Origin of the sequence: Marinobacter halodurans, from assembly GCF_004327985.1 — a bacterium.
GTDB classification, from domain to species: Bacteria; Pseudomonadota; Gammaproteobacteria; order Pseudomonadales; family Oleiphilaceae; genus Marinobacter_A; species Marinobacter_A halodurans.
Window position 1 is genome coordinate 1 of record NZ_SJDL01000003.1, and the last position, 56715, is coordinate 56715.

General features: G+C 62.4%; 52 protein-coding genes, 1 pseudogene and 1 riboswitch. Of the genes and pseudogenes, 28 read left to right on the forward strand and 25 right to left on the reverse strand.

Going from position 1 to position 56715, the window contains the following annotated elements; all coding sequences use genetic code 11:
* The 5 genes and pseudogenes from EZI54_RS02375 to EZI54_RS02395 form a co-directional block, all read left to right on the forward strand.
* Positions 1–1062: pseudogene (locus EZI54_RS02375) on the forward strand (RHS repeat protein); the annotation flags it as partial.
* Positions 1063–1112: 50 nt separating this feature from the next.
* Positions 1113–3989 carry a golvesin C-terminal-like domain-containing protein gene (locus EZI54_RS02380; RefSeq protein WP_131478667.1) on the forward strand — a complete coding sequence of 959 codons (2877 nt, stop codon included), beginning with the start codon at positions 1113–1115 and terminating at the stop codon, positions 3987–3989.
* A 6-nt stretch (positions 3990–3995) separates the two neighbouring features.
* On the forward strand, positions 3996–4874 hold the full coding sequence (locus EZI54_RS02385; protein WP_131478669.1) for an RHS repeat-associated core domain-containing protein: 879 nt from the start codon (positions 3996–3998) through the stop codon (positions 4872–4874).
* Between the two features lie 1018 nt (positions 4875–5892).
* Positions 5893–7113, forward strand: coding sequence for an RHS repeat protein (locus tag EZI54_RS02390; RefSeq protein ID WP_131478671.1), 1221 nt, complete (start codon positions 5893–5895; stop codon positions 7111–7113).
* Positions 7114–7610: 497 nt separating this feature from the next.
* A complete protein-coding gene (locus EZI54_RS02395) occupies positions 7611–8747 on the forward strand; it encodes a TRAP transporter substrate-binding protein (RefSeq protein WP_131478673.1) in 1137 nt (378 codons plus the stop codon).
* An 88-nt stretch (positions 8748–8835) separates the two neighbouring features.
* Here EZI54_RS02395 and EZI54_RS02400 read toward each other — a convergent pair whose 3' ends face one another.
* The 7 genes from EZI54_RS02400 to EZI54_RS02430 form a co-directional block, all read right to left on the reverse strand.
* Entirely contained in the window at positions 8836–10293 is a 1458-nt protein-coding gene (locus EZI54_RS02400) for an AMP-binding protein (RefSeq protein WP_131478675.1), read from the reverse strand.
* 13 nt (positions 10294–10306) lie between these two features.
* The gene (locus EZI54_RS02405; RefSeq protein WP_131478677.1) at positions 10307–11146 is read right to left on the reverse strand and encodes a p-hydroxycinnamoyl CoA hydratase/lyase; all 840 of its coding nucleotides are present in this window, start codon (positions 11144–11146) and stop codon (positions 10307–10309) included.
* Positions 11147–11172: 26 nt separating this feature from the next.
* Positions 11173–12570 (reverse strand): aldehyde dehydrogenase, encoded by a 1398-nt coding sequence (locus EZI54_RS02410; protein ID WP_131478679.1) that lies wholly within the window; start codon positions 12568–12570, stop codon positions 11173–11175.
* Positions 12571–12823: 253 nt separating this feature from the next.
* Positions 12824–13852 carry an AraC family transcriptional regulator gene (locus EZI54_RS02415; protein WP_131478681.1) on the reverse strand — a complete coding sequence of 343 codons (1029 nt, stop codon included), beginning with the start codon at positions 13850–13852 and terminating at the stop codon, positions 12824–12826.
* 78 nt (positions 13853–13930) lie between these two features.
* The gene (locus EZI54_RS02420; protein WP_131478683.1) at positions 13931–14332 is read right to left on the reverse strand and encodes an acyl-CoA thioesterase; all 402 of its coding nucleotides are present in this window, start codon (positions 14330–14332) and stop codon (positions 13931–13933) included.
* Positions 14333–14395: 63 nt separating this feature from the next.
* The gene (locus EZI54_RS02425) at positions 14396–15748 is read right to left on the reverse strand and encodes a TRAP transporter large permease (protein WP_131478982.1); all 1353 of its coding nucleotides are present in this window, start codon (positions 15746–15748) and stop codon (positions 14396–14398) included.
* A 29-nt stretch (positions 15749–15777) separates the two neighbouring features.
* The gene (locus EZI54_RS02430; RefSeq protein WP_131478685.1) at positions 15778–16332 is read right to left on the reverse strand and encodes a TRAP transporter small permease subunit; all 555 of its coding nucleotides are present in this window, start codon (positions 16330–16332) and stop codon (positions 15778–15780) included.
* Positions 16333–16765: 433 nt separating this feature from the next.
* On the opposite strand from EZI54_RS02430, the gene EZI54_RS02435 reads away from it, so the two are divergent.
* The 6 genes from EZI54_RS02435 (at position 16766) to EZI54_RS02460 (ending at position 23332) form a co-directional block, all read left to right on the forward strand.
* A complete protein-coding gene (locus tag EZI54_RS02435; protein ID WP_207389123.1) occupies positions 16766–17818 on the forward strand; it encodes a substrate-binding domain-containing protein in 1053 nt (350 codons plus the stop codon).
* A gap of 217 nt (positions 17819–18035) precedes the next feature.
* Entirely contained in the window at positions 18036–19424 is a 1389-nt protein-coding gene (gene pstC, locus EZI54_RS02440; RefSeq protein WP_131478687.1) for a phosphate ABC transporter permease subunit PstC, read from the forward strand.
* Positions 19417–20688: a phosphate ABC transporter permease PstA gene (gene pstA / locus EZI54_RS02445; RefSeq protein WP_131478689.1), complete on the forward strand. Its 1272-nt coding sequence runs from the start codon at positions 19417–19419 to the stop codon at positions 20686–20688. The genes pstC and pstA overlap by 8 nt, the downstream gene beginning before the upstream one ends.
* 23 nt (positions 20689–20711) lie before the next feature.
* A complete protein-coding gene (gene pstB / locus EZI54_RS02450; protein ID WP_423226981.1) occupies positions 20712–21584 on the forward strand; it encodes a phosphate ABC transporter ATP-binding protein PstB in 873 nt (290 codons plus the stop codon).
* A 25-nt stretch (positions 21585–21609) separates the two neighbouring features.
* Positions 21610–22329, forward strand: coding sequence for a phosphate signaling complex protein PhoU (gene phoU / locus EZI54_RS02455; protein ID WP_207389124.1), 720 nt, complete (start codon positions 21610–21612; stop codon positions 22327–22329).
* A gap of 151 nt (positions 22330–22480) precedes the next feature.
* A complete protein-coding gene (locus tag EZI54_RS02460) occupies positions 22481–23332 on the forward strand; it encodes a DUF2059 domain-containing protein (protein ID WP_131478696.1) in 852 nt (283 codons plus the stop codon).
* Positions 23333–23352: 20 nt separating this feature from the next.
* Here the strand turns inward: EZI54_RS02460 and EZI54_RS02465 are convergent, their stop codons facing one another.
* Together EZI54_RS02465 and EZI54_RS02470 are read right to left on the reverse strand one after the other, a co-directional pair.
* Entirely contained in the window at positions 23353–24336 is a 984-nt protein-coding gene (locus EZI54_RS02465; protein ID WP_131478698.1) for a PA2778 family cysteine peptidase, read from the reverse strand.
* Between the two features lie 4 nt (positions 24337–24340).
* On the reverse strand, positions 24341–24742 hold the full coding sequence (locus tag EZI54_RS02470) for a PA2779 family protein (protein ID WP_131478700.1): 402 nt from the start codon (positions 24740–24742) through the stop codon (positions 24341–24343).
* 343 nt (positions 24743–25085) lie between these two features.
* Here EZI54_RS02470 and ada point away from each other — a divergent pair, with 343 nt between their 5' ends.
* The 3 genes from ada to EZI54_RS02485 all read left to right on the forward strand — a co-directional run bounded on the left by ada (position 25086) and on the right by EZI54_RS02485 (position 27539).
* Positions 25086–26165 carry a bifunctional DNA-binding transcriptional regulator/O6-methylguanine-DNA methyltransferase Ada gene (gene ada, locus EZI54_RS02475; RefSeq protein WP_131478702.1) on the forward strand — a complete coding sequence of 360 codons (1080 nt, stop codon included), beginning with the start codon at positions 25086–25088 and terminating at the stop codon, positions 26163–26165.
* Positions 26166–26167: 2 nt separating this feature from the next.
* A complete protein-coding gene (locus EZI54_RS02480) occupies positions 26168–27076 on the forward strand; it encodes a DNA-3-methyladenine glycosylase family protein (RefSeq protein ID WP_423226979.1) in 909 nt (302 codons plus the stop codon).
* Between the two features lie 109 nt (positions 27077–27185).
* Positions 27186–27539 carry a DUF1428 domain-containing protein gene (locus EZI54_RS02485; protein WP_131478705.1) on the forward strand — a complete coding sequence of 118 codons (354 nt, stop codon included), beginning with the start codon at positions 27186–27188 and terminating at the stop codon, positions 27537–27539.
* A 124-nt stretch (positions 27540–27663) separates the two neighbouring features.
* Here the strand turns inward: EZI54_RS02485 and EZI54_RS02490 are convergent, their stop codons facing one another.
* The 5 genes from EZI54_RS02490 to EZI54_RS02510 all read right to left on the reverse strand — a co-directional run bounded on the left by EZI54_RS02490 (position 27664) and on the right by EZI54_RS02510 (position 31880).
* Positions 27664–28323 (reverse strand): DUF3047 domain-containing protein, encoded by a 660-nt coding sequence (locus EZI54_RS02490; RefSeq protein WP_131478707.1) that lies wholly within the window; start codon positions 28321–28323, stop codon positions 27664–27666.
* Positions 28323–29816: a hypothetical protein gene (locus EZI54_RS02495; RefSeq protein WP_165495654.1), complete on the reverse strand. Its 1494-nt coding sequence runs from the start codon at positions 29814–29816 to the stop codon at positions 28323–28325. The genes EZI54_RS02490 and EZI54_RS02495 overlap by 1 nt, the downstream gene beginning before the upstream one ends.
* 258 nt (positions 29817–30074) lie before the next feature.
* Positions 30075–30815: a hypothetical protein gene (locus EZI54_RS02500; protein ID WP_131478711.1), complete on the reverse strand. Its 741-nt coding sequence runs from the start codon at positions 30813–30815 to the stop codon at positions 30075–30077.
* Positions 30800–31360 carry an RNA polymerase sigma factor gene (locus EZI54_RS02505; protein WP_131478713.1) on the reverse strand — a complete coding sequence of 187 codons (561 nt, stop codon included), beginning with the start codon at positions 31358–31360 and terminating at the stop codon, positions 30800–30802. Before EZI54_RS02505 ends, EZI54_RS02500 begins: the two co-directional genes overlap by 16 nt.
* 88 nt (positions 31361–31448) lie before the next feature.
* Positions 31449–31880, reverse strand: coding sequence for a COG4315 family predicted lipoprotein (locus EZI54_RS02510; RefSeq protein WP_131478715.1), 432 nt, complete (start codon positions 31878–31880; stop codon positions 31449–31451).
* 272 nt (positions 31881–32152) lie between these two features.
* On the opposite strand from EZI54_RS02510, the gene EZI54_RS02515 reads away from it, so the two are divergent.
* The 4 genes from EZI54_RS02515 (at position 32153) to EZI54_RS02530 (ending at position 34084) form a co-directional block, all read left to right on the forward strand.
* A complete protein-coding gene (locus EZI54_RS02515; RefSeq protein WP_123634687.1) occupies positions 32153–32377 on the forward strand; it encodes a hypothetical protein in 225 nt (74 codons plus the stop codon).
* 102 nt (positions 32378–32479) lie between these two features.
* Positions 32480–33106 (forward strand): LysE family translocator, encoded by a 627-nt coding sequence (locus EZI54_RS02520; RefSeq protein WP_131478717.1) that lies wholly within the window; start codon positions 32480–32482, stop codon positions 33104–33106.
* 18 nt (positions 33107–33124) lie between these two features.
* Entirely contained in the window at positions 33125–33379 is a 255-nt protein-coding gene (locus tag EZI54_RS02525; protein WP_123634689.1) for a DUF2164 domain-containing protein, read from the forward strand.
* Positions 33380–33445: 66 nt separating this feature from the next.
* Complete coding sequence (locus EZI54_RS02530) at positions 33446–34084, forward strand: LysE family translocator (protein ID WP_131478719.1); 639 nt, start codon at positions 33446–33448, stop codon at positions 34082–34084.
* 174 nt (positions 34085–34258) lie between these two features.
* On the opposite strand, the gene EZI54_RS02535 is transcribed toward EZI54_RS02530, so the two are convergent.
* Positions 34259–35530 (reverse strand): maltoporin, encoded by a 1272-nt coding sequence (locus EZI54_RS02535; protein ID WP_131478721.1) that lies wholly within the window; start codon positions 35528–35530, stop codon positions 34259–34261.
* A gap of 361 nt (positions 35531–35891) precedes the next feature.
* Between EZI54_RS02535 and EZI54_RS02540 the strand changes: the two genes are divergently transcribed.
* Together EZI54_RS02540 and EZI54_RS02545 are read left to right on the forward strand one after the other, a co-directional pair.
* Positions 35892–36827, forward strand: coding sequence for a 5'-nucleotidase (locus EZI54_RS02540; protein ID WP_131478723.1), 936 nt, complete (start codon positions 35892–35894; stop codon positions 36825–36827).
* A 55-nt stretch (positions 36828–36882) separates the two neighbouring features.
* Positions 36883–37302, forward strand: coding sequence for a GFA family protein (locus EZI54_RS02545; RefSeq protein WP_207389125.1), 420 nt, complete (start codon positions 36883–36885; stop codon positions 37300–37302).
* A gap of 47 nt (positions 37303–37349) precedes the next feature.
* Here EZI54_RS02545 and EZI54_RS02550 read toward each other — a convergent pair whose 3' ends face one another.
* From EZI54_RS02550 to mnmH, 5 genes are all read right to left on the reverse strand, one after another.
* On the reverse strand, positions 37350–37715 hold the full coding sequence (locus EZI54_RS02550; protein ID WP_131478725.1) for a histidine triad nucleotide-binding protein: 366 nt from the start codon (positions 37713–37715) through the stop codon (positions 37350–37352).
* A 28-nt stretch (positions 37716–37743) separates the two neighbouring features.
* A complete protein-coding gene (locus EZI54_RS02555; RefSeq protein ID WP_131478727.1) occupies positions 37744–39030 on the reverse strand; it encodes an FAD-dependent oxidoreductase in 1287 nt (428 codons plus the stop codon).
* 87 nt (positions 39031–39117) lie between these two features.
* The gene (locus EZI54_RS02560; RefSeq protein ID WP_131478729.1) at positions 39118–39624 is read right to left on the reverse strand and encodes an aminoacyl-tRNA deacylase; all 507 of its coding nucleotides are present in this window, start codon (positions 39622–39624) and stop codon (positions 39118–39120) included.
* Positions 39625–39809: 185 nt separating this feature from the next.
* The gene (locus tag EZI54_RS02565) at positions 39810–40649 is read right to left on the reverse strand and encodes a mechanosensitive ion channel family protein (protein ID WP_131478731.1); all 840 of its coding nucleotides are present in this window, start codon (positions 40647–40649) and stop codon (positions 39810–39812) included.
* 221 nt (positions 40650–40870) lie between these two features.
* Positions 40871–41965: a tRNA 2-selenouridine(34) synthase MnmH gene (mnmH, locus tag EZI54_RS02570; protein WP_131478733.1), complete on the reverse strand. Its 1095-nt coding sequence runs from the start codon at positions 41963–41965 to the stop codon at positions 40871–40873.
* Positions 41966–42039: 74 nt separating this feature from the next.
* On the opposite strand from mnmH, the gene EZI54_RS02575 reads away from it, so the two are divergent.
* Positions 42040–42699 (forward strand): class I SAM-dependent methyltransferase, encoded by a 660-nt coding sequence (locus EZI54_RS02575; protein WP_131478735.1) that lies wholly within the window; start codon positions 42040–42042, stop codon positions 42697–42699.
* Positions 42700–43164: 465 nt separating this feature from the next.
* On the opposite strand, the gene EZI54_RS02580 is transcribed toward EZI54_RS02575, so the two are convergent.
* On the reverse strand, positions 43165–43539 hold the full coding sequence (locus EZI54_RS02580; RefSeq protein ID WP_165495655.1) for a VanZ family protein: 375 nt from the start codon (positions 43537–43539) through the stop codon (positions 43165–43167).
* A gap of 126 nt (positions 43540–43665) precedes the next feature.
* Between EZI54_RS02580 and cysZ the strand changes: the two genes are divergently transcribed.
* From cysZ to EZI54_RS02595, 3 genes are all read left to right on the forward strand, one after another.
* On the forward strand, positions 43666–44412 hold the full coding sequence (cysZ, locus tag EZI54_RS02585) for a sulfate transporter CysZ (RefSeq protein ID WP_131478739.1): 747 nt from the start codon (positions 43666–43668) through the stop codon (positions 44410–44412).
* A gap of 60 nt (positions 44413–44472) precedes the next feature.
* Positions 44473–47331: an RNA polymerase-associated protein RapA gene (gene rapA, locus EZI54_RS02590; protein ID WP_131478741.1), complete on the forward strand. Its 2859-nt coding sequence runs from the start codon at positions 44473–44475 to the stop codon at positions 47329–47331.
* A gap of 186 nt (positions 47332–47517) precedes the next feature.
* Positions 47518–49968: an acyl-CoA dehydrogenase gene (locus tag EZI54_RS02595; protein WP_131478743.1), complete on the forward strand. Its 2451-nt coding sequence runs from the start codon at positions 47518–47520 to the stop codon at positions 49966–49968.
* A gap of 73 nt (positions 49969–50041) precedes the next feature.
* Here EZI54_RS02595 and EZI54_RS02600 read toward each other — a convergent pair whose 3' ends face one another.
* Positions 50042–50356, reverse strand: a complete 315-nt coding sequence (locus tag EZI54_RS02600) for a DUF190 domain-containing protein (protein WP_131478745.1) — start codon at positions 50354–50356, stop codon at positions 50042–50044.
* A gap of 5 nt (positions 50357–50361) precedes the next feature.
* Positions 50362–50754, reverse strand: coding sequence for a fluoride efflux transporter CrcB (crcB, locus tag EZI54_RS02605; protein ID WP_131478988.1), 393 nt, complete (start codon positions 50752–50754; stop codon positions 50362–50364).
* Between the two features lie 172 nt (positions 50755–50926).
* A riboswitch (Fluoride riboswitch) is annotated at positions 50927–51043 on the reverse strand.
* A gap of 325 nt (positions 51044–51368) precedes the next feature.
* On the opposite strand from crcB, the gene EZI54_RS02610 reads away from it, so the two are divergent.
* Together EZI54_RS02610 and EZI54_RS02615 are read left to right on the forward strand one after the other, a co-directional pair.
* Positions 51369–51575 carry a cold-shock protein gene (locus EZI54_RS02610; RefSeq protein WP_131478747.1) on the forward strand — a complete coding sequence of 69 codons (207 nt, stop codon included), beginning with the start codon at positions 51369–51371 and terminating at the stop codon, positions 51573–51575.
* Positions 51576–51766: 191 nt separating this feature from the next.
* Positions 51767–53038: a D-amino acid dehydrogenase gene (locus tag EZI54_RS02615; protein ID WP_131478749.1), complete on the forward strand. Its 1272-nt coding sequence runs from the start codon at positions 51767–51769 to the stop codon at positions 53036–53038.
* A 22-nt stretch (positions 53039–53060) separates the two neighbouring features.
* On the opposite strand, the gene EZI54_RS02620 is transcribed toward EZI54_RS02615, so the two are convergent.
* On the reverse strand, positions 53061–54353 hold the full coding sequence (locus EZI54_RS02620) for a glycerophosphodiester phosphodiesterase family protein (protein WP_131478751.1): 1293 nt from the start codon (positions 54351–54353) through the stop codon (positions 53061–53063).
* 126 nt (positions 54354–54479) lie between these two features.
* Between EZI54_RS02620 and EZI54_RS02625 the strand changes: the two genes are divergently transcribed.
* On the forward strand, positions 54480–55211 hold the full coding sequence (locus EZI54_RS02625; RefSeq protein ID WP_131478753.1) for a lysophospholipid acyltransferase family protein: 732 nt from the start codon (positions 54480–54482) through the stop codon (positions 55209–55211).
* A gap of 47 nt (positions 55212–55258) precedes the next feature.
* Complete coding sequence (locus EZI54_RS02630) at positions 55259–55828, forward strand: glutathione S-transferase family protein (protein ID WP_131478755.1); 570 nt, start codon at positions 55259–55261, stop codon at positions 55826–55828.
* A gap of 43 nt (positions 55829–55871) precedes the next feature.
* On the opposite strand, the gene EZI54_RS02635 is transcribed toward EZI54_RS02630, so the two are convergent.
* Positions 55872–56597, reverse strand: coding sequence for a dienelactone hydrolase family protein (locus EZI54_RS02635; protein ID WP_131478757.1), 726 nt, complete (start codon positions 56595–56597; stop codon positions 55872–55874).
* Positions 56598–56715 lie beyond the last annotated feature (118 nt).

Sequence of the window (56715 nt, forward strand, 5' to 3'; positions counted from 1 at the left end):
TCCATCGAGGCACGAACTAAAACAAGTGGGGATGATGGCCTGACCACCTATGCCGTCAACTGGACCGGCGGGGTGCGTTATACGTTCAAGGGCAACGCAACGGCGGGCTATGCCTTTACGTCCTGGCAACAACCGCCCTTCGATGCGGTGGAAGCCACCGCCGATACCGCCGGAGATCCCTCCGGGTGGCGGCTCCAGGCCAAGTCCGGTGTCGTCTACACGTTCGACAATCAGGGCCAGCTCACCGGGATCGACGCCCTGCATGGTGACGCCTTCTCTATTGAGAACACCCTCGACAGCGACGGTCATCTGGTTTCCCGCCAGATCAGCAGCCTCAAGACCCCGGCCACGCTGACCTACCGCTACAACGCGACCACCCAGGCCATAGAGAGCGCGGTGCTGGCCCATAACGGCACCACACTCACGTTCAGCTACGCCTACAACGCCGACGGCATGCTGTCCCAAGTCACCTATCCCAATGATTCCGTCCGCTCCTATCACTATGAGGACACCCGGTACCCCCAGGCCCTGACCAGTATCCAGGATGACGGCAACACGCTGGCCACCTGGGAATACGATGACCAGGGACGCACCAACCGCAATGCTCGCGGTGATGGAACGGAGGAGACAACACTCCAGTTCAACAGCGATGGAACCACCACCGTCACCAACGCCCTGGGCAAGGAATCCATCTACAGCTTCACGTCCGTCAACGGTTCAAGGCATGTGTCTTCCGTGGCGGGGCAGCCATCGCAGAACTGTGCCGCGGCCAACCAGGCCTTCACCTATACCGCTGAAGGCCGGATCGAAACCGCGACCGACTGGGATGGCCACGTCACCCGATACGAGTACAACGATCGCGGTCTGGTGACACTGGAAACCCGGGCGGAGGGCACCACCGACGAGCAGACCATCCGCACCACCTGGCATTCGACCTTTGACGTGCCTGTGCGCATCGAACGGGGTAACCAGGTCCAGGAATTCTGCTACGACGACGAAGGGAATCAGACGCAGCAGGCCACACGCGACACCAGTGATCCCGCGCTTAGCTGTGCCTTGTAATCAATAAACGGTTGGGATCGGAAGCGAAAGGATTCAAAAAGGAGATAAGGATGACCGTGCGCGCTGTAAGAATTAACGGATCCGTCGAGCGCAAGGCTGGAATACGGGCCCTGACGCTGGCGGTTGCCCCACTGCTGGTATTGGCCAGCCACCCGGCGCTCGCCGAGCGGACCTGGAACTACACCTACACCGACAGTGGGCAACTGGAAACCATCGATGGTCCCCGCACAGACGTCAATGACATCACCACGTTCACCTACGACAGCACCAACAATCTGATCGCCCGTGAAGACGCGCTGGGACACACCACCCAGTTTGCCGATTACACGGCACTGGGCCTGCCCCAGCAGATCACCGATCCCAACGGTGTGGTCACCACCCTGACCTACGACTGGCGCGGCCATGTCACCTCGCGTGACATCCAGACAGGATCCGGCACGGTATCCTGGACCTACACCTACGACCCCGTGGGCCAACTGACCTCTATCACCCAACCCAACGGCCAGACCCTCACCTACGTCTACGACGCGGCCCGCCGACTGACTTCAGTGACGCTAGCCTCGGTAGGCTCGATCGAGTTCGAGTACGACGCCATGGGCAACGTGACGGCCAAACGTATCAAGGACACTTCCGGTGTGGTGGCCAATGCCCATACCCAGGCCTTCGACGAACTGGGGCGCCTCATACGCAGCATCCAGGCCGACGGGGACACGACCCGCTACGGTTACGATGTGAATTCCAATCTCACGTCCGTGACCGACGCCAACTCCCAGGAAACCACACGCGCCTACGATGCGTTGGATCGCCTCACCCAGGTTACCGATCCGCTCCAGGGGCAGGTGACCTTCACCTACGATTCGGCGGACAACCTGACCTCGGTGACGGATCAGCGGGGTCTCAAGACGACCTACGAGTACAACTTTGCCGGCGACGTGACAGCGCTCCATAGCCCGGATACCGGAACCACGACCTACACCTATGACGACGCCGGTAACCAGATCCAGAAAACCGATGCCCGGGGCGTGATCTCCCAATACACCTACGATGCGATGAACCGCCTCACGTCCATCGCTTACCCGGCATCTTCGGAAGAGAACATACAGTACACCTACGACGACACGACCAACGGCAACTATGGTATTGGTCGGCTAACGGGCATCGTGGATCGTACCGGAGAAACTCACTACACCTACGATGCCCTGGGGCGGGTTGTTAAGGACGCCCGTACGATCGAGACCACGCAATACGTCACGACGTACCAGTACAACGACATCGGTCAGCCGACCGTCATCACTTACCCTTCGGGTCGCATCCTACAGTACGGCTATGGCGCCGATGGAAAGCTACAGTCCATTATCACCAAGGAGTCGGCCGGCGCCGAGGCGCAAACGGTGGTCGACCAGTTGGCCTACAAGCCGTTTGGCCCCCTGTCCCACATGGTCTACGGCAATGGCCTGGCCAGGGACGTGACCTACAACCAGGACTACGAGCTGACCGCGATTCAAAGCGGCGTCCTGGACCTCGGCTACAGCTACGATGCCGTCGGCAACATTGAGTCCATCAACGATTATCTCGATACCGGGAACAGCGAGACCTTTTTCTACGATGCGAAGAACCAACTGACCGACGCGACCGGGCCTTACGGGGACATCGACTACTCCTACGATCCAGTAGGCAATCGCTTGACCCGAAATATCCTGAAGGACGGCAGTACCCAGGCCGAAAGCTACACCTATGCCTCGGACAGTAACCGGCTGCTGGAGGTGGCCTCCGATACCGATGGCGTTTCAGGCAGTCGCACATTTGCCTACACCGATGCGGGCAATGTCAGTCAGGACGCGACGTCCACGGACACCCGATCATTGATTTACAACGCCCGGAACCGGCTTGAGGAAGTGCAGGAGGACGGCGCCACCAACGCACTCTACCTCTACAACGCGATGGGTCAACGGGTCGTCAAGGTGGCCCAGGACCCGGCCAGCAACCTGCATTTCCAGTATGACCTCCAAGGCCATCTTATTGCCGAAAGCCAGCCGGATGGCACCGTTGTTCGCGAATACGTCTACGTGAACGACCAGCCCGTCGCGGTACTGTCCAATGACGGCTCCAGTGGCTCCGCAGAGCTGATCATCGACAACACGGACAGCCGCACATCGAGTACGGGCTCCTGGTCTCACTCGAGCACCGAAACCGGCTTTTATGGGGATGACTATCAGTGGGCCCTGTCCGGAGATGGTTCAGCGGCCTTCCACTGGCAGCCTGGCCTGACGGAAACGGCAACCTACACGGTCTACGCACGATGGACGGCCTACTCCAACCGGGCTTCGGACGCCACCTATACCGTCACGAGTAATGGCGTACAGCACCAATCGATTGTTGATCAACGAAGTAACGGCGGTACCTGGCAGTCCCTGGGCACCTTTGCGCTCGGTACCGATGCCGAAATCGCACTCAGCAACGATGCCAATGGCACGGTCATCGCCGATGCCGTAAAGCTGGTCCCGTCTGACAGCAGCCCTGCTGGCGAGACGTCTGTGACCACAGACAACGCCTCAGCGAACACCGCCTCGGTCGGCGACTGGTATAGCTCAAGCTCGGTGGAAGGGTTTGAGGGCGACGATTACCTCTATCACCTGGACGGTGTGGGCAACAACACCTTTACCTGGATGCCGCCCATTGCAGAAGGCGGCACCTATCAGGTCTTTGCCACCTGGACCAGCCACTCCAATCGCGCCTCCGACGCCAAATATACGATTCAAACGGTCAATGGGGACGTCACGGTCTCCCGGGACCAACGCTCCGGGGGCGGTTCCTGGCAGTCGCTGGGGACTTATGAGTTGAATGTTGGCTTCTCCATCTCCCTGTCGGATGACGCGGATGGAACGGTCATTGCTGACGCCGTTAAAGTCGCAAAGCTTGGGCAATGATTGAAAATGAAGAATTATAACGCCCAAAATACAAAAGGATTTGTTATGAAAGGTCTAAAGAGAAAGGGCAAAAAGGGAAGTGAGAAAAAAACGTCTAGAACTCTGTTGATGGTGTTTACCGCTTTTTTGCCCCCTTCAATCTCCCAAGCGGCACAGCTGTATTTTATTCACAGTGATCATTTGGGTTCGCCTGCAATCGTGACCGATGAGAACCAAGCTGTTGTTTGGAAACGTGGTAATCTTCCCTTTGGGGAATCGGGAGCAACAGTGATCGTGCCGACTGGATATACACCCTTTCAGTTCCCGGGCCAATATTTAGATGAAGAAACAGGTTTTCATTATAATCACCACAGGGATTATGATCCAAAAATCGGAAGATATCTCCAAAGTGATCCGATTAGACTCAATGGTGGGGTCAATACTTACACTTATGTTGAGAATAATCCGATTAGTTTTATTGATCCGTTGGGGCTTTGGTCGTTTAGCTTTGACGCTTATGGTGGCATAGGTGGCGGTATTACTTTTGGAAGGCATAACAAAACGGGTAATTGGTTTATTGGAGGTAGATTGGGGATTGGAGTTGGTATAGGTGCAAATCTAAACGTTCTTGATAACGGTCCGACAGATAGAGGCTTGCTTGATAACCCTTATGCAGAAGGCACCTCATGTAGTCCGAAAGCCTCTGGTAACTCGGTGGGAACAAATATTAATATAGGGGCAAATTGGGGGCCGTATGAAGGGTCATTCGGAGCCAAAGGCGGGAAATATTTTGATGGGAGTAATGGCCACTATTCCGAAGGGCCTAAGTCAGGAGCCCAATTTAATCCGTTTAATTATGGTGCCGGCGTTGGTGCGAGCGCTACATTCGAGGTGTATGGTTGGTGACAATGATTAAAAATATAGAGATACAGCTAATGCCTTTAGCTATTAAAATAATTTTACTGTTCGAGTTATTGGCTCCAGTTTTTGCTATATTTACAGTGGCTAATGTATTGCCGTCAGCTGAACCTGTTTCAGCGTACGAGGGATCAATCTTGCTCGTTTCTATTGTGCCATGCCTAATAGCTGCGTTTATGATTTTGAAAAGAAGCCGGCGTGTTCCAGTCGTAATAGTAGTGAGCTGGTTTACAGTAAATTTGTCTTCTCTCATTTTAGGTGATAGTGCCCGAATCGAGCCTTATCTACACCTAATTGTTGGGTTCGTCTCATTAATAGGGTTGGGGTTGTTTGTATACTTGAAGCTTTCTCCTGGCGTAAAGCTCTACCTAAGTGACAAAAATACACGGTGATGTATTTATTTTTATAGATACTGCAATTTTAAAAATCAGAAAACATATAACAGTAGAGGAGAAGGCTAAAGGTATCGATAAATAGTGTTTTTAGTTGGTTGAGTTTTTCTTGCATAGTGATTTTTGTTTCATGGTTTCAGTAAATAGACATGAGTTTCTGGCTATTTAGTCGAGCTGCGCTTTTACTTTTCCAGAGTCTTTCATATGTCAGTGCAGCGAGTTGTGATGGCAAAACTCAAGGATTGAGAATGTCTAAAGGAAATAGGGTATGTCGGGTATGCGTTTTCGCTATGCGCGATCAAATAAGGGCGTTCTGTTTGATCGCTTTGGGGCTCGCGAGTCCACAAGCTTTTTCGGGTAATGTGTGCGAGGCAACAACTTGTGCCTGGATTGAGTGCAGTCCAACTGGCTACTTTTCTTCGGTCGCTGCCGCCTGTAGTCCATATACCGCTCAGTTTTATGGAGCCAATGATGGAAAATTCTCATATCTTTGTTTTGAATATCGGGTAGAGAATAGAATAGCAACTTGCAATGGGAATCGTTGTCCAAGCGGAGGGCGATTTGATCCGGGTATAGGCGAATGCGTCACCGAAGAAAAGCCCTCGTGTGCTTCCGTGGTCGGCGATCCCATCGATGTCCGTAACGGCAACAGCTACCAGACCGAGCAGGATGCCTCGGCCGGTGGCCTGACCCTGCAACGACGCTATCTATACACCGTGGGTCCGAACCCTGAAGCGCTCGGCCAGGGCCAGTGGGTTTTTCCCTACACCCAGTCCATCGAGGCACGAACTAAAACAAGTGGGGATGATGGCCTGACCACCTATGCCGTCAACTGGACCGGCGGGGTGCGTTATACGTTCAAGGGCAACGCAACGGCGGGCTATGCCTTTACGTCCTGGCAACAACCGCCCTTCGATGCGGTGGAAGCCACCGCCGATACCGCCGGAGATCCCTCCGGGTGGCGGCTCCAGGCCAAGTCCGGTGTCGTCTACACGTTCGACAATCAGGGCCAGCTCACCGGGATCGACGCCCTGCATGGTGACGCCTTCTCTATTGAGAACACCCTCGACAGCGACGGTCATCTGGTTTCCCGCCAGATCAGCAGCCTCAAGACCCCGGCCACGCTGACCTACCGCTACAACGCGACCACCCAGGCCATAGAGAGCGCGGTGCTGGCCCATAACGGCACCACACTCACGTTCAGCTACGCCTACAACGCCGACGGCATGCTGTCCCAAGTCACCTATCCCAATGATTCCGTCCGCTCCTATCACTATGAGGACACCCGGTACCCCCAGGCCCTGACCAGTATCCAGGATGACGGCAACACGCTGGCCACCTGGGAATACGATGACCAGGGACGCACCAACCGCAATGCTCGCGGTGATGGAACGGAGGAGACAACACTCCAGTTCAACAGCGATGGAACCACCACCGTCACCAACGCCCTGGGCAAGGAATCCATCTACAGCTTCACGTCCGTCAACGGTTCAAGGCATGTGTCTTCCGTGGCGGGGCAGCCATCGCAGAACTGTGCCGCGGCCAACCAGGCCTTCACCTATACCGCTGAAGGTCGGATCGAAACCGCGACGGACTGGGATGGCCACGTCACCCGTTACGAGTACAACGATCGCGGCCTGGTGACACTGGAAACCCGGGCGGAGGGCACCACCGACGAGCAGGTCATCCGCACCACCTGGCATCCGACCTTTGACGTGCCGGTGCGCATCGAACGGGGTAACCAGGTCCAGGAATTCTGCTACGACGATGAAGGAAATCAGACGAAGCAGGCGACCCGAAATGCAGCAGATACAACGCTCACATGCCCTCTATGATGGTGATATAGCTGAGAGGGGTAACGCTATTCCCGAGGGCTTTGGGGGCAAATCAACACCAAGCGAAGCTTTTTAAGATTCGTTAGCAGGATATGTGGAATTTGTTTCTATGGCGTTTGCAGCAATGATCTCAGATAGTCTCGCTAAAGTTGCCATTGAGTGTTATTTGGATGACCACATGGACTGGTTCGCTTGATTGAAGTCAGTGTCATTGGGCGAACGACCAAATTAATCCCTCTAAACGTCTCAAAATGGCTCGTCCTGGCCTATGCTCCTTTGGAGCGACTTTGAGGCGGCGAGCACTTGTTCGGCCAAATGATTGCGACTCTCATACTTTTGAATAAGAGTCAGCGGCCGTTTTATGGTACACCCTTGGAGGATGTCGCGTTTTAGCCGGATGTTCCGGTGCAGGAAAGAGCGCAGGAGCGGGTGAAGCTTGGTTGTCCCCGTGACTCCGGCGCCTCAAAAACAACGATAAAAGCAGGAAAGGAGAAAACATGAAACGTCGCAACCTTTTGGCAGCCGTTGTGGCTGGTGCATTGGGGCTTGGTCTGGCCGGTTGTTCCCAGGAAGAGAGCGGCTCTTCAGCATCCAACGACCAGGCCGCGGCACCCGCTGCGGAGAAGCAGACCTACAAGTGGAAGATGGTCACCACCTGGCCGAAGAACTTCCCGGGGCTGGGCACTGCCCCTGAACACTTTGCCGACCGCGTTCGTGAGATGACCGACGGCCAGCTCGACATCACCGTCTACGGCGCCGGCGACCTGGTGCCGGCCCTGGAAGTGTTCAGCGCCGTGTCCCAGGGCACCGCTGAAATGGGCCACGGTGCGGGCTATTATTGGAAGGGCAAGATCCCCGCCGCCCAGTTCTTCTCGACCGTTCCCTTCGGCCTGACCGCCCAGGAATACAATGGCTGGATGTTCCACGGCGGTGGCCTGGAACTCTACCGCGAAGCCTACAAACCGTTCGGCGTGATTCCCTGGCCGGGCGGCAACACCGGCGTGCAGATGGGCGGCTGGTTCAACAAGGAAATCAACAGCGTTGATGACCTCAAAGGTCTGAAAATGCGGATTCCGGGCATCGGCGGTGACGTGCTGGAAAAAGCCGGCGGCACCCCGGTCAACCTGCCGGGCGGCGAGATCTTCACCGCGCTGCAGACCGGCACCATCGACGCCACCGAGTGGGTGGGTCCCTACAACGACCTGGCCTTCGGCCTGCACCAGATTGCCGAGTACTACTACTATCCGGGCTGGCACGAGCCGGGCACGGCGCTGGAGCTGATCGTCAACGCCGACGCCTACAACAAACTGCCGAAAAACCTCCAGGTCATCATCGATGTGGCGGCCCGGGAGATGAACGCGGACATGCTGGCGGAGTACACCGCGCAGAACAACCAGGCCCTCAAGGAGCTGGTGGAAGAAAAAGGCGTGAAACTGCGTCGCTTCCCGGACGATGTCCTCAATCGCCTGCGTGAGATGTCGGCGGAAACCGTCAAGGAACTGGCCGAGAAGGACGAGATGGCCCGCAAGGCCTACGAGTCCTATAAGGCCTTCCGTGACAAGGTAGTGCCGTACACGGATATCTCCGAGCGGACCTACCTGAACATCCGTGAAGGGGATAAGAACGAAGGCTGATCCGGCTCGCGGATCCGTCCGATAAAAAGCCCCGGCATGGTGACATGCCGGGGTTTAATGTGGCCCGAAGGCCGGGCAGGGCAAAGGGCTATTGCCTGAGTGCTCGTTTAAGGACCTTGCCGGTGGCGCTCTTGGGCAGTTCGTCCAGGATCACGACTTTCTTTGGTAGTTTGTAGCGGGCCAGTTGACCATCGAGCCCCGCCAGTATGGCCTCCGGCGTGGGTGGCGCTTCCGGATGCCGGGGCACCACGAAGAGGCAGCCCACTTCCCCCCAGCGCTCGTCCGGCATGCCGACAAGCGCGCACTCCAGGACCTCCGGCTGGGTCAGTACCACGGCTTCCACTTCCGCCGGGAAGACGTTCTCGCCGCCGCTGATGAACATGTCCTTCTTGCGGTCGACGATGCGATAGAAGCCGTCGGCGTCACGGATGGCGATGTCGCCGGTGCGGTACCAGCCATCGGCGGTGAAGCAGTCCCGGAACGCCTGTTCCCGACCCCAGAACCCCACCGCCAGGTTGTCGCCCCTGAGCTGGACTTCGCCGGGCATACCGTCCGGCAACGGCTCGTCGCTGGCGTTGGCCAGGCGGGCCTCGATGCGGTGGGAGGGTACGCCGACAGAGCCGGCCTTGCGGTCGATCAGGTCGAGTTCGAAGGGCATGCCGAACACGGTGCCGGCTTCGCTCATGCCGTATCCATCGACGATGGGGATGCCGTCCTTCAGCCAGGCCCGGATCTGCGGCTCCGGATGAAGCGAGCCGCCGGTCAGCAACCCCTTCAGGCTGCCCAGTCGTGACGGCTCGAAGTCCGGCACCTGGCGCAGGGCGTTGGCCATCTGGGGCACGCAGAAATAGTGGGTGATGCCCAGCCTGGCATCTTCCAGTCGCGACAGGGTGCGTTCCGGTTCGAAGCCGTCGGAGACCGCCAGGCGCCCGCCGTTGTACAGCGCGGGGCGAACGCAGGTGATCAGCCCGATGGTGTGGAACATCGGCGTGTCGCAGAGAAAGACGGACGCCGCATCCACCTGGCAGACCAGCGAGGCGTTGATGGTCGTCTCCAGGATGCTCGCCTCGGTGTGCAGGACGCCCTTGGGCGTCCCGGTGGTTCCCGAGGTGTAGAGAATCAGTGACGGCAATGACTTGTCCAGGCTGCGGGGCGCCATGGGCGTCTGGTTCTGTGCCGAGTCGAACAGGTTGTCGATGGGCTCGTGAGCCAGTCCCAGGTCCCCGGCGAGGCTGTCGCCGAAGAACAGGGCTGGTTCGCAGTCGGCCAGCAGGACATCGATCTCGGGCCGGGACAGCCGCCAGTTCAAGGGCACGAAGAGGGCGCCGCAGCGGGCGCAGGCCAGGTGCAGGGCGATCAGCTCAGCGCGGTTCTTCGACAGCACGGCCACCCGGTCGCCGATACCGATGCCGCGCTGGCCCAGGTCGCTGGCCACCTGGCTGACGAATCGATCAAAGGCCGCATAGGTCCAGCGGCGATCGAAGGTCAGGTCTTCCACCGCCAGGGTGTCTGGTCGGATGCTGGCCTGAAACCCGAGAAAGTCCATGGTGATGTCTCCCTTACTGCGTATGCCTGGATTTATCGTAGGCGCCCAGGCCCGGCTTGTAGCTCTTCTCGTCGATGAACTGGCGGATGCCTTCCTTGCGGCCATCGTTGTCGAAGCTGTTGGCCGCCTCCTGGGCGCGGACCAAGTAGTCCTCGGCGTTGTCGTAGGTCATTTCCTTGACCCGGCGAATGGCATCCTTGGTCGCCTTGAGGGCAATCGGGTTTTTCTCCAGCAGGACCTCGCAGACGGCGGTGACCCGGGCCTTCAGCTGGTCGGCCGGCACGGATTCGTTGACCAGCCCCCATTCCGCGGCGGTCCGGCCGTCGATGTTCTCGCCCATCATGGCGTGGTACAGGGCCTGGCGCAGCGGCATCAGATCGACCACCACCTTGCTGGCCCCGCCGCCGGGCAGGATGCCCCAGTTGATTTCACTCAGGCCGAAGGTGGCATCGTCGCTGGCAAACGCCAGGTCACAGGAGAAGAGTGGACCGTAACCGCCGCCGAAACACCAGCCGTTGACCATGGCCACGGTCGGCTTCTGGTACCAGCGCAGGCGGCGCCACCAGCCATAGGATTCGCGCTGGGCCTGGCGGGTGGCACCCAGCCCCTGGGCTTCGGTCTCGCGGAAATATTCCTTGAGGTCCATACCCGCGGACCAGGCGGAGCCTTCGCCGGTCAGCACCAGCACCCCGACATCGTCCCGGAACTCCAGTTCATCCAGTACCCGCATCATCTGGCGGTTCAGCTTGGGGCTCATGCAGTTGCGCTTTTCCGGTCGGTTGAACCGGACCCAGGCGATCCGGTTCTCAACAGTGTAGGCGACCGTTTCGGCTTCGCTTCGTTCGGTAGTCATTCCAAGTCCTCGATCTACTTCAGGGTTTAAAAGGGAAAATGGCCGGATTCGGTGTCGACGGTGATCCAGCGCAATTCGGTAAACTGATCGATGCCTGCCTGGCCGCCAAAGCGGCCGTAACCGGAGTCCCCCAGGCCGCCGAAGGGCATCTGGGCCTCGTCGTGGACGGTCGGGCCGTTGACGTGGCAGATCCCGGAACGGATCCGCTTGGCCAGCTTCAGCCCCCGGGACAGGTCCCGGGTGAATAGGGAGGCGCTGAGGCCATACTGGCTGTCGTTGGCGATCTCGATGGCATGGTCTTCATCCCGGGCCCGGATCATGGCGACCACGGGGCCAAAGCTTTCGTCCCGGTAGATGTCCATCCCGGCGGTGACGCCGTCCAGCACAGTGGCGGGCATCAACAGGGAGTCGTCGGCGCCGCCGGTGAGTACGGTGGCGCCCTTGTCCACGGCATCCCGGATCAGGGCGTTGACCCGCTCCACGGTGTCGTGGCCGATGACGGCACCCAGCGGGGCCTTGCCGTCGCGGGGATCGCCGGTTTTCAGGCCCTGCACCTTCTCCGCGAATCGGGCGGCGAAGGCATCGGCAACGGCGTCGACCACCACTAGCCGTTCGGTGGACATGCAGATCTGCCCCTGGTTCATGAACGCGCCGAAGGCCGCGGCGTTGACGGCTTCATCCAGGTCGGCATCTTCCAGCACGACAAACGGTGCCTTGCCGCCCAGTTCCAGCAGGCAGGGTTTGAGGTGTTCGGCCGCCCGTTTGGCGATGATGCGCCCCACCTCGGTGGAGCCGGTGAAGTTGATGCGCTTGACCACCGGATGGTCGATCAGGGCGCCGACCACCTCGCCGGCATCCTCGGGAGCGTTGGTGACCAGGCTGACGGTACCTGCCGGGAAGCCCGCGTCATTCAGGGCCTCCGCGATCAGGCTGTGGGTGCGGGGGCAGATCTCCGATGCCTTCAGGATGACACCGTTGCCGCAGGCCAGGGCCGTGGCGATGGCGCGAACGCCCAGGATGATGGGCGCGTTCCAGGGCGCGATGCCCAGGATGACCCCGACCGGATCCCGGTGGGTCATGGCCAGGCAGCCGGGCTTGTCAGACGGGATCACCTCACCGTTGATCCGTGTGGTCAGCGAGGCGGCCTCGCGCAGCATGGAAGCGGCCAGGCCCAGGTTGAACAGGGCCCAGCCCTCGGTGGCTCCGGTTTCTTCCATCATCGCCTTGACGAAGGCGTCCTGGCGGGCCTCCAGGGCGTTGGCGGCCCGCGACAGCACTGCGCGGCGGGCGTTGGGTCCCTGTTTCGACCAGGCTTCGAAGCCGGCCTGGGCCTTCCCGGCCAGGGGGCCCATATCGCCGGCTTTCATGGCAGGTGCTTCACTGGCGACTTCACCGGTGAGCGGGTTGATGCGTTGAAAGTTCATAGCTGCCTCGCTTGAATAGGTTTCCGGTTAAGGGATGGGTTGGCAGACGGTTACACGCTTTTTGTCATCGCTGGATTGACGGTCTGCGGGGCTCGTGGCGAGCCGGCCTATGTATTCAAGATAGTGCGCCAGGCGGTGGGACAGAATGGCAGAAATGGACGAAAAAATTTGCATTTCCCGCCATCTTTATAAAGGTGCAAAGAGTGTTGGTCGTGCGTTGCCGGCCTCCAGGACCGGCTAACATACCGCTACGTCAGCGTCCCTGGCGGAACTTGTCCCGGTAGCGGCGCGGCGAATCGCCGGTCCAGCTGCGAAATGCCCGGGTGAACACCGCCGGATCGGAAAAGCCGACTCGTTCAGCAACATCATGGATGGCAATGTCGTCCGGGCCGACCAGCCACCGGATCGCCAGGTCCCGGCGCACCACATTCTTGATCTGCTGGAAGGAGGCGCCCTCTTCCGAGAGCCGCCGTGTCAGCGTTCGGGTGGTCATATGCAGGGCGGCGGCGGCTTGGTCGATCGTCAGGCCGCCGTCGGCCAGATCCTTGGTCAGGATCCGCTTGAGTTCCGTGGTGATGCTGTAGTCGGTCTTGTAACGGCGGAACAGTTCCCGCGGGCAGTTGTTCATGAAGGACTTCAGGGAGCCTTCGTTCTGCTTGACCGGCCGGTTGAGGTAGACGTGCGAGAACACCAGGCTCAGGTCGCCACAGTCGAACTGATGCACGCCGGGGTAAAGGTAGCTGTATTCGCTGACGTGGGCCGGGGCCGGATAGTTAAAGCGGGTCTCGACCAACGGCAGGCTGTCGGCAATCAGCCAGGAGGCATAGCGATGCCAGGAGAGCAGCGCGATTTCGGCGAACAGGTGCTTGAAGTCCAGGTCGGGGCGCGGCAGGTTGATCGACAGCAGGGTGTGGTGCCCGTCGTCCGTCAGGGACATCAGCTCCCGCCGGGTGACGAGGTTATAGAAGCGGCAGCCCAGTGCCAGGGCTTTGCCCAACGTTGGCTGGTGCACCGTGAGCTGGCCCATCATGTAATAGGTGCCGGCCGGTAGCGAGCAGCCCGCCAGGCCCATGGCCTCGTCCTGCATCTGGTCCCAGACGTATTTCTGGAAGTTGGCCAGTTTTTCGGTGGGAATCCGTTGCTCCGGCTGGTCGATCACGGACAGCGGCAGACCGGCCGCGGCAAGCAGGGGAACGGGGTCCAGACCCTGCTGTCTTGTGGCGTGGAACAGGGCGCTGACGTAATGATTGGCTCCGGTCCCGAAGTCTTCCTTCTCGTGCATGACTGAGCTCAGGCCCTCTCGTTACGGGCTCCGGTAAATCGCCGCCGCGCCAGGGTCTCGGGGCTTGCCACCGGGGCGTCAGTCCTGCTGCGGCACTTCCCGGATGCGGCCGTGTTCGTCGATAGCCACGAACACGAACAGGGATTCGGTGACCTTGCGCATGCGGTCCTTGTCCCGGTCCAGGGTCCAGACTTCCACGTTGATCTTCATGGAGCTGCGACCGATGTCCACCAGGTCGGTATAGCAGGCCACCTGCGAGCCCACCCGCAGGGGAGACAGGAACTCCATGCGCTCGATCGCCACCGTGGCGTTACGCCCGCGGGAAATGCGGCCAGCCGTCGTGGCGGCGGCCATGTCCATCTGCTTGACCAGCCAGCCGGCAAAGACGTCGCCATTGGCGTTGGTGTCCGAGGGCAGGGGTACGACCTGCAGGGCAAGCTGGCCCCGGGGGGAGGGTTTGTCGTCGTCCGTCAGATTCATGGATTCGTTTCGCCAGTCAAATTCTTATTGATGATGAAATGTGCGGAGCCGTGGCCCGATGGCCTATCCGTAGAGCGCATCGGGCAGACCAGTGGCCAGTACCGGCCAGATGGCCAGCAAAATGAGCATGATCAGCTGAATGATAATGAAAGGGATCACGCCACGATAGATCTGCGAGGTTTTAATTTCCGGCGGTGCCACGCCCCGCAGGTAGAACAGAGAGAAACCAAACGGCGGGGTCAGGAAGGACGTCTGCAGGTTCAGGGCGATCATGATGCCCAGCCAGACCGGGTCCAGGCCCATCTTCAACAGCACCGGCGCCACGATGGGCACCACCACGAAGGTGATCTCGATGAAGTCGAGGATGAAGCCCAGCAGGAAAATCACGACCATCACCACAATCATCGCGCCGACCACGCCGCCGGGCATGTCGTTGAAGATGCCGTGGATCAGCTCGTCGCCGCCGTAGCCGCGGAACACCAGCGAGAAGATGGCGGCGCCCACCAGGATCAGGAACACCATACAGGTCACGCGGGTGGTCTGCTGGCAGACGTCGCGCAGGACGTTGATACCAAGCTGCCGGCGGATGGCAGCCAGGATGGTGGCGCCGAGGGCCCCCACACCGGCGGCTTCGGTCGGTGTCGCGACGCCCGCCAGGATGGAGCCCAGTACCGCCACGATCAGGATCATGGGGGGCGTCAGGTCGCGCCACAGGTTGAGGTCCCGTGCGCTCTTCTCTTCCTCGGTCCGGTTATCGGACGGCGCGGCGGAGGGTTTGATGAATGCCACGGCAACGATATAGAGGATGTACAGGACCACCAGCAGCAGTCCGGGAATCAGGGCGCCGACGAACAGGTCGCCCACCGAGACGGTGTCCGGGCTGAAAATCCCCTGCATCCGCTGGGCCCGCTGGTAGGCGCTGGACATGACATCCCCCAGCAGCACCAGCGCAATCGAGGGTGGAATGATCTGGCCCAGGGTGCCGGTGGCGCAGATGGTGCCAGTGGCCAGCGACGGGCTGTAGCCCCGCTTGATCATGGTGGGCAGGGAGATCAGGCCCATGGTGACCACCGTCGCGCCCACGATGCCGGTACTGGCCGCCAGCAGCATGCCGACGATCGCGACGGACACGCCGAGCCCGCCACGGACGCCCTTGAACAGGTCGGCCATGCTTTCCAGCAGGTTCTCGGCAATTTTCGACTGCTGCAGCATGCAGCCCATAAAGATGAACAACGGCACTGCGATCAGGGTTTCGTTGGTCATCAATCCGTACAGGCGGTTGGGCGTGGCGCCCAGGAAGCTGGTGTCGAACACACCGAACAGCATGCCGCCGAAAGCGAAGGCCAGGGCAGTACCGGCCAGCGAAAAGGCCACCGGGAAACCGGCCATCAGGACAATACAGACCACCCCGAACATGATCAGCGGGAGGAACTCGACAACAGCACTCACAGCGTATCCTCCGCGGCCGGGCCGGCCTCCTTGGGAATGGCGCCGGCCAGGACGGCGATGTTGCGCAGCACTTCGGCGACACCCTGGATCACCATCAGCACACACATGAGCGGTATCAGTGTCTTGAGCAGGTAGACCAGGGGAATGCCGCTGGTCTCCGGAGAGTGTTCCCGGATGGCCCAGGAACTTTCCACATAGCCCAGGCTGGCAAAGAAGATGAAGATCGTCACCGGCATCAGCAGGAACAGGGTGCCCAGCAGATCCACCAGGGCCTTGCCCTTGCCAGACAGACGCGTGTAGAGGATGTCCACCCGCACGTGCTCGTTGTATTTCAGGGTGTAGGCGCTGGCCAGCAGGAACACGATCGAATGCAGGTACATGACGCTTTCCTGCATAAAGATCGAGGAGTGGTTGAACAGGTAACGCATCACGACGACCGCGAAGGTCAGTACCACCATGCCGATATTGAGCCAGGCCAGGGTACGCCCGGTGCGTTCGGTAAAACCATCCAGGTAGCCGGTCAGGCGAAGGAGAAAGCCACTTTGATTCATGGTTTTTATATTAATTTGTTGTTTGGGTCGGCGCCGCATTCGCATGCGGGACTCTAGCCCTCATGTTAGTGGCATCAGAGGCATCTGCAACAAAAATGATCGTTGCACCGACCAATGGCTAATTGGGGTCTCGGTATTGGGTTGGCCATTGCTCGAATCTCTTCCCGCCGAACGGACAAGCATCGGTTTATGACAAGCCGATGTCGCTATTGTTATGAATCAACTGCCATGTCTTGCGTCATAACCGCGTGTTGACAGCATGGGCAGAAAAAAATTAGCGACTACTCTTGCTGTAATATAAGTGTCACAAAGACGCCTTAGTCTTCACACTCATCGGCTCACGACTGCCGGTTTGTAAAGCGGGCCTAGTCGACGCATACATTCATAACGACCAGCAGAACCCGCGAAAAAATCGCATGTATGGAGGCTCAACGTGAAGAATCTGAAGACATCTGTCGCAGGCATTGCGGTCGCCGGCGCCCTGGCCGCCGTTTCCACACCGACCCTGGCCCGTGACACCATCAACATCGTCGGTTCGTCCACCGTTTACCCGTTCGCGACGGTTGTGGCCGAGCGTTTTGGCCGTAACACCGATTTCCCGACCCCGAAGCTGGAATCCACCGGTTCCGGCGGTGGTCTGAAACTGTTCTGCGCCGGTGTCGGTACCGAGCATCCTGACATTACCAACGCCTCCCGCCGCATGAAGCCGAGCGAGTTCGAGCGCTGCCAGAGCAACGGCGTCAAGGACATCGTTGAAGTGAAGATCGGCAGCGACGGCATCGTGATTGCCAGCTCCAAGAAAGCCGAAAACCTGGACGTGGACCTGAAAGAACTGTACTTGGCCCTGGCCAAGGAAGTTCCGGATCCCAACGGCGGCGACAAGCTGGTTGCCAACCCGTACAAGAACTGGAGCGATGTCGATTCCAGCCTGCCCAACAAGCCGATCCGTGTGATGGGCCCGCCGCCGACTTCCGGTACCCGTGACGCGTTCGTCGAGCTGGCCATGGAAGGTGGCTGTGAAGACATCCCGATGATCGAAAAGCTCGATGGCGACAAGAAGGACCAGGTCTGCAAGAGCATCCGTGAAGACGGCGCCTTCATCGAGGCCGGCGAGAATGACAACCTGATCGTCCAGAAGCTGGCCAGCGACACCAGCGCCTACGGCATCTTCGGCTACAGCTTCCTGGAAGAGAATTCCGGCACCCTGCAGGCGGCCACCATCAACGGTGAGCAGCCGACCCAGGACGCCATCTCCAGCGATGCGTATCCGCTGGCCCGCTCACTGTGGTTCTACGTCAAGAAGGCCCACGTGGGTGTGATTCCGGGCATCCCCGAGTATGTGGCCGAGTTCACCAACGAAGGCACCTGGGGCCCGAACGGCTACCTGGCGGATGTGGGTCTGATCCCGCTGCCGCGTGAGGCCCGCGTCAAGCAGGCGAAGAACGCCAACGCCATGACGCCGATGACCGGTGACGAACTGAAGTAAGCCGGTTCGGAACAGCGATACCCAAAAGTGCGGGGCCAGCAGGCCCCGCACTTTTCGCGTATTGAAAGCCGCATCAAAAGATGTCTTTGTGACTCAGTCGAAGCGGCAGGCTAGACTAGGGGCCCCTGAAACGGCCTCGAAAAGGGAGTCCCTGCAACGGTCTGACTCTGGCGGGCCATTGCAGCGATTTCTTTGAATTCACCGAAAGAGAGACAACATGCAACCGGGTAACCTGTTTCCGCTGGTGGTGGTGTTGATCGCGATCGCATTTGCGCTGGGCTATGCCCGGTCCAGGGCCATCGCCACCCCGCTGGGCGGTATCCGACACCTCAAGTCGCTACCGTTTTACTACGCCGCGCGAGCCTCGCTCTGGTGTGGTTTGCCGGCGCTGATCATCTTCGCCCTGTGGCTGGGCTTCGAGGACAAGGTGATCCAGACCATGGTGATCGGGTCACTGCCGGCGGACCTCCAGCCGGATTCGCCGGGCCGGGCCAGCCTGGTCCTGTCGCAGATCAGTAATGTGGCGTCCGGCGCGCTGTCGCCGAAGTTCGTGCCCGAGCCGATTGCCGGTGCCGCCGAGCGGCTGATGGCCCTGCGCGCCGAGAGCAAGATGATGATGACGCTCCTGGTGATCTGCGTGGCCGTGCTGGGTGCGTTCGTCGCCTGGCTGCGGATTGCACCGCACATCAACGCCCGGGAGAAAGTCGAGTCGACCCTGCGTAAGATCTTCTTCATGTGCGCGGGCCTAGCGATCCTGACGACGGTCGGTATCATCTTCTCCGTCATCTTCGAGACCATCCACTTCTTCAACAAGGTCTCGTTCGTGGAGTTCTTCTTTGGCACCAGCTGGAGCCCGCAGACGGCCATCCGGGCGGACCAGGTGGGCTCGTCCGGCGCCTTCGGCATGATTCCGCTGTTCGTCGGGACCCTGCTGATCTCCGGGATCGCCATGCTGGTGGCGGTGCCGGTGGGGCTGATGTCCGCCATTTACCTGTCCGAATACGCGTCCAGGCGCATGCGCGGCATCGTCAAGCCGCTGCTGGAACTGCTCGCCGGTGTGCCGACAGTGGTCTATGGCTTCTTCGCGGCACTGACCGTGGCGCCGTTCATCGCGGACGCGGCCAGTTGGCTGGGCATCGACGCCTCCACCGAGAGCGCGCTGGCCGCCGGCCTGGTCATGGGCATCATGATCATCCCGTTCGTGTCCTCGCTGTCCGACGATGTGATCAATGCCGTCCCGCAGACCATGCGCGATGGCTCCCTGGCGCTGGGCGCCACCCAGGCGGAAACCATGACCAAGGTGATTTTCCCGGCGGCCCTGCCGGGCATCATGGGTGGCATCCTGCTGGCGGTGTCCCGGGCGATCGGCGAGACCATGATCGTGGTTATGGCCGCCGGCCTGGCCGCCAACCTCACGATCAACCCGCTGGAAGCCGTCACCACCGTCACCGTGCAGATTGTCACCCTGCTCACCGGGGACCAGGAATTCGACAGCGCCAAGACGCTGTCCGCCTTCGCCCTGGGCATGATGCTGTTCATCGTGACCCTGGCGCTGAACGTCCTCGCCCTTCATGTCGTCCGCAAGTACCGGGAACAGTATGAATAATCAGCAGCAGGCGGAGCTCGTCCGCCAGTCCCTCAAGCGCCGCTATCGCAAGGAACGCCGCTTCCGCCTGTACGGCATCCTGGCGATCGCGATTGCGCTGGCCGCCCTGGTGACCCTGTTTGCGGACATTATCGGCAAGGGCTACACCGGCTTCATCAAGACCACGATCACCCTCGAGGTGCCGCTGGACCCGCAGACCATGTACCTGGAGGATGCCACCGACAAGGACGCCTTCAACATGGCCGACTTCAAGGCGCCGCTGCTGACCGCCCTGCACAACGTGTTGCCGGAGACCGGCAAGGGCGACAATCGCGATCTGGGGCACCTCTTGAGCAGCTACGCGGCCAACAAGGTGCGCGATACGCTCGAGGCGGACCTGTCGCTGCTCGGGACCACCCAGACGATGTCGTTCCTGGTCAGCGATGACGTCAGTGTCTACGTCAAGCACGCGGACGATCCCAACTACTCGATCCAGCTGTCCGAAAAACAGCAGCGCTGGGTGGACCGGTTGCAGGAACGGGGCATCATCCAGAACAGTTTCAACGACGTGTTCTTCGAGAACGGCGACAGCCGGGACCCGGGCCATGCGGGGGTGCTGGGCGCCATCGTCGGTTCCCTGCTGACCATGGTCGTCACGCTGCTGCTGTCGTTCCCCATCGGTGTGGCCGCGGCGATCTACCTGGAAGAGTTCGCACCGCAGAACAGGCTGACCGACTTCATCGAGGTGAACATCAACAACCTGGCGGCGGTGCCGTCGATCATCTTCGGCCTGTTGGGTCTGGCGGTGTTCATCAACCTGTTTGGCCTGCCGCGCTCGGTGCCACTGGTGGGCGGTCTGGTGCTGACGCTGATGACGTTGCCGACCATCATCATTTCCAGCCGCGCCGCCATCAAGAGCGTGCCGCCGTCGATCCGCGAAGCGGCCGAGGGCATTGGCGCCTCCAGGATGCAGGTCGTGTTGCACCACGTGCTGCCACTGGCGCTGCCGGGTATGTTGACGGGCTCCATTATCGGTATGGCCCAGGCGCTGGGAGAAACCGCGCCACTGCTGCTGATCGGCATGGTGGCCTTTATCGTGGATGTGCCATCCGGCTTCGTCGACTCGGCAACGGTGCTCCCGGTACAGATTTTCCTCTGGGCGGGCAGCCCGGAGCTTGCCTTTATTGAACGGGCATCCGCTGCCATCATGGTCCTGCTGACCTTCCTGATTGCTATGAATGCCCTGGCCATCTGGCTGCGCCGTCGCCTCGAGCGCCGGTGGTAACAGGAGATTTGAGTATGAATACGATGAACCCGGTGATCGACCAGGACGCGAAGGTCGAGAAAGCACCCGAGCCCCCTGCGGGAAACGGCATCAATGACGCCGACCTGGAGGGTCGCACCGTCGGCAGGCCCTTCGCCGATGCCCCCAAGTTCAGCCTGCGCGATGTGGAGGTCTTCTACGGCGAGACCCGCGCTATCAAACGCATCAGCCTGGATATCGCCAGGAATGAGGTGATCGCCTTTATCGGCCCCTCCGGTTGCGGCAAGTCCACGTTCCTGCGCTGCCTCAATCGCATGAACGACAGCATCGATATCTGCCGCGTCAAGGGGCAGCTGCAACTGGATGGCCATGACATCTACGACCCCAAGCGGGACGTGGTGGAGCTGCGGGCCCGGGTGGGCATGGTGTTCCAGAAGCCCAACCCGTTCCCCAAGTCGATCTACGACAACGTCGCCTACGGACCGCGGATCCATGGCCTGGCCAACCGCAAATCGGACCTGGACGACATCGTCGAGCGCAGCCTGCGCGGCGCCGGCCTGTGGAACGAGGTGAAGGATCGTCTGGACACCCCGGGGACGGGACTGTCCGGTGGTCAGCAGCAGCGCCTGTGTATTGCTCGTGCCATTGCGGTCAGCCCGGAAGTGGTGTTGATGGACGAACCCTGTTCGGCGCTGGACCCGATTGCCACCGCGCGTATCGAGGAGCTGATTGCTGAACTGTCCGAGAGCTATACGATCATCATCGTCACGCACTCGATGCAGCAGGCGGCCCGTGTGTCCGATCGAACCGCCTACTTCCACCTGGGGCACCTGGTGGAAGTGAACGAAACCAACAAGGTGTTTACCACGCCCCAGCACCCATTGACCGAATCCTACATTACCGGCCGCTTCGGCTGACCCGGTTTGCGAGTGGAGCTTGACGATGAAGAAAGACGAAGACGTATACGGCGATCACATTTCCCATCAGTTCAACGAGGACCTGGCCGGGCTGAAGGAGGATTTCCTGCGTATGGGCGGCATGGTCGAACAGCAGGTGGTGGATGCCATCGACGCGCTGATCGACGGTGACGGCCACCGGGCCGATGAGATCCGCGGTCGCGACAAGCAGGTGGACCGGCTGGAACTGGAGATCGACGAGGAGGCGACCCGCATCATCGCCCGGCGACAGCCGGCCGCTCGGGATTTGCGCCTGGTGCTGTCGGTGATCAAGATGGTGGCGGACCTGGAGCGTATCGGGGACGAGGCCAAGAAAATCGCCAAGTTTGCCCTCAGCCTGTCCGAGGAGGGCAAGGCTCCGCGGGGCTACGTGGAAACCCGCCACATCGGCAACCACGTCAGCCAGATGCTGCGCGACAGCCTGGACGCCTTCGCCCGGCTGGATTCCGAGCAGGCCCTGCGCATCATGAAGGAAGACAAGCGGGTGGACGAGGAGTACCAGGCCGCCACGCGCACACTGGTCACCTTCATGATGGAAGACCCGCGTAACATCACACGCTGCATGTCGGTCATGTGGGTGCTGCGGGCGCTGGAACGGGTCGGCGATCACGCCTGCAACATCGCCGAGCACGTGATTTTCATGGCCAAGGGCGAAGACGTGCGTCACACCCCGATGGAAGAGGCCGAGAAGGTCGTCGGCCGCTGAGTGTGATCGATCTGGCGGCCGGTCGGACCTGTCCGGCCGGGCCGCCTGTCCACTTTCTCACCAAACCGTCATCCAATCGTACGGCAGATTCCTTGCTGCTTTCCGGGTGCCATGGCATAACGGGCAGACCGAAAACAGGAGCACCTCTGTAATGCGATCCATTCCTTCTCCCGATGTATTCGCGCCGCTGCGGCGCCTGGCACTGATGGCGCTGGTGCTGGCCAGCAGTCTGGCCGACGCCAGTCCCCTATCCGAGTCCGTGGTCAGCGAGTCGCCGCTGGACGAGATCATCGACCAGTACCCGGCCATGATGAGCGAGGGGATCCGCGAAGGCCTGAAACAGACCGGCCAGGTGGATCCCATGGTGGCGGACATGGTGGGCGGCATCGTCAGCCGGGCCTTCGGCAGCGCCGCCATTCGCCAGCAGGTGGTGACTGACTTGGCCGACAAGCTCAGTGACCACCAACTGGAAGCGGTCCGGGACTGGTACCGGACGCCTTTGGGCCGCCGCATCGCCCAGGCTGAAGTCGATGCATCCCGGCCGGCCGCCTGGAAAACCATCGAAGCGCAGAGCTCGTCCCTGGTGGCCAAGTACAAGGACACCGAGCGGGCCGACCTGTTCTCCCGGTTTGACCGGGTCTCCCGCGCCACGGAAAGTACGGTGGATACCGCCGTGGCCGTCCAGTTGGGCCTGGCTTCGGCGATGTCCGCGGTCAGTGGCAAGCAGGGCCCGACCCTGGAGCAGATGAAACAGCAGATCGAGGATCAGCGTTTCATGCTGCGCGGGGCCGTGGAACAGCAGGTTTACGCCGCCTACCTCTACACCTACGAAAGCTTCAGCACCGACGAGATCGAGCAGTACCTGGACTTCCTGGAAACCGATGCCGGCGCGGCCTATAACCGGGTGGTGACCAACAGCATCCAGCAGGCCATCCTCAAGCCGGTGGAGTCGGTCGGCAACCAGTTGGTCCGGCTGCTCAACCCCAACGCCACCGGCTCATGACACCGGATCCGGTCGGCCGCTCACTGGATGGGGCAATCCACCACGGGACAGTCGGCCGGTGAGGTGCCTTCGACAGCCGCATCCGCGCCTTCGTCATAGCGCTCGGGCTTCAATCGGCGGGCGCAGTCATGGGCGCGGGATGCGGCCTCGCCACAACCCTTCTTCGCCAGGGCCTCGCCAAGGTTGTTCCAGCCGGCGCTGATGCGGGGAAACTCCGTGGTCAGCCGCCGGTACTGGCTGGCCGCCTCGTCCCAGTTTTCCTGCCGGTAGGCGATATTGCCCAGACCCAGCAGGGCCGCGGGCTGGTCCGACCAGGTGGCCAGGGCTGTCCGGTAAGCTTGCCGGGCGGCGTCGAGCTGGCCGGTGGTTTCCAGGTCGTTGGCGCTGACCAGATAGTCCAGCGGCTGGGCTGTAGCGGGCAATTCCCGGGGCGGCAGCATCACCCGGGCCCAGTTATCCGCCCGGTCCCAGGTTGCCATGAAGGCCGTCAGCGGCTCGTGGTAGGCCTTCTCCGTGCCGCTGTGGAGGATCATCTCGTCGGCTTGGGTGTCGTAACCGATAACCACCGCGAAGTGCCACTGGGGCCACCAGCCAAACCGCAGGTTTTGCAGGACCAGCACCGGGTGGCCGGCGTCGATTTCTTGCAGGATGTCGGCCAGCCTCGGTTGCAATGGATACACCAGCATGCCGTGCTGGCGGGCGGCCGCGACCATTTCCACCTGCAACGATCCGTGGCGTTCCGGCAGGTAGACCTGCCCCACCAGGTCATCCGGCGTCACGCCGGCACCCTGGGTATTGAGCATCATGGCCAGGGACGCGGGGCCGCACTGGTATTTTTCCTGGGGATAGAAGGGCACGTTATCCAACTGGTGAACCGGTGCCTGATCGATCTGAGCGGTGTCCGGCCAATACGCGGTGGTGGCGCAACCGCTGAGCAGGGCGATCAACAGGAAGGCCAGGGCGGCCCCGGCCGGAGCCGCCCTGGAAACGTCCGCTGACGGCATGGCGTTAGCGAATGCAGTTGATGAACGGGAAGATATCGGTCGCGCAGAGCATGTCGGTGATGATGAAGATCACCAGGAACAGCACGATAATGCCGACCACGCCTTCACCGGTGGGGGCATCGGCCAGTTGCTGCTTGAAGGAGGCCAGTTCGGAGGGCGTCAGGCTCTGGATCCGGTCCCGGACTTCCTGCTCGCTCACGCCCATATCGGACAGCGCCTGTTTGACGTCGTCACGGGCCAGCATGCGGGTCAGGTCTTCGCGATCGATGTCGGCCCGCTGCTGGGTCAGTAGTTCGCCGGTGCCGACGACGCTGGCGGAGGCTGGAGCCGCGGCCAGGGTGAACAACAGCATCACGACGGACATCAGGGTGGCGATGGGGCGGTTGTACTGCCTTATTGTGTGCATCAGCCTTACTCCTTTAATACGCTGTCTGGACGCCGGCGACCGGCGTCTGCAGTTTATGGGTCAACCAACCTATAGTTTAGAGGCAGATGCGATAGCTGCCGAGGAACACGGGTTACCAGGCTTTAATGTGACGCCTCAGGCGACGCAGTCAGGTGTTGCCGATGACGATTCAGGCCCCGGTTCCAGTGGGTTTTTCTCCTCACATGACTGTAATCCCGATGTCCCGTCCGGCGCGTCTGCGCGGGCGGCGGGCGTCCCCGATTCGGGCGCAGGAAACGGAGTGCGCACAATGGGCAGTCCCGATAGTCTTGGCGTAGGATGAACGGATCAGAGGAGTTGCGAGATGCCCACACGAACCCCAGCCGCAGCGATTACCGACGACCCGCGCTGGCCCCTGCTGCAGACGCGTGATCCGGCGGCGGACGGTGCGTTTGTCTATTCCGTCCGGACCACCGGCGTCTACTGCCGGCCCAATTGTCCATCGCGGCTCGCCAAGCCCGAGAACATTGCGTTCCACGCCAGCCCGGCCGACGCCGAGCGGGCGGGGTTCCGGCCCTGCCGCCGCTGTCGGCCGCATGCTCACTCGCCAGCCCGCGAGCGTGATGAAAAGGTGGCGGCCATCTGCCGGCTGATCGAGGCGGCGGACAGCCCGCCGGACCTGGAGACGCTGGGGCACGCGGTCGGCTGGAGCCCGGCTCATCTCCAGCGCACGTTCAAGGCCGTCACCGGTATCTCGCCGAAGGACTATGCCGCCGAGCGCCGGGCCGAGAGAGTCCGTTCCGCGCTGGCCGGGGGCGAGTCGGTCACCGATGCAATCTATACCGCGGGCTATGGGTCCAGCGGTCGCTTCTACAGCGAATCCAACACCGTACTGGGCATGACGCCCGGCCGATATCGGACCGGGGGTGCCGGCACCCGGATCCGGTTTGCTGTCGGCAGCTGTTCCCTGGGGGCCGTTCTGGTGGCCCAGAGCGAAGCGGGCATCTGTGCCATCCTGCTGGGGGACGACCCCGATGCCTTGGTGCGTGACCTGCAGGACCGCTTCCCGGCCGCCGATCTGGCGCCGGGTGATCGGGACTTCGAAACGGTAGTCAGCCAGGTGGTCGGCTTTGTCGAAGCGCCGGAGCTGGGGCTGGATCTGCCGCTGGATATCCGCGGAACCGCTTTCCAGCGCCGGGTCTGGGAGGTGCTGCGCCAGATCCCGCCGGGCCAGACGCTGAGCTATACCCAGGTGGCCGAGCGGATCGGCTCCCCCCGCTCGGTGCGGGCCGTGGCCGGCGCCTGTGCCGCCAACCGTCTGGCCTGTGCCATTCCTTGCCACCGTGTGGTCCGCAATGACGGTGGGCTGTCCGGCTATCGGTGGGGCGTGGAGCGCAAGCGTCGCTTGTTGGAACACGAAGCAAAGGCTGCCGCAGGAGAGTGAATTTGAGTGACCCGTCCCCGATCCGGACCACGATCCCACTGCCGGCTGGGTTCCGCGCCAACGATGTGCTGGCCTTTCATCGCCGCGACAGCGAACAGCTGGCTGAGCAGGTTACGGAACAGCGCATTCGCAAGGGGCTGTTCTGGGATGGTGTGCCGGCGTGTCTGACCCTGGTGTTCGCATCGGCTAGCGCGGCGGTCGAACTGGCCGTGGATGGCCCCATGCCGCAGGGCAGCAGCGCCCGGCTGGAACAGATGGTGCGCCGCATGCTGGGCCTGACCCAGCCGGTGGAAGCCTTCGAGGTGGCGCTGGCCGACCACCCGCAGCTGGGGCCGGTGATTGCCCGCAACCGGGGCTTGCGGGTGCCGCAGACGGCCACGCCGTTCGAGGCGCTGACCTGGGCCGTGACCGGCCAGCAGATCAGCGTCAGCGCGGCGGTTTCCGTCCGGCGACGTTTTATCCTCGCCGCCGGTGCGGCGCATTCCAGCGGCCTGTGGTGCGTGCCGGATGCCCGGCGGGTGGCACAGACCGGGGCCGCCGCCTTGCAGGGGGCCGGGCTGTCCCGGACCAAGGCGGCCACGCTCAGGGCGGTCAGCGAGGAGGTGGTCGCCGGTCGGCTGGCGCTGGAAGATCCGCTGGCGGATACATCCGCCGAGGCCATTGGCGAACAACTGAATGCAGTGAAGGGCATCGGCCCCTGGACGGTCAGCTATGCCCTGATGCGGGGGTTCGGCTGGATGGACGGCTCCCTCCACGGCGATGTCGCGGTGCGCCGAAACCTGCAGGCACTGCTGGAAACCCCGGAAAAACCCACCGAGGCCGAGACCCGGGCCTGGCTGGAACCCTTCTCGCCCTGGCGCGCGTTGGTGGCCGCCCACCTGTGGGGCCTGCAGTCCACCGCCGGGTATTAGCTCCCGAAGCCGGCACCCCTGTTGCCGTAGATTTTTTTGCACCGAGAGTCGAGATACCGGCTACCTGTTCGACCAATACCTGTCACCCAACAATCAAAGGAGAGGCGACATGGCTTACGTTGACGGATTTGTGGTGCCGGTTCCCAAAACGAACAAAGAGGCGTACCTCAAAATGGCCCGGGAGGCCGCGGCGATCTTTCGCGACCACGGTGCGCTGCAGCTGGTGGAATGCTGGGGCGACGATGTGCCGGAAGGGAAGCTGACCTCCTTCCCCATGGCCGTCCAGTGCAAGGCGGACGAGGTGGTGGTGTTTTCCTGGATCCTGTGGCCTTCGAAGGCGGTTCGGGACACCGGCTTGAAGCAAGCCATGGAAGACCCGCGCATGAACATGGACATGAGCAAGATGCCGTTCGACGGCAAACGGATGATCTTTGGCGGATTTGAACAATTGGTGGATGCCTGACCATCCTGGCGCCTATCGGCCGGGCGGAATAGGCAGGCCCCGGCGTCCGTGTCTGCGGACCTGGGGCCGACCGCGCTCGTAGCGTCGTTCAGCGACGGTGCGGTAGCGGCGGCCAGGAAGGCTCTCAGTCTTCGGAGAACCAGATGTCGCCATACCAGGCCTGGGCGCTGAGCTGCGTGTTGTCGGTGTCCGTCATCAGGGCGACGACATCGACGGCCCCCGGCCGGGCGCCAAACAGGTGGCGGTAATCAGCCAGTACATTCCGCTTCTCGCTCACCCAACGGCCAACGTCGGCCGACCCGGCATGAACGGCGATCATCCGCACGTTGGCGGCATAGGCATTGGGCCACTCACTGCCCGAAGCCTGGCTGCTGGACCAGACATAGTCGATCACCTGTGCGTTCCAGAACGAGAGCCCGTCGGAGAACACGACGAACAGGCGTGCCGGGTAGTCGTCGCCGGACCGCTCTCGCTCGTCGGGATTGTCGAGGATATTGTCGACCTTCCAGGACCAGTTCAGGTACGGCGTTCTATCCAGGTTTACATGGGTCTGGTAGTAGAGGCCCGAAGCCGTACCGCGGCTATCGGCATACAGGACCATCCGGTCATCGACCGGCCGCAACTCATAGCGGGTCCGGCCGTCATAGACCCCCGTTTCCCAACCGGTCAGGTCGCCGGCTGAGAAACGGCCAATGTCGACGCGCTCTCCCCCGCCGACAGCCGGAAAGGCAAGCAGGGACAGGCCTAGCAGCGCACTCGTCAGCAGCGGTAGGTGGTATGACATTACGGACTCTCCCGTTCGAACAGGGACTGGACCAATCGGGGGTCGTCGAAATGGCGGCGACCGATAAAGGCCACGGCGTGATGGCCCCACTGCCGCATCGCGCCGGCGGAGCGCACCCCCATCGGCCAAAGGATGAAACGTTCCGGGCGCTCGCTGCCGGGAACCAGCCCATACGGGCCAAAGAAGCTGTGGTGACCGTTTGCGGTGGGCAGGGAACGGAGTCGGTCGTATGCGGCAACGGCCAGCGGACGGTATGTCCGGTGCCCGGCATCGGAGTAGACCCGATTGATGAAGTGGCGCCCGTGATCCAGCCGGACCACCAGCGGCCCGGACGGCGCCTGTTGCGGGACCAGCGGCGGCTCGCCGCTTTCCTCTGACAGGTCCGGGCGCAGCCGTAATGGGGCGACGGGGAAGAAGGTGTGATAGCAGCCACAGTTGTGGATGCTGTCGTAAAGCCAGGGCTGGCCGTCAGGCCCCAGGGTCACACGCCAGGTCAGTCCATCAATACGCCCGGCGTAGATATCCTGGCCGGGCCGGGCCTTGAACCAGATGACGTAGTTCAACTGCAGCAGCACCCGGCTGCCGAAGCGGGTATAGGACAGGCGTCGGTACTCGGTGGGGTGCTCGGTATCGATCGCCGCACTGTATTGCCAGACCGGTGTGCCAATCAGGTCGTTGTCGTCGACGACATCGATCTCCCAGGTCGGTGCGTGGCGTCGGAAAAGCTGTTGTACGGTCTGCGCCGACAATTGCGGGATGCCCAGGGCGTCGTACCGGAATGCCGGGTCGTGCTGTCGTACCGGTCCCGGTATAGGGGCAGGCGGCGTCTCGCGCCAGCGTATCAGCCGGCCGGCCACGGGCAGTTGGTCAAGTGGTGTCGCGAAGATGTCTTCCATCTCCTGGTGGCCCCTGCGGATCCGATCCGATACGAAGGCTGATGCGATCGGGTAGAGCCCCAAGACCCGCCAACTGGTGACATAGTCGTCAGGGACCACCGCAGCCTGGCGGAGCCTGTCAACCCGAACGGGATCCCCTAGCAGGTGATTGACCAGGCGGGAGCGGCAGTCGTCGAGTCGATTGTGCAGCGGCCGGCCCGTTAGGCCTGCAACCGGCTGTCCGGCGTTTTGCAGTTCCAGGGCACGGGCTTCGGCATCGAGTGACGCCATCCGTTCGATCCAGTCCCGCTGCTGGGCGGCGCTGGCCGCCGTTTCCCGGAACGACGCCAGGAAGCGATTGACCCGCAGGTAGGGGAATCCGTAAATCCGCGCGGGGCCATGATCGCGGGCATCCGCCTGATCGATAACCTGGTCTGCCTGTACGAACAACGACATGCACTCGTCCAGCGCCTCCGGCAGTGGCGCCGGACGCCGGGGGAACTGGGCACAGGCGGTCAGTATCAGCGTCGCTAGCGCCAGGACAGCCAGTGTCCATGGACACGGTCCGCGCCGGGAGGCGGCGGGGCACAGGTCGGGATGGCGGGCGCAACGGCACATGGCAGTGAGTTACCATCAACAGTGAATGGTGCATTCCGGCCAGGAATGCGTTCACTAGGGAAGACGTCGGGCCTGTGGTTTTGGATGCAGGATCGACGCGACACCGTCGCCGATCCTGGAATGCTGGGTGGACCGCTTAGGGCAGCCTCCCCGCAGTCGACGGGTGCCCGCCGGTTTGCAGGCAAGGATCCGGTGTCTTGATGGGAAGGTGCTTCCGGCCCCGCACGTCGACGGCGTAGGAGGATCGGATGGGGTGATCTACCCTTTTTCCTGCCAGTCGCCCAGTTGCAGGCAGGGGCCGATGTACTCCGCGGTTGCCGGGTCGGCCTTGTCCCGATCCGGACTGACCAGGAGGCGGCTGCTGTGGGCAACGGCCTGCCACTGGGTGCGACTGACGGTCCAGTGGTGGTTCTGGCCGGAGAATGTGCCCAGGTAGACCAGCGTCTGGCTGCGCTGGTCCTCGGCCCAGAGGTAGAGTGGGCCTTCATCCGACGGCAGGTGGCGACGGGACCATTGCACCACCAGTTGCGCCTTGCCGGCCGGGGAGCCGGGGTACCCGCTGACCACCAGTTCGACAACGCCATTGTGGCTTAACGGTGCCAGGTAACTTGCGGTGACGGTCTCTGCCCGCTGGGGGAAGTGGGCCCAGAGTGCGACGGCCAGTGCCAGGGCGGCGGCGACCGCCGTGACGGCGATCGTGCGCCACATGAAGAGGGGGCCACGTGAAGCCGTTGGGGGTGATATGCCGTCGTCGCCGGCTGTTTGCACGGCCGCCTTGATACGCGGCCAGAGTTCGGCCGGGGGTGTCTCGGCGGGCAGGGCTTCGTGCAGTGGGGCCATGCGATCCGCCCATCGCGCCACGGCTTGCTCCAACACCGGCTCCTGTCGCATCAATCGTTCCAGTCGCCGCCGGCTGAGCGGCGTCATGCGGGCGGTGACATAACGGCTGGCGAGTTGATCGCAAAGTTCCGGGTCTCGGTACCTCAACGCTCCAGGCATTGCTTCAACTCCTGTAGTCCTCGCCGTACCCACGACTTGATGGTGCCCAAGGGCCGTGCCGTCAGGTCCTGCAGCTCCTGGTGGCTGTAGCCATGGATATAGCTCAGCAGGATCAGCTCGCGCTGTTCCTCGCGCAGGGCCTGCAGGCAGCGTTCCAGCCCAGGGGAAACCGCGGCGTCATTGCAGGGTGCCGGCAGGGTCTCCATCAGTGGCTGGATATCCCGGGTCAGTTCCTGGCCACGGTGCTGACGGCTCCTGAGTTGATCCAGGGCGGCATTGCGAGCCATGACACAGAGCCAGCCCCAGGCCGAGCCGCGACCGCCGAACTGATGGGCCTGCTGCCAGACTTTCAGGTAAAGCTCCTGCAGCAGATCCGCGCAGTCCGCCTGGTTGTTGAGCATCCTCAGGGTCAGTCCCATCAGACGGGCACTGGTCAGCCGGTACAGCGCCTCCAGTGCCGAGACGTCGCGGTGCCGGGCAATCCTCGTAATCAGTGTGTCGACTTCGGCCTGCCAGAGATCGATGGCGGCGCGGTCCGGCCCCATAGCCTCTCCCACATTGTCGCTTCCTGGTATCTTGCGCCAGAGTATAGCGGAGCCGGAGAGGCGGCGGGACGGTGCCCGCCGGTTCAATCTAGTAACTACCGCCGTAGCTGCCCTCCTGATAGTCATCCTCCGCCGGCACCACGTGCCAGACGCCACCTATACCGTTGCCCTTGACGTCACCGGCGGCTTTGTCGCCTACGAAGGTATAAAGCGGCTTGCCTTCGTAGGTCCACTGCATGCTGCCGTCCTTGCGCTTGATGGTGCCGAAGTCGTCTGAGGCCTGGTCACCGGCTTGAGCGGTGAACGGCGGCCAGTTTTGCGCGCAGGAGCCGGTACAATTGGACGTGTTGTGTTGATCCTTGTCATAGGTATAGAGCGTCATGCCCGAAGGGGTTGTCAAAACCTCGCCGGCGGACGTGTCGCGAGTCATCGTGGGGCCTGAGTCCTGGCCACCGGCCATGGTGTTTGCACAACCGAATATGAATAAGGAAATAGCGACAATCAGCATGGTGGATTTCATGGGTGGTTCTCCTCTGTTTAGGGTGACCGACACATAGCCAGACGGTGGTGGCAGGAAATTGGATGCAGGAAATGCCAGGAGCTCGGTAAAAAAGGGCAATCCTGGCTTGGTGGCGCGGAATATCGGGGCCCTGGTGGTGCCCTACCGTTACGGAACAGCGGATTATCCCCGTTACCGGGCCGGTTATTCAGGATTCAGGCCTGCCTTCGACCCCCGTCTTCTAGTAAGCTCTCCGCTCCATATCCAGACAGGTTTCAACGGGAGTATCAGCGGTGGACATAGGCCTCTTATTCGGACTGTTTGCAATTGCGGTGGGACTGGTCTCGCTGGTGGGTCGCCATTTTGCGCCGGAGAAATTCCTCAAACTGCAAATCCTGCAGCAGAAGCTGGGCAAGCGGAACGGCTACATCCTGCATTTCCTGGCCTACACCGTTCTGCCGCTGCTGGTGGGGATTTCCATCCTGATCCAGGCCTACGTGCCCGGCACGGCTTCCTGATCGGTTCAGGCTCAAAGTCGCTGAAAGGGGTACGCCCGGGCGATTGAGGGTGGTAAGTTTCCGGTATTCCCCTGACGTGCAGCGGATCCCCTGGAGGTGCCCGTGTCGCTGGAAACCTGGTTTGCCTTTGTGGTTGCGTCCACCATTCTTCTGGTGATCCCGGGGCCGACCATCCTCGCGGTGATCAGCTACGCGGTGAGCCATGGCCGCTCGGCGACGATGCCGCTGGTGGCTGCCGTCGCCCTGGGCGATACGACGGCGGTTGCGGCGTCCATTATCGGACTCGGCGCCCTGCTGGCCACCTCGGCCTTCTGGTTTACCGTCATCAAGTTGGCCGGCGGCCTGTATTTGTTGTATCTCGGCTTTCGGCTGTTCCGGGCGGGCGTGTCGCCGCTGACCCTGCCGGACACCGTGGCTGCTCAATCCCGCTGGCGGCTGTTTGCCAACACCTATGTGGTCACGGCACTGAACCCGAAGGGCATCGTCTTTTTCCTGGCGTTTCTGCCGCAGTTCGTCACACCCGGGCCGGAGGGTCACGGCCAGCTTTGGCTGCTGGCAGCGACGTTTGTGGGTCTGGGTGCCCTCAATGCCGCGCTCTACGCTCTGTTTGCCTCGTCCGCCCGACGCCTGATGACCTCGTCCCGCTCGCGCCGCTGGTTTAACTGCACGGGCGGATCGTTATTGTCAGCAGCCGGAATCTGGGCCCTGCTGGCCCGGCGTCCGGTGTAATGTCTCGCGGAGTCGATCATGGAAAAGATCCGATTTACCACGGAAGAAAAGCAACAGGTGGTGCAGAAGGTAAAGCTCTATTTCAGGGAAGAACTGGACCAGGACATTGGCCAGTTCGATGCGGAGTTCCTGATCGATTTCTTCGCCGAGGAAGTGGGTGCCTACTTCTACAATCGAGGGCTCTATGACGCCCAGGCCCTGTTCCAGAAAAAGGTGGATGAACTGGGTGACGCCGTCCTGGAGCTGGAGCAGCCGACGGATTTCCGGAAATAGCCGCTGGCGGCCGGTGGCTGTCCGACGCTATGCTGAACGATTGCAATCCGGCACGGAGTTCCTGTCATGTTCGAGTATTCCCTGTTGCACTGGTCCACGTTTTTTACCGCAGCGGTCCTGCTCAACCTGTCACCTGGGCCTGACATAGCCTTTATTCTCGGTCAGACCGCCCGCGGTGGCCGGCGAGCCGGATTTGCGGCCATGTTCGGGATCTGGAGCGGTGCCTGCCTGCATGTGGTGATGGCCGCTGTAGGGCTGTCTGCCATCCTGGCTACGTCGGCGCTGGCATTTTCGGTGGTGAAATGGGTCGGTGCGGCGTACCTGATCTGGCTGGGCATCCAGGCGATCCGTTCCGGTGGCGGCGCGTTGGTTGGAGCGGTTGGTGAACGCCGGGTTTCCGGCTGGTCGATATACCGCCAGGGCGTGCTGGTCTCTGCCCTGAACCCGAAAGTGGCCATTTTCTTCCTTGCCTTTTTGCCCCAGTTCGTCGAGCCGGGTGCCGGGAGCGTCAGTGCCCAGTTGGTCCTGCACGGTCTCCTGGTGATTGCTGTGGCGACATTGATTGAACCGGTCATCGTGCTGGCCGGCGCCCGCTTGGCAGTGGGGGTGCGGCAAAGTCGGCGGCTGGCTGTCTGGCTGGACCGCGGGCTGGGGACCCTGTTTGTTGGCCTGGGGTTACGCCTGGCGCTCAGCGAACGCAACTGACTGGGCTCTTTCGGATTGGGCCGCCATCCGACCGGTCAGGCATGCCCGGGGTTGCGATTTGAGGGAGGTATGAACTCTCGCGGTCTGCAGGCCGCGGAGGTCGGTTGAATTAAAAAGGCGTGGGTCAGCCGAAGCTGCCCACGCCAAGAGACGCAGCATGGAGTTAGCGAGGTTTTACCACCAGACTTCCGCCTGGGCACCGAAGGTCAGGCCGTCGGTGTCGTCGATGTCGATTGCATTCTGGTCGTTATCGGCGATGGTCGCGGCGTTGTAGTTGTCGCTCCAGTGAGCGTAGGTTGCGAACAGGCGCAGCTGGGGGCGGGCGAAGAAGTTGCGGCCCGGTTCCCACTGCTGGGACAGGGTGACCTTCTGCAGGTCGTAATCATCCTCGCCGTCGGCGTCCGGCTTGACCTTGTCGAAGCCCAGTTCGACCGCGGTGCTCATCAGGTCGGTCCAGTAATAGGTGGGCCGGACACCGGCTGAGATCCACTGGCCACCGTCGTCGCTGTCGAAGTCGTTGTCCTGGTAGATGCCCACGTAGAACATCTGCAGGTTTTCCGTGCCGACCGGAATCACGCCCTGATCAATGACCCGGAACATCTTGCCGCTGTAGACGCTGTTGCTCTTGCCGGTGCCGTTGATCATGGAATCGGTGGCGTACTGCAGGGCGAGCTTGTTGTAACCACCGAGGAAATCGGACTGCTTGTGCTCGGCGGTGACCATGTAGCCGCTCTGGTCGTCGGCGATGTCGGCGTCGTCCTGCTCGTCGGTCAGGTTGGCGTGGCCGTAATCAAAGCCCACTTGAAGCGTGCCGCCCGGATTGACCGGCAGGTCTGTCCAGCGGATATCGAGGATGTCGTTGGTCACATCGTCATCGGCGCTGACGTTGATACCGGTGGTGTCGTTGGTGGAGCGGGTCCAGGCGAGATGCAGTTTGCCGGTGCCCACGTCGATGTCTTCCAGGCCGGCGCCCGGACCGGAAACGTCCCAGTAGTAGAAGTCATTGATGTGTACATCGTGGCGCTGGTAGTAGCGTTTGCCGATCCACAGCGTGGAGCCGGGCAGGGACTTGATGACGTTCTTGCCCTGGACGTTGAACTGGCGGACGCCGACATCGGCGTTGTCGCCGAACTCGCCATCCTTCTCCTGGTTGGTGACGTACGCGATCATCGAGTCCACGTAAAAGCTGGTTTCGCCTTCCTTGTAGACTTCCTCGCCCAACTGGATTTCGGCGTAGGTCTCACACTCGTTACCCAGACGGTACTTGGCGCCGGCGCCGGCAGCCTTGAAACAGGCCTGGTCACCGCCACCGACCGTGTCACCGATACCGGAGCGGAAATAGCCGTTGAATTCGACAGCAGAAGCGGAGGTTGAAACCATCACGGCCGCGACCGCGGCGACGAGCTGATGGCGACGAAACAGAGGAAACTTGTTGTTATCGCTCATGATCTTTGTCCTGGTCTTGTTGTTAGTCAGACATGGAGCGCAACGCGGGATGTCCTTCTTCCCGGAGGACATGGATTCTGCGAGCCACTCCCGCGCGCGGCTCCTCATCCTTTTGCAATGTATGGGGGGTGTAGCCCGTAGGCGTAATTGCAAAAGTGTTAGTAAAATTACATACAAAATAAGGAGAAATAAAGTATGAGTGACCATTAAACAGGTCTTATTTCTAAAAAACGCCGATCTTTTTTGTTACCGACTTGATACATGATCAAAAATTATGAGGCGCTTCAACAGGATCCGTGATTGGACCTGAGGTGTATCATTCGGTCATTCTGCCGGACAGTCCGATGGATCCGAGGTGGTCATGCCCTTTCCGATTGAACAGAAGCTGGTCATTGCCGTGGCTTCCAGCGCGCTCTTCGACCTGAGCGAGTCCGATGCCGTTTTCCGCGAGCAGGGCCCCAACGCCTATCGCCACTATCAGGCCTCGAACCTGGACGTGCCCCTGGGCAAGGGCGTGGCGTTCCCCTTCGTGCGGCGTGTCCTGAGCATCAACCGGCACTTTGCCGAGGAACGGCCGGTGGAGGTGATCCTGCTCTCCCGCAACTCGGCGATCACCGGTAAGCGGGTGTTTCGCTCGATCCGCCATCACGGGCTGGACATTACCCGCGCCGCTTTCCTGGAGGGCAAGTCGCCCTATCCCTATATCCCGGCCTTCAACGCCTCGCTGTTCCTGTCCGCGAACGAGCGTGACATCCAGCACGCGGTGGAAGCCGGCTATCCGGCGGGGTTGGTGCTGCCGTCGGCGGTGGTCGACGATGACAGCGACGGGGAGCTGCGCATTGCCTTCGACTTTGACGGCGTCATTGCCGACGATGCCTCGGAGCGGATCTATAAGGAGGGCGAGCTGGCGGATTTTCACCGGCACGAGCAGGACCAGGCGGACGTGCCGCTGAATCCGGGGCCGCTGGCGGACCTGTTCCGCAAGCTCGCCCTGCTGCAGGCGCTGGAAGACAAGGCGGTGGACCGGGACGCCGGCTATCGCCGCATCCTGCGGATGGCGATCGTGACCGCCCGCAACGCACCGGCTCACGAGCGGGTGGTCACCACGCTGGAACACTGGGGCGTCAACGCCAACGAGACTTTTTTCCTGGGCGGTATGACCAAGGCGCGTATCCTCTCGGTGTTGCGGCCCCATATGTTTTTCGACGACCAGAAGAGCCACCTGTCGTCGGCTGGTGGTGCCATCCCGATGGTGCATATCCCGTTCGGTATCGCCAACGCGCCAGCCACGCTATAGTCATCCGGCGTGGCCGGGGATTCCCGGGTTCCGAGGGCAGACAGAGGGAGGAAGCATGGAGCAGACGCAAACCATGAAGGGGCAGTGCCTGTGCGGTGCCGTGACCATCGAGACGTCCCGGCGGGAGCGTGTCGATGTGTGCCATTGCGGCATGTGTCGACGCTGGAGTGGCGGGCCGATGCTGGCGGTGCATTGCGGGCCGGATGTGCGGATCACCGGCCTCGACAGCGTGACGGTCTATACGTCGTCGGACTGGGCGGAACGGGGGTTCTGCAGCCGCTGCGGCACTCATCTGTTTTACAAGTTCAAGGGCTCGGGGCAATACGCCATGCCGGCGGGGTTCTTCCAGGCGGGCGCGGATTTTGCGATGGGCAGCCAGATCTTCATCGACAGGAAGCCGGGCTACTACGATTTTGCCAACCAGACGCCGATGCTGACGGAAACCGAGGTCATGGAGCGGTATGTGACCAAGTAAGCGATTGCGGCGGGCCGGGTCCCGGGCCCGCCACTCCCGGGCAGGCCTCAGACCTGCTTCATTCGATCGGTGTAGGGCGGCCAGCCCAGAGGCTTGCCGGCCAGCAGGTGCAGGTGGATGTGGAAGACCGACTGCCCGGCCTGCTCGCCGCAGTTCATCACCACCCGGTAGCCGCTTTCGTCGAAGCCCATCTCCCTGGCCAGGTCGCGGGCGACCGTGAACAGGTGCCCCACCAGGGCTTTCTGGTCATCCTGGAGGTCGTTGATGGTTGCGATCCGGGTCTTGGGGATAATCAGCAGGTGGACCGGCGCCTGGGGGTTGATGTCCCGGAACGCCAGACTCTGCTCGTCTTCGTAGACGATGTCGGCCGGAATCTCGCGATTGATGATCTTGTCGAAAATGGTTTCCGCCATGATGGCTCCTCTATCGATGTTGTCCGTGCTATTTCAGGAAGGCGGGCCGCGGCGCCTGGTCGACCAGTTGCTGCAGGAGCGGCGGCAGTGTGTCGTCGATCCCCATGGCGTAGCGGGCAACCTGGTGCTTGGCAAATGGCAGGTGGTTGGCCAGGGCCAGCCCCAGGTTCCGTGCCAGGTGAATCGGCGGCAGGCGATTGCTGAAGGCATGGTAGAACAGGTCCATGGCCAGCATCATGCGCCGGTTGGCCGGCCGCCGCCGGTTCTCGTAACGTGCAAGGAGTTCTGGCGTTGCCAGTGGCCGGCCGGCACGCCGGGCCCCGACCAGTTCCTCCTGTAGCGCCTGGGCGTCCTGGAACCCCAGGTTGACGCCCTGGCCCGCCAGGGGGTTGATGGTGTGGGCCGCATCGCCCACCAGCACCGTGCGATCCGCGGAATAGTGCTTGGCGTGCTGGCGGGCGAGGGGGAAGCTGGCGCGTCCGGCTACGGCCGTGAGTGGCGGCAGGTCGGTTGGAAACGCCCGGGTGACGGCCGCCAGGAAATCGACGTCCGGTAGCTGCTTGAGGGCCGCCAGGCGCGCCGGGTCATCGTACCAGACCAGTGACGCCCAGCTATGCTCGCCTTCCCTGTGTAACGGCAGGAATGCCCGCGGTCCGCTGGGGTGGAAGGCCTGCCAGGTGATGTCCTGCTGGGGGCCGGCGTAACGCACACTGGCCACCAGGGCCTGCTGGGCGTATTGGTCGCGGGTGGTGCCGATACCTGCCAGCTGGCGGATGCGGGATTGCGCCCCGTCGGCGCCAACCAGCAGTTCGGCCTGCAGTGCCTGGCTGTCCGCGAGGGTGACCGTGACCCGGCGCTCGTCTGACGCGACCGCCGCAATGTTGTCGGTGGTGATCCGCCGGATGCGCTCGCACTCGCCGGCCCGCTCCCACAGTGCCCGCTGGGTGATGCGGTTCTCGACGATGTGGCCCAGGTGGTCGCGGCCCAGGGGGGCGGCTTCAAAGGTTGTGCGCGCGACACCGGCCGGCAGCAGGCGGCTGAGTGGATGGCTGGCGGCGTCCCAGACCGACAGGCGCCGGTAGGGCACGGCGCGCATGCCGCGGATGAGGGGCCAGGCGCCCAGTCGCTCCAGGTAGGCCTCGCTACCGGCGCTGAGGGCGGAAACCCGCAGGTCCGGTTCGCTGGCAGGATCAAAGGGGGCCGGCTCCTGGCGGTCGAGCAGGGCGACCGACAGTCCGGCCCGGCCCAGGCCATTGGCGAGCGCGGCACCGACCATGCCGGCGCCGACGATGATCACGTCGAAAGTTTGCGTCATGTCCGCTTCCCGATTCGAATGGCCTCATATTAGAGCCCGTTCGGAACCACCGCAAACGTCCGCGTGCCGCCCGGACCTGGCGGCGTATCAGGACACCTTGCGCAACCAGGCCGGCCGGGGCGAGTCCGGGCGCCGGAATCCCTGGTTGATCACCATCGGATTGGCCAGGCGCAGGAAGTCGCGGGTCGCCATGCGAATCGACTCGGTGTGGCTGCCGGCGGCAAAGACCAGGTGATCCTGGCCGGTCAGCGACTCGCTGCAGTAGACGGACATGCCATAGAGATTGCCGAAGGGGGGCATGGCGCCCACCTCGCAGTGCTCAAAGCGGTCCTTGAATTCGTCTTCGTCGGCGAGCTGGACAAAGTCCGTGTCGAGTACGTAGGTGAGCCGGTCCCAGCGGATGCGCCAGGTGGCGGGCATGACGAGCATGGCCATCTTGCCGTCGAGTTCGACGATGACCGTTTTTACGACCTCGTCGCCGCACACGTGCGCGTGATGCGCCAGCTCCTGGGCGGTGAAAGCCGGGGGGTGGGTGAGGCAGTCATAGGGCACTGCCTTCGCTTCGAGGAATTCCTTCAATTGCTGAACCGGCATCGACACAACCTCCAACCAGCAATGACAGCACGAACCCTCACTCCGCCATGCGGGGAAAGGCCACCTGTTTCACTGGCAAGCATAGTTCAGCGGGCAGAGAACGCGAGGGTGAAAATCGGGAATGTGACGGACGGCCGTTAGGGCGGGACGGGTGGAGCCCGGCCAGGGCCGGGCTCCTGCGGGAATCATTCCCCTTTGGCCTCATACAAATGAACGTCGCGCTGCGGGAAAGGGATGGTGACTCCCTCGGCGTCGAAGGCCTTCTTGACCTTCTCCTGCATGTCCCAGATCAGCGGCCAGACATTGGGGGTGTCGGTCCAGACACGCACGTTGATATCGACGGAGCTCTCGCCCAGGGAGCCGACGAAGATATTGGGGGCCGGATCGGCGTGCGAGCGTTCGTCTTCCTCGACCAGCCGCTTGAGGATGGCCTTGGCCTTGTCGATGTCATCACCGTAGCCGATGCCGAAGACCATATCCGCCCGGCGCTTGTCGTAGGCGTTGACGTTGGTGAGGCTGGCGTTGGAGAGCTGACCGTTGGGAATGACGATGCGGCGGTTATCGAAGGTGTTGATGATGGTGTAGAGAATCTGGATTTCCACCACGCTGCCGAAAAAGCCCTGGGCCTCGATGACATCACCGACCTTGAACGGTTTGAAGATCAGGATCAGCACGCCGCCGGCAAAGTTGGCGAGACTGCCCTGCAGCGCCAGGCCAACCGCCAGGCCGGCGGCACCCATGATGGCCACGAACGACGTGGTGGCAATCCCGACCATCGAGGCGACGGAGATGAACAACAGGATCTTCAGGATGGCACCGACCAGTCCGCACAGGAACTTGTTGAGGGTCGGGTCCTTGGCGCCCAGTTTCTTGTCCAGGACGCTGATGAAGCGGTTGATCAGCCAGAGACCGATAAGCAGGGTGACGATCGCCAGAATCACCTTGGGCGCGTAGGCCATGATCATGCCGTAGGCCATCTGGGCCAGTTCGGCGACCTGCCCGTCGCCGGAGAAGAGGTTTTCCATGAGGACTCCTTGTTGCTGTCGTTGGTTCCGGTTGTGAATCGGGATGATGACTGTGGCGGTGCGCCCGTACGGCGGCACTTGAGGTCTACCGGTTTCTTATAGCAGAAAAATCTGACGCCGATACACCGTAGCAACCGGGCCCGGCCCGGTTGGCCCCTGTATCCGTTCTACGTCGCTCGATGGATCTGGATCTGTGCGTCGCCATTGGCCGATGGTTGAGTCTAGCCGGCCCGGGCTGCCCATTCCCGCAACTCGTCCGGGCGTCCCCGGGCCGCAATGCGCCCGGCCTTCTGGCTCAGTTGGTAGTCGTACATGGGGTCGTAGTAGTCCTGCAGCAGGACCTGGATCCATTCGGCGTGACGGCTGGCGTCGCCCGTGCGCTGCTGCTCGTCCAGGGCCTGGACCATGACCTCCCGGAGTGCCTGGTGGCGCTGGCCGCCCAGCCGCTTGCGGATCCGGTCCAGGGCACTGAGCAGGTAGTCGCGGAAGTTGATCCAGCCGGCCTCCTGGCCGTCACGCTCGATAAAGGCGGCCAGCATGCCGGTGACGTAGTCCTGGCGGATGATGTCGATCCGCTCCTCCAGGGTGTTTTCCAGGACCAGCAGCGGCGCAGCGGCCATCCGCTCGCGCAGGCCGTGGGGCAGGGCGCAACGGCCTACCAGCCGGCTCTCGTCTTCCAGGAAGACCGGACCGCCCACCTTGTGCTTCGCCTTGAGCAGGGCGATGGCGACCCGGTTCTCGAAGTCGATCTGGCCGGGTTGGGGGATCAGCGTGCGGCCGAAGCTGGAACCGCGGTGATGGGCCATCCCCTCCAGGTCGACCGGATTGGGGGTGTCCAGCAGGACCCGCGTCTTGCCGGTGCCGGTGCGGCCGCTGATGATGACGATCGGCAGGTCCGGCAGGAGGGCCTCCTGGGCGTCGATCAAAAAGCGCCGCAGCGCCTTGTAGCCACCCTGGACCAGCGGGAAATCGACACCGGCCTCGCGAATCCAGTGCTGGGTCAACTGCGAGCGCAGGCCGCCCCGGAAGCAGAACAGGTAACCGTCCGGATGCTGCTGGGTGAACCGTATCCAGGCCTCGATCCGCTGCTGCTTGATGTCGCCCCGCACCAGTTGGTGGCCCAGCTCGATGGCCGACTGCTGGCCCGCTTCCTTGTAGCGGATGCCCACCCGGTGCCGTTCGTCGTCGTTCATCAGCGGCGCGTTGACCGCGGTCGGGAAGGAGCCTTTGTGGAACTCCACCGGTGCGCGGACGTCCATCAGCGGGACATCGTTCAGGAAGAGGTGCAGGTAATCCTGGGTATCGGGTCGGGACATCGTTTCAACAGTCTGGAAGTGGTGCCGGCAGTATAACGGATGGCCGGCCCCGTATCAGCCGGTTAGAATGCGGCATGCCCCAGACCTGTGATTCCCTCAATCGACGTATGCGCCGTACCCTCAGCCGGGGGCGGGTGGCGCTGACGGCACCGGCGGGCTGTCCGGCCATCAGCCTGTATCTGTTCGACCCAGCGGTACTTGAAGGCCCGCTCAGCCACGATGAGGCCCAGGCCGTGGTCGCCGAACCGGCGTACTGGTCGTTCTGCTGGGCCAGCGGCCAGGTGCTGGCGCAATATATCCTGGATCATCCGCAAACGGTGGCCGGTCGCCGGGTCATCGATTTCGGGGCGGGATCCGGGATCGTGGCCATCGCGGCGGCGAAGGCCGGTGCGTCCCAGGTGGTGGCCTGCGACATCGATGGCGATGCCCTCGCCGCCGTCCGTGCCAATGCCGACGCCAACGGGGTGCGGGTGGATCTGTGCGACGACTGGTTCCGCCGTGGAGAAGGATTCGACGTCGTCACCGCGGCGGACGTGCTGTACGACCCGGAAAACCGACCGTTGCTGGCCGCGTTCCGGAAGGCGGCACCCCGGGTCCTGCTGGCGGATTCCCGGGTAAGGGATCTGGGCGACGACCACTACGTCCTGCAGACGGTGCATGAGGCTCGCACCTGGCCGGACCTGCATGAATTCGAGGAGTTCAATCGCGTGCGTATCTATCAGGCGGGTGAGTAGGCCTGCGCCGTTCCCGGGCATGAAACCAGGCATAAAAAAAGGGCAACAAACGTTGCCCTTCGTCGGAACGGGTATTCGCCTCCCTGCTCGCGTCCAAACCCTGTCGCGTTCTGAAGTCCCTGGCCAACTCCATGGCGCCGGCGTCCGAGCCAGCGATCCAGTATTAGAATCCCTTAAGCCTGAAATCCTTTTGATCCCTGCTTCCCCTCACAGTCCTGTGAGGAACTTCTCCGTGTATCGTCCTTTCCCTGTCTTCCTGACGACTCCACTATAGCAATCTGAATATGAATTTCGTGTGACGGTGTTCCCGGAGAAGGGTGACAAATGCGTCATGGATATGAAATGTTCTTTAATAACAGAAATATACAATATTTTCGCTGGCTTCGAAGTATCGTTCCCACAGCACAAAATCGCCATTTCTTACGTTGTTGTGCGATATCTCTTACACGGTTTTTGGGTGGTTTCCTACGAGGTGGTCGCGAGGCGGGCGCCGGTATAGCGCCACAGGAAGAGGCCGGCGGCGATACCCAGGCTGTCGGCAACGACGTCCAGGGCGGATGTCTCGCGGTAGGGCAGCGGGGCCTGGGCGATTTCGATGAGGATGCCGAAACCCAGCATGGCGAGGGCGGCCATGGAGGCTTTCATCCGTGGCCAGCCCAGACGGGTGAGCAGGGTCAGTTCGATGAAGGCAGCCAGGTGATTGATCTTGTCCCAACTGGACACCTGGATGGGATGCTCCAGCCGGGCGGTGGCCAGCCACAGGATAACGGCCATCGAGACGAACAGCGCGATGCGCCAGAGATGCGTCTGGCGGATCAGTGAGCGAAGCAGGTCGGTCATGGGTGAATCGATGCTCCCGGAAATAGCTGCGGGTATGGTCAGTGTGCCGGTCATGGTATGCTCTGCGCCCGAATTCCGCCAGGGTCCTCCCGGCGGAGTCGCGCCAGGAAACCGGAGGAGACTGACATGCTTAAGGGCAATTTCTTTCAAGGCCTGGGCTGCCTGGGAGAGGGTTTCCGGCTCATTCGCCGGCCGGGCCTCCGGTTGTTCGTGATTATCCCGATCATCCTCAACATCGTGCTGTTCTCCCTGCTGTTCTACTTCATGGCCCAGGGATTCAGCGCGCTGATCGCCATGGCCATGGGCTGGCTGCCCGACTGGAACTGGCTGCAGTCCCTGGACTGGCTGTTCTGGCTGCTCTATGGCGTCGTTATCCTGCTGATGATGGCCTACGGCTTCGTGATTGTCGCCAACCTGATTGGTTCCCCGTTCTACGGCTACCTGTCCGAACTGACCGAGAAGGAACTGACCGGCCAGGAAGTATCTGTCGAGGGTGGCTGGGGCCAGATCGTCAAGGATATCCCGCGGGCGCTCTGGCGCGAGGTCCAGAAGATCATCTACTACCTGCCGAGGGCCATCCTGCTGCTGGTCCTGGGACTGGTGCCTGTCGTCAACCTGGTTTCAGCGGTGCTCTGGTTCCTGTTCAACAGCTGGATGATGGCGTTGCAGTACGTCGATTATCCGGCCGACAACCACCGGGTCAGTTTCGGTAACCTGCGCCGCATGCTGGCGGCCAGGCGCCTGTCGGCCATGGGCTTCGGGTTGCCGGTGGCGTTGGCGGCGATGGTGCCGGTGCTCAATCTCTTTGTCGTGCCGGCCGCGGTCTGTGGTGCGACGGCCTACTGGGTCCGCGAGCGTTCAGGTCAGGCCTGAACCCGCGCCCGGGGTCCCCCTTTTTTCCGTTCAAATCAGTTCTGCAAGGTGAATCAAAGCATGGAATTTGTCATTGGTCAGCGGTGGGTCAGTCACAGTGACGCCTCCCTGGGTCTGGGGATCGTCACGGATATTTCCGGCCGGCGGGTGACCCTCGGTTTTCCCGCGGTGGACGAAGAGCGGACCTATGCCACCGATAATGCGCCGTTGGCCCGGGTGCGCTACCAGTTGGGCGATACCATCGAGACATTCGACGGTGAATCGCTCACGGTGCGCGCGGTCGAGGACATCGACGGCGTGTTGATGTACCACGCCGAGGATGCCGGCGGTGAGTTGCAGCAGGTGTCCGAAGTCAAACTGGGCAGCCATGTGCGGTTTACCGATCCGCGCCAGCGCCTGTTCGCCGGCCGCTTTGATCGCAACGGGGCTTTCCGCCTGCGCATGGCGACGGTCGGGCACCAGGAACGCCTGCGCCAGTCGCCGGCCCGGGGTCTGATCGGCGCCCGGACCAATCATCTGCCGCACCAGATCTATATCGCCGGCGAAGTAGCACGGCGCTATGCCCCGCGGGTCCTGCTGGCGGACGAAGTGGGCCTGGGCAAGACCATCGAGGCGGGCCTGATCCTGCACTCCCAGCTCCAGACCGGCCTGGCCCGGCGGGTGCTGATCGTGGTGCCAGACTCGCTGATCCATCAATGGCTGGTGGAAATGCTGCGCCGTTTCAACCTGTCGTTCTCCATCGTCGATGGCTCCGACTACGAGCTCGACGACGCCGCCGACAGGATCCTGGCGCTGCTGGGAGAGGATGCGGACGACGATGAAGAGGGCGGCGACAATCCGTTCGAGCAGTCGCAACGGGTCCTGTGCAGCCTGGATTTCCTCGCCGGCAGTGACAAGGCCCAGCGTGATGCCCTGCGTGCCGGCTGGGACCTGATGGTGGTGGACGAGGCCCATCACCTGGCCTGGTCGCCGGAAGCCGCCAGCCCCGAATACCAGGCGGTGGAAAAGCTGGCCGCCGAAATCCGCGGGCTGCTGCTGCTGACGGCCACGCCGGAGCAGATGGGACTGGCCGGCCATTTCGCCCGCCTGCGCCTGCTGGATCCGGCCCGCTATCCCGATCTGGCGGCCTTCGAGGAGGAAGAGGCCCGCTACGCGACGATTAACGCCCTGGTGCGGGATCTGCAGGCTCACGGCGGTCAGCCGGATGCGCAGCAGAAAGCGCAGCTGGCCGACTGGCTGGGTGACGAGCTGGACGAATTGCTGGCCCGGGACGACGGCGGCCGGGCACTGATCGACACCCTGCTGGACCGCCATGGCACCGGCCGGGTCCTGTTCCGCAATACCCGGGCCGCCATCCAGGGCTTTCCGGAGCGCCGGGTGCATCCGGCGCCCTTGCCGTGCCCCGAGCTTTATGCCGAGCGTCGCACGGGTGAAGACGGTATCGCCCCGGAAGCCGGTCTGGTGGAGGAAACCTGGCTGGAGCAGGACCCCCGGGTCGCCTGGCTGGAAAAGACGCTGACCGGCGTGCGCCCGGCCAAGGTGGTGGTGATCTGTGCCAACGCGGAGACCGCGACGGCGCTGGAGCATCACCTGCAACTGCGTGCCGGCATTCGCAGTGCGGCCTTCCACGAAGGGCTGAGTCTGGTGGAGCGGGACCGTGCCGCCGCCTACTTCACCGAAACCGAGCAGGGCGCCCAGGCGCTGATCTGTTCGGAAATCGGCAGTGAGGGCCGCAATTTCCAGTTCGCCCATCACCTGGTGCTTTTCGACCTGCCGGAAAACCCGGACCTATTGGAGCAGCGTATCGGCCGGCTGGACCGGATCGGGCAGGGGGACGTGATCGACATTCATGTGCCCTACCTGGAAGGCACCGCCCAGGAGACGCTGTTCCACTGGTATCATGACGGTCTGGACGCGCTGACCCGGAACACCGCCGTGGGCGTGGCGGTGAAGGCCGAAGTCCAGGCCCAACTGGAGGCCGCGCTGGCCGATCCGCAGGCCGACCGCCAGGCCCTGATCGACGCCACCCGCGAGCATGCCGATGCCTTGCGTCAGCGCCTGCAGGCCGGCCGGGATGCCCTGATCGAGATGAATTCCTGCCGTCCCGAGGCTGCCCGGGCGCTGATCGAGGCGATCGAGACCGAGGAGCAGGCCTCCGGGCTGGTGGACTACATGACCGAGGCCTTCGACATCTTCGGTGTGGAGACCGAGGATCACACCGAAACGTCCGATATCCTCAAGCCGTCCGATCACATGCTGACCGGACATTTCCCGGGGCTGCCCAAGGACGGCATCACCGTGACTTTCGATCGCCAGCAGGCCCTCGAGCGCGAGGACCTGGCGTTCCTGAGCTGGGAGCACCCCATGGTGGCCGGCGTGATGGAGCTGATGACCGAGTCGGAACTGGGGAATGCCGCCCTGGCCAGCCTGTCCGTGAAAGGCCTGCCGCCGGGGACGCTGCTGCTGGAAACCCTGTTTACCCTGCATTGCCCGGCGCCGGAAAGCCTGCAGTTGTCCCGCTGCCTGCCGCTGGCGCCGCTGCGCCTGCTGGTGGACGTGAACGGCAAGGACCTGTCGGGGGCGCTGCCGCACGACCGGCTCAACGAGCTGTGTTCCAACATTCGCCGGCGTACGGCGCAGGCGGTGGTGCCGCAGGTGCGCGCCGAGGTGGAGACCATGATCGACCACGCCGAAGGGTTCGCCGCCCAGCGCCTGGGCGAAGCGCAGCAGGCGGCGCTGGAGCGGCTGCGCGCGCTGATCACGCCGGAAATCGACCGGTTGCAGGCCCTGCAGCGGGTCAACCCGGCAATCCGCAACGAGGAAATCCAGTTCTTCGAGGCGCAGCTGGCGGCTGGTGAGGCGGCCATCGACAAGGCGCGGATGTCGTTGAGCGGACTGCGGGTGATCGTGTCGTCGTGACGCGTAGCGCCGGACCGTGACACACATCATCGGGGGTTCGCCGAAAGGCGCATTGACAGATGGCGACGGAGTCACTGGTCGGGAGCCATCCATTGCGGTAGGTTACACGTAGCATTGAGTGGATTGTCGTGGGCTGCCTGCAAGACAGCCCAGTAATTTCAACAACATGGAAGACTGAGACCGCCTATGACGACTTTGATTCTACTGCTGTTGTCCCTTGCCGGGCTGCTTCTGGTATTACGTAAGGAGTCCGGTGCCAAGTCGGCGATTGGCGTCATGGCCGGGTTCGGCCTGGTATCGCTGATCTTCGCCTCCGGCTGGCTGGCACTGGCGTTGTTCGCCGGTGCCGTGATCACGGCCGCCTGCGGCCTGCCCGGTTTCCGCAGTGCCTGGCTGACCCCGCGCATTTTTGCCATGTTCAAGAAAGTCGCACCCAAGGTATCCGAAACCGAGAAGGTCGCCCTGGAAGCCGGCAGCGTTGGCTGGGACGGCGAGCTGTTCACCGGTCGCCCGGACTGGCAGAAACTGCTGATCGAACGCAACAACGGCCTCACCGACGAGGAGCAGGCCTTCATCGACAACCAGTGCGTGCACGCCATCAGCCTCTGCAATGCCTGGGACGTCGCCGTCGAACGGGCCGATCTGCCGCAGGAAGTCTGGGACTTCCTGAAGAAGGAAAAATTCTTCGGGATGATTATTCCCAAGGAATACGGCGGCCTGGAGTTTTCCGCCAAGGCCCAGTCCGCGGTGTTGCAGCGTCTGGCCACCAACGAATCGCTGATGGTCTCCGTCGGTGTCCCCAATTCCCTCGGCCCCGGCGAGCTGCTGCTCAAGTACGGGACCGAAGAGCAGAAAAACCATTACCTGCCGCGTCTGGCCGACGGCCGCGACATTCCCTGCTTTGGCCTGACCGGGCCGCGTGCCGGTTCCGATGCCACCTCGCTGCCGGACACCGGCATCGTCTGCAAGGGTGAGTTCGAGGGCAGGGAAGTCATCGGCCTGCGCCTGAACTTCGAGAAGCGCTGGATCACCCTGGCGCCGATCGCCACGGTTGTGGGACTGGCGTTCCGCATGTTCGATCCGGACAACCTGCTGGGGGAGGAGAAGGACCTCGGTATTACCTGTGCCCTGGTGCCCCGCGAGACCAAGGGGATGGAAATCGGCCGCCGTCACTGCCCGATCGGGTCCCCCTTCATGAACGGGCCGATCAAGGGCAAGGACGTGTTTATCCCGCTGGACTACATCATCGGCGGGCCGGAAATGGCCGGTCAGGGCTGGCGCATGCTGGTTGAATGCCTGTCGGTGGGGCGTTGTATCACCCTGCCGTCGGGGGCTGCCGGCGCTGCGGCCGCCGCGGTAGGCACCGCCGGCGGGTTCACCCGTGTGCGCCGCCAGTTCAATACGCCCGTTGCGGAAATGGAAGGCGTGCAGGGCCCGCTGGCGCGGATTGCCGGCCTGACCTACATCGCCCAGTCGTCGGTCTACCAGACGGCCAACATGGTGGATAAGGGCGAGAAGCCGGCGGTACCGTCGGCCATTCTCAAGTACCACCTCACCGAGATGCAGCGTCAGTGCCTGACCGACGCCATGGACGTCCACGGCGGCAAGACGGTCACCCTGGGGCCGCGCAACTATCTGGGCATCGGCTACAGCGGTGCGGCGGTTTCCATCACGGTGGAAGGCGCCAACATCATGACCCGCAGCCTGATGATCTTCGGGCAGGGGGCGATTCGCTGCCATCCCTACGTGCTCGAGGAGCTGGCGGCGAAAGACAACGACGACGTGGATGCCTTCGACCGTGCCTTCTTCGGCCACGCCGGCCTGATCTTCGGCAACGCGGCGCGGGCCTTCACCCAGGGCCTGGGGCTGGGGCATCCGGACGTGCCGTTCGATGCCGTTACCCGACGCTACGCCCAGGCGGTGTCGCGCTTCAGTGCCGCCTTCGGTCTGTGTGCCGATGCAGCCATGACCACGCTGGGCTCGCAGCTCAAGATGCGCGAGCTGATTTCTGCCCGGCTGGGGGACATGCTGGCCAACCTGTACCTGGCCTCCATGGTGCTGAAGAACTGGAACGAGACCCAGCCGGTGCAGGGTGAGAAGGAACTGGTCCAGTACAGTCTGGAGCTGCTGCTGCACCGTACCGAAACGGCGTTGGAGGAGTTGCTGCAGAATCTGCCCAACCGGCCGGTGGCCTGGTCCCTGCGTGCCCTGACCCTGCCGCTGGGACGGCGCTGGCATATGCCGAAGGATGACGTGTCCCGGGCCCTGGCCAAGTCGATCACGCTGGCCACGCCGTTGCGCGAGAAACTGCTGCGCCCGACCTGGACAACCCACGTCGAGGGCGGCGTGGATAACCCGGTGGCCCAGTACAACGACCTGCTGGCCGAGTATGAGCGCGCCGAGAAGCTCTATCACGCCGTGAACAAAGCCTACGCCAAGGGACAGTTGCCGCAGGAGGCGCTGCATCCGGAGGACCGCTTCGAGGCGGCCCTGGAGGCGGAAATCCTGAGCCAGGAGGACGCCGAGTTCATGCGCGATTACGAGGCCCGCGTGCTGGAAATGCTGACGGTCGACGATTTCGCCTTCGACGCCTTTGCGCAGCAGAAGGACGCCGCCGTCCGCCACGACGCGGCCTGATCGATCCCGCACTTGCACTCAGCCCCGCCCGGACACGGCGGGGCTTTTCGTTCTGGCGGCGGTACGATAGCCGTCAGCCGAGCTCCCCGTATTCCACTTCCTTGCGGATGCAGAAGACGTGGATGCCCGCCTGCCGGACATCCTCGATCAACCGGTCCCCGGTGGCCGTGTCCACCACGAACATGATTTCTACCGGCTGGTCGGCCAGTTCGAAGAAGTGCGCCGAATGCAGGTGGCCGCCGGCACCGAGTCCTTCACGATCAACCCGTTTGGTCATCCGGGTGATGCCCCGCTTTCTGGCCATGTCCGTGATCAGGTCACAGACCCGCCGGTTATGGTGGCGGCGGTTCTCCGGCGTGATGAAGATGATCTCGTAGCCCTTTTCCATTGTGGTTACCCCGCAGTCATCCAGCGAATGAAGATAAACGTGCCCATGCCGGCCAGTGTCATCAGCAGCGAACCGCCCACGTGCATGGCGATGCCGCCCAGGGCCCACAGGAAGCGCCCGCCCTGTAACAGTGTCACCATTTCTGCGGAAAAAGTGGAGAAGGTTGTGAGCGCGCCCATGAAGCCGGTGATGACGAACAGGCGCCACTCCGGAGACAGGGTCACGGCTTGCGAGAAGATCATGATCGACAGGCCGATCAGGTAGCCGCCCAGCAGGTTGGCCACCAGCGTGCCCAGCGGCACCGTTGGAAAGAGGGCGTTGAGCTGCAAACCGAGAAACCATCGCAAAAGCGCCCCGCAGGCGGCACCTGTGCTGATGGCAATCACCGACATCCACATGGCAGGACGGGCCTCTTGTTGTTGGGTTGCACGGAGTTCGCTGGGGCTGACGGCGGCGCGCCGGTCCATCCGGGCGGTATGTCGTGGAAGGCCGCCCGGTCTACGGGCTGTCATGGCGCAGGTGACACGATGAAAAGACATACCTGTATCGGGCCGGGCCATCAGCGGACAGCGGCTTACAGGCATCATCAGCGACATCTCGGCAGAAACGGGACGGATGCAGCGGTTTTGGGCAGCGGCGAACGAACCACGCGCCGACCGATGGAGGAATGCCATCTCCTGTCACGATAAATTAATGAAAAAGCACGCCGCCTGCAACGGCGGGAGTCCTGCCGGGCCGCCTGGGACGGGCTTTCGGGAGTGCGACTAACGTAGTTATACCTATAACACAAATATCTGTTGGCAAACCCATGGATCGGGAGTACAGTGAGCCGGTAGGAAAGTTATAGCAAAGCGTTTCATAAATAAGACGTATCCCTCTGTAGTTAAGTAGTGCATCGTCCTGTTTTTGATTATGCGAATTGCGTTTCCGAATACCGCCTTGAGTGGTCCGTGATCGATATCCCGGAGACTCGGGCACTTATTGAATACTGAATACAGACAGGAACAGAGTTATGTCTACAGAGACCGGTACCGTCAAGTTCTTCAATGAAACCAAGGGCTTCGGCTTCATCACTCGTGAAAACGGCCCGGACGTTTTCGTTCACTACAGCGCCATCCAGGGTTCAGGCTTCAAGACCCTGGCTGAAGGCCAGCAGGTCGAGTTCACCGTAACTCAGGGCCAGAAAGGTCCGCAGGCTGAGAACGTTACTCCGCTCTAAGCCGCGTTAGCACGAGCGTTACGGCAGGTCTCCAGACCGGCCGGACAATCGAGAAGGGCAGCCTCCGGGCTGCCTTTTTTGTTTCTGGTTCCCTTCCTCTCCCCTCCCGCCTTCGGAAACTACCCATATCGTCCCGGTTGACGGATGTCGGCCCAGCCACTGTGATAGGGGATTACGTCAAGGAGGCAGCTATGCACATTGTGGTTATCGGGGCAGGGGTTGTTGGCGTGACGACCGCCTGGGCACTGCATCAGCGCGGGCATCAGGTTACCGTAATCGAACGCCTGGAAGGGGCCGGCCAGGAGACCAGCAAGGGTAATGCCGGCCAGCGTTCCTACGGTGTGGTCTACCCCTGGGCCTCGGCGGCCATGGTGCGCAAGGCCCTGCCGTGGTTGCTGGACCGTCAGGGTCCGCTGAAAATGCGCATGCCGCCTTCCCTGAATACCCTGCGTTTCTTGCTGGATACGCTGCGGTTTGCCTATGCCCCCGGTGTCTACGGCCTGAACAAGCGGGCCATGTTGCGCCTGGGCATGCACAGCCGGACCTGTTTCCAGGCCATCGAGGACGCCGTCGACCTGTCTTTCGATGGCGAGCACGCCGGGATCCTGCACCTGGCCAGTACGCCGGCCGCCATGACCGAGTACGCCGATACCGCTGCGTTGCTGGATGAACTGGCGATAGAGAGCGCCCTCCTGACGCCGGACCAGGTGCGTGAGGTGGAACCGGGCATGCGCGGCGATGGGCCGCTGTTCGGCGCCCTGCAATACCGGACCGACGGCACCGGCGACTGTCACCTGTTTTCACAGGCGTTGGCACGGGCCTGCGGGGATCGTGGCGTCCGTTTTCTCTATAACACGACCGTGCGGCGACTGGTGGCGGACTATCATCGCGTGAATGCGGTGGAGGTGACCGACAGCCGCGGCACCGTCGAGCGCATCGAGGCCGACGCGGTGGTGATGTCGGCCGGCTGCGCCTCGCCGGAACTGTTGCGGCCACTGGGTCTGCACCTGCCGCTCTATCCGGTGAAGGGCTATTCCCTGACGGCACCGCTGGTCGATCCCGAGCGGGCACCGCGTTCGACCGTGCACGACGACAACTACAAGGTGGTATCCACACGACTGGGTGACCGGCTGCGCGCCACCGGGTTCGTCGAGCTGGCGGACTTCGACCGGCGCATCCACGAAGCGCGGCTGGAGACCATCAGGACCTCCGTGGCCTCCCGCTTTCCGGGCGCGGCGGATATGGACGAGGCGACCACCTGGACGGGCTTCCGTCCCATGACCCCCGATGGTCCGCCCGCGATCGGCCGCGGTACCCGGGATAACCTGTATCTCAACACCGGGCACGGCACCTTCGGCTGGACCCTGTCCGCCGGCAGTGCCGAACTGATCGCGCAGGTGATCGACGGTGAGGCGCCGGCGCTGGACCTGGATCCCTTCCGGCCGGGCCGCTTCGCCGAATAGCGGGCGGCCCGGCCTTGCGGGGTCAGGGATTCATGCAGTTGGCATAGTAAGTGGTGGTGGCCGGCCAGTCGGAGAAAACGGCCATCACGCCGATGTCCCGTGCCAGCACATCGAGCACCGTATACATATCACCGTCGTTGTCGATGGCGTCGGACACCGACTGGTAGTACCAGCCGCCCCCGTCGGCCAGCGGACCGCTGCGCTCAAGGCTCCAGGCGATCATGTCCAGGCCGGCGGCTTTGGCGTGGCGGGCATAGTCCGACGGTCCGATGTCGCCATACGGGTCCAGGTCGATCAGCTTCCAGATCGGCGGGGCCACGATGTTGACCCCCTGGCGTTTCAGGGATCGCAGGTAGGCGAGGGAGGTGACCTCCGGATCATTGGGACGCTGGTCGAGGAAGACCGCCTGACGGCCGAAGGCCGGTGTTTCACGGATCCAGAACAGGATATCCCCGAGCTGGAAGGACTGCGGCCAGACATCCGCCGGGTCGATACCGGCATCGCGGTAATCCTGGATCATCTGCCGTGCGTAATCCTCCTGTGTGTAATCGCCCTCGAACGGCATTTCCTCAACCGGGGCCTTGAGCTCGGGGGTGAACTTCACGCCCAGTTTCCGGAACAGCGCGATGCTCTCGCGATGGGTCACCAGGGTGCCTTCCGTGGCATAGAGGTCGGTGCGCCAGTCGGGTGTACCCTGGACGAACTCCTCGGGGGTGGTGGCCTCGGGGTTGTAGCCGTCCATCTTGCCCCTGAGCTGTTTGAACTCGGCCAGGGTGATGTCGCTGGTCCGGCATTCGGCCCGGGCCGGTGTGCCGCTGGCGGGATTGGCCGGCACGAACGGCTGGGTACACTTGGCGTTCAGCTCGGGTATGGTGACGATGTTCGTCGTTGTCGCCAGGTCGTCCTGGGCGTGGCGGCAGACCAGTTGCCGATCCCTGGTGAAGGCAACATCGCACTCCACCACGCCTGCACCCATGCGGACTGCGGCGACATAGGCCTCGCGGGTATGCTCGGGAAACTGCAGCGGGGCGCCGCGATGGCCGATGGAGAAATCCGTCCGTTTCACCGGCTTGTCAAAGCAGGCCTGAAGCCGGCGCTTGAGCGGGCCCTCGTCCATGTCGTTGACCAGGAAGTAGGGGCGTGGTCCCAGTTGGATGTTGCTGTGGCCGTGGCCACGGTGGCCATGATGGCCGCGGTCGGAGCGGTCGCCGCGCCCGTCGTCCCGCCAACTGCCCGCCTGCAGGTCGGCACTGCCCAGGGCATTGAAGAGAATGGCCAGTGACAGCAGCCACTGCCAATGTCGTACTGGTTTCATAGTAAGATCCTTTTACAATCAAATGGGTGGAAAGCCACTTCAGGCTGCCGGTGATCCGTGACAGGGCCATGAAGGTAGGATGAAGTCTGGCACAAGGCCCTGAAAGCCAAGGACCGTATCGAATCCATGAAAGCCCTGAAATCAGTGTGGATCCTGTTCTGGGCGGTGGCCCTGACACTGCTCCTGTTCCTGCCGATCGTCATCGCGGCGTTGCTGGGCCGGCGCGGCGATATGGCGTTCCACGGCACCCAGGTCTACGCCTGGATCCTGTTCAAGGTCACCGGCATGCGCCTGAAGGTGACCGGCCGCGAACACATCGAACCGGGCCGGCGCTATGTGATCCTCAGCAACCACGCCTCCTACCTGGATCCGCCGGCGCTGGTGCTGGCCCTGGGCCTCCAGTACCGCTGGGTGATCAAGAAGGAGCTGCGCAAGGTGCCGTTGTTCGGTCTGGCACTGGAAGCGTCCCGCAACCTGTTCATCGACCGCGCCAAAGGCAGCGATGCCATGCAGAGCATGCGCGAGGCGGTTGCCTGCCTGCCGGATGGCACCAGTGTGTTACTGTTTCCCGAAGGCACCCGCAGTTGGGACGGTCAGCTGCTGCCGTTCAAGAAGGGCGGCTTCGTGATTGCCAAGGACAGGGAACTGCCGGTCCTGCCGATTACCATCCGGGGCAGTCACCACTGTTTGCCCAAGGGGACGGCGGCATTCACCCCGGGCACCATCGAGGTGGTCGTTCATCCGCCGATTGCCACCGAGGACCTGTCGCTGGAGGAATTGATGGAAGAGACCCGGGGACAGATCGCCAGCGGGCTTGCACAGCCTGAGAAAAGCGATGGGCGGGTAGGTTACACTTGAAGTCCGGCACCCTGCCAACACCCATCCGAAACCAACAGGACGGCGTCATGAAACTGATCGGTTCGACCACTTCGCCCTATGTTCGTCGTATTCGACTGCTGCTCGGCGATACCGACTACGAGTTCGTCAAGCTGAACATCTACGCTGAAGGCCGGGATGAATTGCGACGTAATAACCCGGCTTTGAAAGTCCCTGTCCTGATCGACGGGGAACAGGAGATTTTCGATTCCCGCGTTATATCCCGTTATATCGCCGCAAAGCGGGGCGATAGGCCTCTGACCTGGGAGCAGGAAAACCAGTTGACGCTGATCGATGCGGTCAACGACTCGGCGGTGATCATGGTCCTGTCGAAGAGGTCCGGCATCGATGTGGAGCAGGATCTGACGTTCTACAACCTCCAGCGCGAGCGCATCATGATGTCGATGCGGACACTGGCTGCCATGGTGGACGCGGGCGGGTTCGCCGCCTGGCAGTACCCGGCCATGTGCCTGTACAGCCTGGTGGACTGGCTGCAGTTCAATGACGTGGTGGATTTCACCGGCGTGGAGAGTCTCCTCTCGTTCCGCGATCGCAACCGTGATCAGCCGATGGTTCCGGAGACCGATCCGCGCGGTTGAGCATGACGGGCGCTGCGGGTGCGGCGCCCGTCGCCTGCGGGCATCAGCCGAACAGCCGCCGGTAGAAGGCCAGGGCACCTTCCCAGGCGTCCTGTGCCGCATCGGCGTCGTAGCCTACCGGGAAGCCGAATTTCCGGCCCTTGGCGGTGGCGCCCGGATTGGTAAAGCCATGCTGGGCGCCGGGGTAGCTGATCAGGTCGAAACGCACGCCGGCTTCCTGCATTTCCTCCACGAAAGCCGCCACCTGGGATGGCGGAATCATGGCATCGGCACCGCCAGCGTATATTTGCAGGTGCCCCCTGATGTCTCCCGGCCTGATGGCGATCTCGGTACCCAGGTTGCCGTGGAAGCTGACCACGCCCTTCAGGTCCAGGCCCAGCCGGGCCATGTTGAGCGAGACCGCGCCGCCGAAGCAGTAACCCTGGGAGGCGATGCGTTCCGGGTCGACGCTGTCGTGCGACTTGAGCACCTCCAGGGCCGCCCGGTAACGCTTCTCCAGCTCGCCCGGCGCATCCTTGACCGCCAGCATCATGGATTTGGCCTCGTCCGGGCTCTCCGCCTGCCTGGCGTCCCCATACATGTCGATCGCAAAGGCGGTGTAGCCTTCCGCGGCCAGCTTCTCCGCCTGTTCGCGGACAAAATCGTTCAGCCCCCACCACTCATGGACCAGGATGATGCCCGGACGCGGGCCGCCCTGGCTGTCGTCATAGGCGATATGGCCGATGTAGCGCTGGCCATCGATGGTGTACTCCAATGCTTCGCTCTTCATAAAGACCTCCTTGGTTGAGGGCATTCGGGGCGTGGACCAGAGGCTCCCTAACCTAGACCGGTCGTCTATTGCAGTCAAAGGCGGGTCGGAGAAAGATCCGTCCGATCCTGCGGCTTGT

Bases quoted from the DNA above. Each gene is read 5' to 3' on its own strand.
- EZI54_RS02380 (WP_131478667.1), top strand. From the start codon at position 1,113: ATGACCGTGCGCGCTGTAAGAATTAACGGATCCGTCGAGCGCAAGGCT.
- EZI54_RS02385 (WP_131478669.1), top strand. From the start codon at position 3,996: ATGAAGAATTATAACGCCCAAAATACAAAAGGATTTGTTATGAAAGGT.
- EZI54_RS02395 (WP_131478673.1), top strand. From the start codon at position 7,611: ATGAAACGTCGCAACCTTTTGGCAGCCGTTGTGGCTGGTGCATTGGGG.
- EZI54_RS02400 (WP_131478675.1), bottom strand. From the start codon at position 10,293: ATGGACTTTCTCGGGTTTCAGGCCAGCATCCGACCAGACACCCTGGCG.
- EZI54_RS02405 (WP_131478677.1), bottom strand. From the start codon at position 11,146: ATGACTACCGAACGAAGCGAAGCCGAAACGGTCGCCTACACTGTTGAG.
- EZI54_RS02410 (WP_131478679.1), bottom strand. From the start codon at position 12,570: ATGAACTTTCAACGCATCAACCCGCTCACCGGTGAAGTCGCCAGTGAA.
- EZI54_RS02415 (WP_131478681.1), bottom strand. From the start codon at position 13,852: ATGCACGAGAAGGAAGACTTCGGGACCGGAGCCAATCATTACGTCAGC.
- EZI54_RS02420 (WP_131478683.1), bottom strand. From the start codon at position 14,332: ATGAATCTGACGGACGACGACAAACCCTCCCCCCGGGGCCAGCTTGCC.
- EZI54_RS02425 (WP_131478982.1), bottom strand. From the start codon at position 15,748: ATGTTCGGGGTGGTCTGTATTGTCCTGATGGCCGGTTTCCCGGTGGCC.
- EZI54_RS02430 (WP_131478685.1), bottom strand. From the start codon at position 16,332: ATGAATCAAAGTGGCTTTCTCCTTCGCCTGACCGGCTACCTGGATGGT.
- pstC (WP_131478687.1), top strand. From the start codon at position 18,036: ATGCAACCGGGTAACCTGTTTCCGCTGGTGGTGGTGTTGATCGCGATC.
- pstA (WP_131478689.1), top strand. From the start codon at position 19,417: ATGAATAATCAGCAGCAGGCGGAGCTCGTCCGCCAGTCCCTCAAGCGC.
- pstB (WP_423226981.1), top strand. From the start codon at position 20,712: ATGAACCCGGTGATCGACCAGGACGCGAAGGTCGAGAAAGCACCCGAG.
- phoU (WP_207389124.1), top strand. From the start codon at position 21,610: ATGAAGAAAGACGAAGACGTATACGGCGATCACATTTCCCATCAGTTC.
- EZI54_RS02460 (WP_131478696.1), top strand. From the start codon at position 22,481: ATGCGATCCATTCCTTCTCCCGATGTATTCGCGCCGCTGCGGCGCCTG.
- EZI54_RS02465 (WP_131478698.1), bottom strand. From the start codon at position 24,336: ATGCCGTCAGCGGACGTTTCCAGGGCGGCTCCGGCCGGGGCCGCCCTG.
- EZI54_RS02470 (WP_131478700.1), bottom strand. From the start codon at position 24,742: ATGCACACAATAAGGCAGTACAACCGCCCCATCGCCACCCTGATGTCC.
- ada (WP_131478702.1), top strand. From the start codon at position 25,086: ATGCCCACACGAACCCCAGCCGCAGCGATTACCGACGACCCGCGCTGG.
- EZI54_RS02485 (WP_131478705.1), top strand. From the start codon at position 27,186: ATGGCTTACGTTGACGGATTTGTGGTGCCGGTTCCCAAAACGAACAAA.
- EZI54_RS02490 (WP_131478707.1), bottom strand. From the start codon at position 28,323: ATGTCATACCACCTACCGCTGCTGACGAGTGCGCTGCTAGGCCTGTCC.
- EZI54_RS02495 (WP_165495654.1), bottom strand. From the start codon at position 29,816: ATGTGCCGTTGCGCCCGCCATCCCGACCTGTGCCCCGCCGCCTCCCGG.
- EZI54_RS02500 (WP_131478711.1), bottom strand. From the start codon at position 30,815: ATGCCTGGAGCGTTGAGGTACCGAGACCCGGAACTTTGCGATCAACTC.
- EZI54_RS02505 (WP_131478713.1), bottom strand. From the start codon at position 31,360: ATGGGGCCGGACCGCGCCGCCATCGATCTCTGGCAGGCCGAAGTCGAC.
- EZI54_RS02510 (WP_131478715.1), bottom strand. From the start codon at position 31,880: ATGAAATCCACCATGCTGATTGTCGCTATTTCCTTATTCATATTCGGT.
- EZI54_RS02525 (WP_123634689.1), top strand. From the start codon at position 33,125: ATGGAAAAGATCCGATTTACCACGGAAGAAAAGCAACAGGTGGTGCAG.
- EZI54_RS02530 (WP_131478719.1), top strand. From the start codon at position 33,446: ATGTTCGAGTATTCCCTGTTGCACTGGTCCACGTTTTTTACCGCAGCG.
- EZI54_RS02535 (WP_131478721.1), bottom strand. From the start codon at position 35,530: ATGAGCGATAACAACAAGTTTCCTCTGTTTCGTCGCCATCAGCTCGTC.
- EZI54_RS02540 (WP_131478723.1), top strand. From the start codon at position 35,892: ATGCCCTTTCCGATTGAACAGAAGCTGGTCATTGCCGTGGCTTCCAGC.
- EZI54_RS02545 (WP_207389125.1), top strand. From the start codon at position 36,883: ATGGAGCAGACGCAAACCATGAAGGGGCAGTGCCTGTGCGGTGCCGTG.
- EZI54_RS02550 (WP_131478725.1), bottom strand. From the start codon at position 37,715: ATGGCGGAAACCATTTTCGACAAGATCATCAATCGCGAGATTCCGGCC.
- EZI54_RS02555 (WP_131478727.1), bottom strand. From the start codon at position 39,030: ATGACGCAAACTTTCGACGTGATCATCGTCGGCGCCGGCATGGTCGGT.
- EZI54_RS02560 (WP_131478729.1), bottom strand. From the start codon at position 39,624: ATGCCGGTTCAGCAATTGAAGGAATTCCTCGAAGCGAAGGCAGTGCCC.
- EZI54_RS02565 (WP_131478731.1), bottom strand. From the start codon at position 40,649: ATGGAAAACCTCTTCTCCGGCGACGGGCAGGTCGCCGAACTGGCCCAG.
- mnmH (WP_131478733.1), bottom strand. From the start codon at position 41,965: ATGTCCCGACCCGATACCCAGGATTACCTGCACCTCTTCCTGAACGAT.
- EZI54_RS02575 (WP_131478735.1), top strand. From the start codon at position 42,040: ATGCCCCAGACCTGTGATTCCCTCAATCGACGTATGCGCCGTACCCTC.
- EZI54_RS02580 (WP_165495655.1), bottom strand. From the start codon at position 43,539: ATGACCGACCTGCTTCGCTCACTGATCCGCCAGACGCATCTCTGGCGC.
- cysZ (WP_131478739.1), top strand. From the start codon at position 43,666: ATGCTTAAGGGCAATTTCTTTCAAGGCCTGGGCTGCCTGGGAGAGGGT.
- rapA (WP_131478741.1), top strand. From the start codon at position 44,473: ATGGAATTTGTCATTGGTCAGCGGTGGGTCAGTCACAGTGACGCCTCC.
- EZI54_RS02595 (WP_131478743.1), top strand. From the start codon at position 47,518: ATGACGACTTTGATTCTACTGCTGTTGTCCCTTGCCGGGCTGCTTCTG.
- EZI54_RS02600 (WP_131478745.1), bottom strand. From the start codon at position 50,356: ATGGAAAAGGGCTACGAGATCATCTTCATCACGCCGGAGAACCGCCGC.
- crcB (WP_131478988.1), bottom strand. From the start codon at position 50,754: ATGTGGATGTCGGTGATTGCCATCAGCACAGGTGCCGCCTGCGGGGCG.
- EZI54_RS02610 (WP_131478747.1), top strand. From the start codon at position 51,369: ATGTCTACAGAGACCGGTACCGTCAAGTTCTTCAATGAAACCAAGGGC.
- EZI54_RS02615 (WP_131478749.1), top strand. From the start codon at position 51,767: ATGCACATTGTGGTTATCGGGGCAGGGGTTGTTGGCGTGACGACCGCC.
- EZI54_RS02620 (WP_131478751.1), bottom strand. From the start codon at position 54,353: ATGAAACCAGTACGACATTGGCAGTGGCTGCTGTCACTGGCCATTCTC.
- EZI54_RS02625 (WP_131478753.1), top strand. From the start codon at position 54,480: ATGAAAGCCCTGAAATCAGTGTGGATCCTGTTCTGGGCGGTGGCCCTG.
- EZI54_RS02630 (WP_131478755.1), top strand. From the start codon at position 55,259: ATGAAACTGATCGGTTCGACCACTTCGCCCTATGTTCGTCGTATTCGA.
- EZI54_RS02635 (WP_131478757.1), bottom strand. From the start codon at position 56,597: ATGAAGAGCGAAGCATTGGAGTACACCATCGATGGCCAGCGCTACATC.